This is a genomic window from Stygiolobus caldivivus (genome assembly GCF_019704315.1).
GTDB lineage: Archaea > Thermoproteota > Thermoprotei_A > Sulfolobales > Sulfolobaceae > Stygiolobus > Stygiolobus caldivivus.
The window spans coordinates 2,507,844-2,565,514 of sequence record NZ_AP024597.1 but is presented as its reverse complement, the minus strand read 5'-3'; the positions used below and the strand labels follow the sequence as shown (position 1 = coordinate 2,565,514).

The window sequence follows — 57,671 nt, the reverse complement described above, 5'->3', positions numbered from 1 at the left end:
CTGAAGTTTTGAAAACGCTGTAACAGTGCTATAACCAATTTTCATATAATCAGACATTTCCTTTAGTATATCAGGTATTTGATTAAGAAGATAATTAGCAACCCTCACCTGGTTATATACCCAAAACAATGATAATGCAATTACGGTAATTATCCCAGACAGTTTAACGGTTATACTTATAGGGAGTAAAATAATAGGCACTAATGCTATTAAGGGTAGGAACTGCTTATAATTCAACTTAATAGAGTAATCACCACTAGGCTGAATTATAGAGATAAGGAAGATAAATGCTGGAGTAAAGAGCAGGGGTAGGAGTAATTGTACTGGATTTACTTTAAACGTAAACTGAAATCCTACTAGTACTATGGGTAACAATAGATATACGGCAAATATTATTTCTGCAAATTCCGAAGACCTATCAACATAATTTTTATATTCCTCCTTATAGTACTGCAAGACCTCGTTCATAGCTTCCCGCATTCTATCCCTAATAGATGCACCTAGGTCTGATGCTATAAGGAATTTAAAGTAAACCTTTCCAAGTAAATCGCCCTTATGCAGGATAGCCCTTCTTTCTATTGCCCTATAAGTAGACTCGTTAAGGACTTCTTTTCTCTTTCTGATCATCTGATACTCAACTGAAGGAACCTTTAGGTCTTTAATCCTAGCCAGTTCTTCCATTGTATGAAGGACGTTTTTATCGACTAATGAATTGACATATGCAATAATTGATATCAGAGGCGCTTCTTGGTTAACGCTCTTCTTATACTCCTCCTTTCTGGACCAACTGTAGAGTAGAGGATAAAAATAAACAATTAAACCGACTCCTACAGCACTTAGTATAAGAATCTTGGATATGAAGAGAGAAATTAAGACGATCACGGAAAGAGGAATTGGCATAGTCTTAAGTAGTTTCTTCGATTTTCTACATACTTCTTCATAATCTCCCCCTGTGTATTCTAAGTACTTTTTTATTTTTTCCTCAAATAGTTCACATGCTAGCCATTTCAAGATTATCACCTAACCCATAAAACTCTAAAATCTTCTGGCTTACCTCTTCAAAACTTGAAACGCCCGATTTTTCTAATCCTTCAAGAAACTTTACACGTCTGTCTAACTCCATTTTTACATTAACATTGTATGCCTCCTTTAACTTCTTCAGTAGTATTGACTTCTTTATTAGATCTTCTACGGTAGAAGGTGAAAACTCCGACTTATCGTAGGACCAAGCAACTACCTTTTTAAAAGTGATCTTGGAACTCTTAGAACTAACTTCATAGATAGAAAGCACGGATCTCCTCGTCTTATTGTTCTCTTTGACATTACCTACCACTATAAAAGCCCATATTGTCTGCAAAAACAGTTTAGCTAGATCACTAGCTAAAAGGTCTGTAATCCTTGTTACAGCGTCTGTAGGCCTCGAACCATGGAAGGTAGTTAGTGACCCATGTCCGGACGCTGAGGCGTGTACCAGAGCCTCTATCTCCTTACCCCTAACTTCTCCCACCACTAGGTAATCTGGCCTATACCTTAAGGATAATCTAGCTAAATCCATCATTGTAATATCAAAATTTCCTGATAACGTGGAACGTGAAATGAACCTAACCCAGTTCTGGCTCCTTATGTTTATTTCAGGTGTGTCCTCTATTGTAAGGATCTTGAAATTAGGATTTATGAGATTAAGTAATGCATTCAAAAGGGTTGTCTTCCCAGAGCCGGTAGCTCCTAAAATAATCAAGAAAGGCTTGTATTCTAAAAGTAACCATAAATAAGAGGCTATGAGACTATTTACCATCTTATATCTCATTATCTCTACAATACTAAACGGTTTTAGAGGGAATTTCCTGATGTCAAACGTGGACCCCGGGAGAGAAATTTCCCTAGAAATCGTAGCTGCAACTCTATGTCCCTCGGGTAGAGAAAATTCAAGATACGGCTTTGCTATGTTTATACTTTTGTTTGATTTACTTGCTAATTTTTCTATTGTCTTTATTGCATCTTCATCTGATTGAATTACAATATTTGTATAGAGCCTAACACATTCAGAATAGTCTCTATGGATAATAGTTATCGGATATGTATACCCTTTATATTCTATCTCTTCTACCTTAGGGTCCAGCATTAATGTTGTTATCTCACCGTAGAGTAACGTCTTTTTAATGTAGTATAATATCTTCTCTATAGACTCATCGCTTAGCTTAGAGCTTTGTAACCTCTTAACTACTTCTTCTTCGAGATTTTCTACCTTAGTATAATATAATTCGGAAAGGACTTTTTCTTTGGCTTTCTCTTCAAGCATACTCAGTCTAGGTTCTTCCACATTGTAGTAACATTGGTTAAACTTCTTTAGAACGTTTACCTTTACTGGGCCTACATAATACTCTTCTAAAAGTTCCGTGCTCATATACAGAGCAAAAATTAAAAATCGTCTCAGACTATCCCGAAAGTTTCGAGCTCCTCCTTCAATTTCGTAGCAGCACATGAGGCTATTTTTATTGCGTTGTTAAGTACATTTTCTAGTTTGTAAGTATTTTTCCATTTTAACCCGCCTAAGGTAGTAATTACTATAACCTCATCATAAACAGGGTCGAGTTTAAAGCGAAGCTCGTTACCGGTTGTAGTGTCCATCTGCGTACCGTAAATCCCTGAAACCGGTATATTTTCAAAGTCTTTTCGTAACAATACGTATAAGTCTTCACCTACTATCTTAATACTTTCTATATTGACAGGGTTATCTATTCCATAGACCACGTATTTTCTCCTTATATTGTCCCTCTTTATTTCGACCTCTCTAGCCCCCTTAACAACCTGGATCGTATTCCCTTCGACATTTACATAGTCTCCTACTTTTCCCACTACGAGATTATCGTAAACTTCTGGATACTCTTCTCTCTCCTCCCATACAAACTCCTTGTTAATAATCTTTCTTACTTTAATCCTCTTAGAATCTTCTATGATAGTGCTAGAGCTCATAATGCCCTTCTTATTTAAAATATCTGGTTTAACCGTTAATTCGTAGGTATCTTCTGTCCTACTACCTCTTTGGACATAAATTTGTATTGTCTCCTCTAGTATATCAGGTTTATAAAAAGGTAATGTGAATCTTAATTCTCCATCAGTGCCTGCTATCTCGTATTTTACTTCTTTATTTCTAGCTTTCAAAACTATCGCTTTGTAAAGGTTAGACTTAATTCTGTAATTTAAGTAACCTTCTAGTACTGCATTACTTTCCTTGTCATATACATATCTACCGTTTCCTTCGGCCATCTTTAGCCTTATGTTCTTTACATCTATACTTGCCTTTTCACTCTCTACCCTAACAGGGTAGACGTATTCATATACTTCATTAATTATTTTTATAATATCTTCTACGTAATTTCCATCTAATTTTGAAGGCTCAATGCTTATAATTAAGTTATCGTTTTCTACTTTTCGTCCGGTCTCTACAAGTCTCGAACCAATATGTACTTCACCTTTAAGATAACCACTTATAAATAGTTTATATCCTATCTCAGCTCTAGAAACAGAGATTAGTCCCTCCTCTTCATGTGGAGATATTATAAAAATCTTATTACCTCGGGATAACGCTACTATTTTATTTCCTATTATTTTTAGTAATTGAATATTCTTAAGGGAAAATATTTTCTTTAAATTATATGAATAAACTTGTGTATAACTATTGGTTAATGCTATTATATTCTGCCCTACATCGGAGGAGTGCGGATTAAGTTCTATTTGCCCTAAGTAAGACCATCCACCCTTGTAGAAATATTTTACTTTCCCTTCACACGAGATAAATATACCGTTATACGATTCCCCCAAATAGTAAACATCTGACGAGCAAACTCCCAAAAGATCGTAATCTAAGGAATCCACTATAATCCTTCCGTTAATTGTCTGATACAGATCACCTAATGAGGTAGTTGCAAGATAGATGGCCGGTTTATTATACTTTTTTACGTTTCCTCGTCTATCTACAACTAGTGAATAATTATCGTATACAAGAGAGATATAATCACTAAATATTCTATAGTAATTAGGCTTATCTTTTTCAATAACTTTACCCTCTGGGGTTATCAAAGTAATGCCACTATTAACGAGCACCTTAAACCCATACTTAGTAGAGTAGTCGGAATACTTCTTTCCGTTAACTAATATACCCCTTAAGCCCTTATATACGGGAAGAAACTTTCCATCCTCATAGATAACATCTATAGGTATTTTTGAACCATAATCTTGTATTATTTCTCTCCTTTGTTGATTGTCTACTCTGATTAATTTTCCTCCTTCAAACACTACCCACTCTCCATCTACAGTTACATCTGGATATAGCTGATAGTACGGCGAGATCACCGTATCCGAATAGAGTAATACTCTATCTTGGTCTTTTGACATCCAAACATTTATATCTCTAGGAAGAATTATGGGAAACGTTTTTTCGATAATAGGAATCATTTATCTATTTGAATCAAAAATATAAGCACTGGGTTAACCGAAAATACTCATTACAAGAAAGTTTATCGTATTATTGTGAATTATGTTAAGATACGCTTTTACAGCGGGTGTGTATTATATCCTATGAATTCAATAACTTTCCTTATAGTCATGCTCGTAATTAGTTTGATATTTTACACTGCAGGCTTTGCGTACCCGATAGAGTGTATAGTAGCTCCTTTCATACTGGTAAAAATGATAAAAATCTCTAAAAAATTTAGATTAAATAGTAAGAAACATTAGAACATAAATTTTTCTGAGTACACAGATTGAAGAAACACTCCATAGAATTCCTCCCTTTTAACCCTAATTCCTTAGAGAACGTACTTACCTCTTTCTTTTCCACCATCCTCGAAGCTGATTCCCTAATTAAGACTTTTAGTTCTAGAAGCACAGATTCATCCAAATTTTTAGATGAAAGGACTTTTAAAATCAAAGGGGAGTTATTGCATTGCTGATTCCATAAACTAAGTAAGTCTATCTCTCCTTCGTCATCATAGGTTATCTCGGCATCGAAACTGCCGTTTAAAACGGGGGTAACATTATTATTATAAAGTATTTTAACCAAATAGAACTCAGTTGAATTGCTTCCAGGTACTAAAACTCTCCTAACCGGAGTAGATAAAATACGCATCTTTAATTTACTGGTAATATAACTACCGTTACTTATTACCCTTAAGTTTGATATGAAGTTAAAGACCGGTAGGGGTAAATAAACTAGGTCGACTTTATCAACAATAAACTTTAATTCGTCCTCTTTATTGACCTTGATTAGCTCTATTTTAAACCCTCTGTTATCTATTTCATGCCTTAAAAGCGGCTCCAATGGCTTAATTTCGTCGTCTCTGCTATACGCTAATTTTATGTTCACAGTAATAGTATAACCGCTTTTTTATTTTAATTATTAATTTGTCATGAATGATGAAAACGCTAATCGTTGGTGCAGGGTACGCTGGGCTGAACGCCTATTATAGCCTAAATAAAAATGCACAAATACTGAGCGATAAAGATTACTTTCTATTTTACACGGCTTATCTAAGAGCAATGTTAAACTTAAGCAGGGGTAAATATACTGCTAATTTAAATTTTGTCACTTTAGGTAAAGTGATAGAATATGACCTTGACCAGAAATGGGTAAAAACTAAGGAAGGTAAAGAGTTTAACCCCGATAACCTAGTTTTAGCTGTAGGCTGCGATAGATCGGGCCAACTATCGTTCATAGACAAGATTTTAAGTAAAGAAAAGATAAGTATTAGCGTAGAGACAAGCCAAGAGGACTACTTGGCAGTTCAATTAGCGTTTTATTTAAGAAATAGAGGAAAGAATGTAAGTTACTGCGGTAACGCCTTACAAGATCTTGGAGAAAGAGTAAGCAATGCGATTATGGAGAGTATGCAAGAGAAGGGGATAAGAATAGAGGAAAAATGTGAGGATATTATCCCCGAATGTAGACCACCATACCCCTTTGATTTTTTTGATGTAGACCCATTTTTACGCTATAAAGGGGTATATGTTATAGGTGATTTAATAAAGGGGTATCCGAAAGTCGGAGAGTTAGCTATGAGAACAGGGATTTATGTTGCGAAGTATATTAAAAAAGAAACTGTAGACCCCTTTACGCCTATATTTATTAATATAATTGATACTGGAGACTATGCACTACATATAAGAAGTAATAAGCTTTGGGGCGGAAACATAGAGGTCGTTAAGAGATCTAAGGTAAGAAGTTTGATGAAGAGATTTATTGAAAGGTATTATATCTTTCGTAAAGGGAAAATGGGACTATTGTATTATCTATAAGTTTTATAGGAAAATAATCGGTTAAGAGAATAATTAAGTATCCAGGGACCTATGGGGGGTCAGGGGGTTATATCATTAATCCTCATCTATAGGTCCCTGGATACCCTAATTTATTATATACTGTCTGGGGTATAATTAGTTTTACTCTTATAGTGTTTAAGAACCCTAATAAACCCCAGATTACTTATTACTACTATATAGTTATCTATAAGATTATATAAAACTAGAGCACAGTAAAAATCTTCTAATAGCTTATTTAAGAGTAGAGAATATTACTTAACGTTTAAATTTCAGTATGGTAAACTAATGGTTAAAGAGGCTTGAAAATGTGATCATGAAGTTTTTCAAAAAGAAGGATGATGATACAAAAATGAACATTACAGATGAATACGGGGAGTGGCTAATAATAAGAAAAAATGAATATGCATTGACAGTAAAGAAAGCAATAGATAAGACATTTAGAAAACTTAAAGTCAGAAACGGTAATTTTAACTTTATTTCCTTATCAGAAGACGAGAAAATAAAAGGACTTATAGGGATTAAAGGAATGGCCTACTTCACAGAGCAAATTAAAGACGCCGATTTCTATAACGCGTTTAAAGACGTGTCTGATGAGTATTTTACCCTAGGTGAAATGAGATTAAGTAGGTTAAGAGTCTGTAACTTAACGTTCTTATTTTTCAGCATAAATATGCTAGTAAGGAAAATAGAAGAAGAAAATGAAAGCGTTAAGTTACTTTTCCCACCTAGGGGTATTTACGTGGACGAAATACCTTACGTTATGAAAGATCTGTTTCTGAAGATAGTTGAACGTAATTCAAATACAGTTTGCAATTCTATGTCGTTTAATTTGAGCAACGGAGCTTTTGAGGCAGTATTTTCTTGTAGAAGCAAGCATGGAATAGACTTAAATCCAATATATGATTCATTCTCTTACTTCAGTAGCGAAAAACCTACTATTTCTTTGAAAAACTCGAATAATATTGCTGAAATTTCAGTATCGATACAGAGGTTTAAGACTAAATATTTAATTCCGTTATTATGGGGGAATATTATAGCTTCTAATATTGTATGCTAAAATCATATTAACTAGATTGTAATAGTATTAGTCGAGATTTATGATTAAAGTATCGGACTTAAATATACCTACACTCGACGACGTAAACGCGTCTGACAAGAAAGTACTATTACGAATAGATATTAACTCACCAGTAGATAAAAAGACTGGGAAATTACTAGATGATTCCAGGATTAAAGCACATGCTTATACTGTAAGAAATTTATTAGAACGAGGCAACTCCATAGTTATACTGTCCCATCAGGGTAGACCCGGTGATGACGACTTTATATCTCTTCAACAACATGCAGAGCTTTTATCTAAATATGTTGGTACTAATGTTGAATTTATTGAAGATATAATAGGGCCTTATGCTATAGAAAAAATCAAAAAAATTAGCAGAGGTGAAGTATATTTACTAGAGAACGTCAGATTAGTCTCTGAGGAGTTAATAGAAGCACCTCCAGTCCAGCAGTCCAAGACATTTTTAGTTAAAAAACTCTCACCCTATTTTGACATATACGTCAATGACGCATTTGCAGCAGCTCATAGGAGTCAGCCAAGTTTAGTAGGATTCCCGTTAATGCTGCCGTCCGCTGCAGGAAAGATAATGGAAAAAGAAGTGTCGGCATTAGCAAAAATCTTTAATCCAGAAGACTCACCTAAAATCTTTGTTCTAGGAGGAGGAAAAGTTAGTGATACACTAAAGATCATCGAACACTTAGCTAAGAATAGAGTGTCTGATAGAATTCTTACGGGTGGATTGGTAGCGGAATTATTTGCAGTAGCCAAGGGAATAAACTTAGGAAAAGCAAATATGCAGGTACTTGAAAGTAAGGGGCTACTAAGCTTAGTTCCGAGGGCAAGAAAACTACTTTTAAGCGGAGCACCAATAGAAATCCCTGTGGATTTTCTAACAGAAAAACAGAGCGGAGAAATAGCTGAAGAACCTGCTAATAGTGTAAACGGTGTGATCAAAGATATAGGAACTACTACTATTGAGATTTATTCCTCGTTCATTAAAGAGGCAAAAGTTATTACATTAAGAGGCCCTATGGGCATAATAGAGGATGAAAGATTTAGAAATGGAACAAAGAGTCTACTTAAGTCAGCTTTCGAAAGCCCAGGCTATGTTATTATTGGTGGTGGACATATGATAAGCATGGTCGAAAAAGGAATTGAGATCAACGAGAATAAAGTTCATATATCTACGGGGGGAGGAGCATTACTTTTATTTCTAGCTGGAGACAAATTACCAGCGTTAGAGGCACTACATCTATCGTGGGTGTCAAAAAGTGGCAAGAGTTAAAGTAGCTATAAATGGATACGGTACAATAGGTAAGCGGGTAGCTGATGCAATAAAATTACAGCCAGATATGGAACTTGTAGGGGTCGCCAAGACTTCACCGAATTATGAAGCTTTTACAGCAATAAAGAAAGGATATAAACTCTTTGTACCCAAAGAAAACACTTCTAAATTCGAGAAAGCAGGATTACAAATAAGCGGAAACATAGAGGATATGATAAATGAAGCTGACATTATTATAGACACTACGCCTAACGGAGTTGGAGCTAGTTACAAACCTTTATATCAGAAATTTGAGAAGAAGGCGATATTTCAAGGCGGTGAAAAAGCTGATGTAGCAGAAGTTTCTTTCTCAGCTTTGTGTAATTATGACGAAGCATTAAATAAAAACTACATACGAGTAGTATCTTGTAATACAACTGGAATATTAAGGACTCTCTGTACAATTAATAATAAGGTAAGCAAAATAGAAAAAGTTAGAGTCACTATAGTCAGAAGAGCTTCAGATCCAAAAGAAGTTAAGAAAGGTCCCATTAATTCTATAGTTCCAGACCCAGCATCGGTACCAAGCCATCATGCTAAAGACGTATTAACGGTTATAAAAGGTATTGATATTGTATCTATGGCTGTTGTAGCTCCGACCACATTAATGCATTTACATTTGATGAATATAACCCTCAAAAATAACGTGAAAAGGGAGGATGTACTGACCGCATTAAAAGACACTGAAAGAATAGTTCTCATAAATTCATCTAGAACTGGTATTGGATCTACAGCTGAAATAGTTGAGGTCTCAAGGGACTTAGGCAGGTATAGGTATGATATACCAGAAGTAGCTATATTTGAAGATTCCATCTATACTCAGAATAACGAGTTATTTCTCATGTACGGAGTCCATCAAGAATCCATAGTAGTCCCAGAAAATATAGATGCTATAAGAGCGGCAATGAATATATCAAGTAAAGACGAGTCTATCAAAATAACAAACGAGACTTTAGGACTCATGAAAGGTTATCTAATATGACAGAACCAACTTACACCGTTAGCTTTTGGTTGAGGAAAATAGCTGTACTAGTTGATGGTTCAGAAAATAGTTTTAGGGCATTAGAATTAGCTTTAGACTTTGCTATGCGGTATGGTTCTCAGATTACAGTAATTCACGCATGTGAAAGCTGTAATGAAGGAGAGATCGGAGAAAAAATAAAGAAAAGAGTAAACGAGAGAGCTGACTATGAGCTCAAGATTTTAAAATACTCAAGTAAGGACAGCAGTGCCGCAAATGAAATACTTAAACATTTAAGCGAGAATACTTACGATGCAATAATCATGGGAGCTAGAGGACTTTCAATAAATAGTGAACTTAACGTTGGCTCAGTTGCAATGTCAGTAGCATTGAACACAACAACTACTGTAATCCTTGTAAGGTAATATTAATCCTCTCTCTCGTGAAGAAAAATTACGTTTTCTTTGTAAAATTCATTTTTGATAACTTTTTAAAAAAAGAAGTTACATTAATAATGGAATTACCTTACCATTAGAAAACTGTTCTAAGCTAATATCGAATGTATATTTAACTGTCTGGAAAGTTTTTCTAAATTCTACTACTTTCTTCTTTACTTCCGATGGATCCTTTTTTTCTATTGCAACTTCCTTCATGAACTTAGCAATCTCAGCCATATCTCCTTCTCTAACACCATATCTAGTCATCTCCTGTACTCCCAACCTAATTCCACTTGGATCTTTAACTGCACTGGGAGGGTCATAAGGTAATAAGTTCTTATTAGTAATTATATTTGCATCTTCAAACATTTTGGCTACCTTAGCACCCCCACCTAGATTTCTAACATCTATAGCCACTTGGTGACTTTTAGTGTATCCTAAATGCTCACCTACAACCTTAAACCCCTCTGCGGCTAAAGCCTCCGCAAAAGCTCTCGCGTTATTAATAATCTGCTTTGCGTACTCTTCTCCGAAGTACTTCATTTCTAATGCAGTAACGGCAACACTAGGTAGTCTGTGCAGGTGGTGATTACTTACGAACCACGGGAATATAGTATCACTTACTTTTTTATACAGATCTTCCTCATTGATGAAAATTGCTCCTCCTTGAGGACCAGGGAAAGTCTTGTGGGTAGACGAAGTCATTATATCTGCTCCTTCTTGGAGAGGATTATGCCAAGCCTTACCCGTAATTAAACCATAGACATGAGCTGCATCGTATATAAGTTTAGAATTAACGGCATGAACATGAGGTGCTAGTTCCTTTGATGGATGGGGGAATAAGTACAAACTACCGCCTAGTACCACAAACTTAGGCTTAATCTCCTCAATCATTTTGATTGCCTTATCAATATCTACATTCATATTCTCAGGATCGTATGGTAATTCTATTTGCTCTATCCCCAAAGCACCTAAGGTTCCGAATCTTGTATGGCTAACATGTGCCCCGGCTTGAACTGGAGCAATAAGAGCCTTATCGCCAGCGTTAGCTAAAACCCTAAATACTTCAGCATTGGCTAAAGTTCCGCTTATAGGCCTTAAATCACAATGTACAGAATTAGTTATATCATTCATGAGCCTCATAGCCAAAGTTTCGATTTCATCAACATATTTGGTCCCCTGATAAAACCTCTTATATGGCTTACCCTCAGCATATCTGGACATAAAATCGCTCATGTAAACAGCTTCAGCTAACGGACTCATTACGTTCTCAGAGGGGATTAAATTTAAAGTTTCTAGTCTTCTCCACCTATTCTGCTCTTTAGTTATTTCTATTATTTTTTGAAGTTCTTCAGGAATTTGTGCCATTAGGTAAAAATAGGCTATTAGAGTTTTAAACTTTCGCTGCCCTTCCTAATTTTAAGTGAGCTTTGCCTAACTCTTTGTTGGCAAGAGCAGAGAGTAAGTTTAACTCTCCTGCAAGTACTGCAGACGCTATAATCTCGGCAAATTTTTTAGCATTAGTACCCGGTGGATTACCGCTACCATATACCCCCATTATGGAAAGTGCCTCCCTTTGAGTCGGTAATCTAGTACCACCACCTATTGTACCTACCTCTAGAGAAGTAAGGGTCACAGATATGTATAACCCTTCATTCCTAACCTCAGTCCACGTGTATCCGCTACTGCTTTCTACGACTTGTGCCATATCTTGTCCCGTAGCTAGGAAAACGGCTGCGATAATATTAGCAAAATGTGCATTATACTGAAAGAAAGTACCTGCTCTAGCTCCTCCAGCCCAGTTCTTCCTTAGATTAACTTCATGAATAAGTTCCTTATCGGACTTTAACGTTGTTTTTATTACATTATTTGGTATTAAAGCTTCTGCAATAACTGTCTTACCTCTACCATGAAGACTATTAACTATCGACTGTTTCTTATCACTACACATATTCCCACTTACGGCTAAACACCTAGCTTTTCCAAAGTTATCTTCAATATATTCACATACTTTCTCGGTAGCTATTGTAGCCATATTCATTCCCATAGCGTCTCCAGTTTCATAAACAAGCCTTAACCAAACATTATTCCCTAACACATACGGTTCTATCGAGATTAACTTACCATGAGAGGACGTGCTCTCAGCAATTCTCTTCAATTCGTCATAATGGGACTTTACCCAATTCAGGAACTCAGCTACGTCGATAATATTATCTAGCTTAAATACCGGAGCTCTCGTCATCCCATCGAATATAATCTTTACCCTCGTACCTCCACTTAATGTAACTGCTTTAGCTCCTCTGTTAACACTCGCTATTAAAGCCCCTTCGGTAGTAGCAAGAGGGACATAAAAATCGCCCTTTGCATAATCGCCATTTACTTTAATCGGGCCCGCTATTCCCAAAGGTACTTGAACAGCACCTATTACATTTTCTGCATTTCTATTTTTTATTTCGGCATAGTCTAGGATTGTAGAACCGATTGAAGGTAAACTAGAACCTGTAAGCCTTTCTATCGCTAGTCTTCTTGCTACCATAGCTGCGTTTGCTTCTAAGAAATTGTCTATTTCGTGTAATTGAATCTCTCCCTTAATTACTTTCTCGACGACGCTGTCAATTGTTTCCTGCATCATTAATCACTCTAAACTTCAGACCGTACTGTATTATGCCGTTAGAAGAATCTGACCTGACTTTCCTTAGAACCGCCTCTACTCTTACACCTTCCTTCAATTCTGTAATTTCGACATCTGTTAGTGGAGCGACTAACTCTATGCCTTCATCAAGTTTTATTAACCCAGCTGTAATAGGGACTTGTTTTTCAAAACCATCTCTATTTTGGTACAAGATAGTATACTCTATTAAAGTACCAGTCCCCTTAGACCTTATTTTTTCTATATCCATTGACCCGCATACGCTACATAAGGGCTGATAAGGGTAAAATACATTTCCGCATCTTTTACACTTACCTAATGACAGCACATATAAAGTATCCTTTAATCTCCAACTTTGCGAAGGACTTATCTTCATGTCTATCTCACCTACTCAAACTAATTAAATATGAAGAGTTACCTAGATCATCACACGATAACAAAATCCCTTTTTCTGGGCCGGACATTGCTTTGGGATGGGCACCGGTCAATTGCAAATACAGTTCAGCTAATTGATATATGGCTGTTGCTGATCCAGGGTAACCTCTAGCCTTGAGGCCACCTCCTAAATTTACTTTTAAGTTCTCTAATTCGTCTAAAGCCTTACCTTCTTCCGCAAGCCCAAGTGATTCTATCTCTAGAGACGCTAAGATACTATATGAATCATGAATCTCATATATTGCTTCCTTACTAATCTTATTAATAGCCTTCCGTGATACGTCTTTTATAGAATTTAAATTAGCATTTGCTATATCTATCGGTAAATTGCTGCTAAATATACTTTCGATCTTAACCGGTGTATCCGTAAACTTCTTAGCCATATCGTCAGAAGTGATGAGTACTACAGACGCGCCATCAGCCCTAGCTGCAATATCAAATAATCTTAACGGCTCTGAAATAAGCTGTGAATCAGTTATAACTTTCTTATCTACTTTAAATTTAAGATAAGCATAGGGATTCTCAACTGCATTCTCGTGCATTTTTAAAGGCCAATTAGTAAAATAATCATACTCTTTCTTGTACTTCTTCATATATCTTTTCATCAATAACGCAGCATATACATGAGGGGTAAGCCCTAGTTGATATTGATATTCGTTATCAAGGTTATATGAGACTACATCGTTAATATATTTAGAAGGGTAGTCGGAAAACTTATCCACACCTACCAATAGGACACTATTTGCTATTCCAGACTTAACTAATGAATACGCAGTTAATATAGAAGCACCCCCGTTGTCACCATTTTCTACCCTAAAGGATATTGGTGATTTAACGCCTAATTTATTAGAAAGTTTAAAAGCTAACATTAGATTTTTTGACAATATATCGCTATATGTACTAGAAACAATCATGGCGTCTACAGAAGAAGGAACATCTTTTATTTTCAACATTAAATCCTTATAGGCTTCTATCACTAGATCCTTTTCTGAAAACTCGTAATATCGGTCAATTTTAATTAGACCACTTGCTACTATAGATACCATCACTCATACACCTTAAATTTATTAGTAGTCTTAGCGTACAGAGAATAAGGTATTACTTTCTTCCTGTTTATATAATATTCCACAGAAGGAGCTAGCTTTTGCCTCTCTACTATCTTGTCGGTAACTAAAATGCTAAATGCGTCGCTACCTGCCCCGCTTCCAAAAGGAGCTACCAATATCCTTTCTCCAGGCTTAGAGATATCGAGTACTTTAGCAAGACCTAGAAGCGCTGAGGCATTATAAGGATTACCTATATAGGGAGAAACTAGACCCGCCTTTACTTTTTCGATCGGGATATTTAATTTTCTCGCTACTTGTATAGGAAATTTACCGTTAGGCTGATGGAACACAAAATAGTCAAAATCTGATATGTTATAACCACCTTCTTCCATCAAGTCCTTTACGGCTGATATTATGTGATAGAAATAAGCAGGCTCTCCAGTAAATCCCTCTCCGTGTAATGGATAAGGCATACCATCTCTTCTCCAAAAGTCCGGAGTGTCGGTTGAAAACGAAGAAGAGGCTTCAATAATAGCAGAAGCCTCATTTTCTTCTCCCACTATATATGCTACAGCAGCTGAAGCTGAACTTAACTCTAAAACGTCTCCAGGATTAGACTGTGCTGTATCACTCCCGACTACTAACCCGTATTTAATTTTCCCAGCCTCTACCATACTAGAAGCTAATCTAAGGCCAGCAGACGCTGCCCTACAAGCAAACTCCAAATCGGCACTTAATGAATTATGGGAAATACCTAGTGCGTCCAATAAGATTGTGGCTGTAGGTTTTACTGCATATACCTTAGACTCAGATCCAAATAAAACGAGATTGATTTCCGAAGGATCTATCCTTGCTCGTGATAGTGCATTCCTAGAAGCTTCCCATGCCATGGTAGTAGAGTCCTCATCAGAGGAGGGGACAGATTTTTCTGATAAGCCTAGGCTTTTTACTACCTCTTTTTCCATACCCCATAATTCTGCTATTTCATCGGATCTAATTCTATATCTAGGAATATAACTACCCCATCCTATTATTCCACTTTTCATTAGGAGTGAAATGAAAAAGATACAATTATAAGGTTTTCGACAGTTGACTATAATATAATCGACAGATGTCGAAAAAATAATATATAGCCTTACATTTGAATGTAAATTAAAAAATAACAATGATGAATAAAAAAGACGGGGGATCTTATGACCGGCTCAGCTCACTCTGAAGACCTATCAGCATAAAACATTTGGTAACGCTTAGGTCTAAGCTGTGATATAATATAATTAAAAGCAGCCTGGGGTTCGCTCTGTTCACCACATGTATAGACATCTAATGTAGCGTATTTATATTCGTTCCACGTGTGAAGAGCTATATGGCTTTCTTCTACTAGTGCTATGATAGAAACTCCTCCCTTCTTTCCACCGAATTTCCATGCTTTAATTTCTACTAACTTCATTTTAGCTATGTCTACTGCTTCTAGTACTACTTTCTCTAGGAAGTCTTTATCCGTAAGAAGTTCCTCATCGAGGTCATATAAGTTCCCGAACACGTGCTTGCCTATTATTTTATCTTCATTTGAAGTTTGGAAATAGGTTTGCTGTTCCATCTTTTTTCCTAGGGCCCTCCGTTTCATAATCTTCTATAATGGGGATAATAAAGTAAACTGACCATTCTAGTCTTCGAAATAAACTAATATACTCCACAAAAGTATTAACCGCAATGAAACGCATTTATCTACTCGGAGTAGTCCTGTTACTATTTGTAGTCCTAGGAGCCATATTTTATGTAGAGAACTCTAATTTCTACTCATACGTGGAATTAGTCAAAGAATTAAAGACGCCCTCTACAACTACCTATACGTTTTGTGTGGTAAGTGTTAATAAAGGGCCTCTACCTATGTCAGCCAACATATTGGTTGCAGTAAGTGCTGGTGTACAGTCGGGTATAATCCCCCATACCCAATATTACAAAAATACATCAAGCATTAGGGTAAACCCTTTTTCTACCGAAAAGAGTCAACTAACAGTTACTATCCCTAACTCTCTCCAAGTTTATGGTGTCGATATAGAGGGGTCTGGTAACTATGGTTGGAGTCTTAAACTAACGAATAATAACACATTATTAAGTGTCATTTCAAGAGTAGACTCCTTTGCTAAATTTTACCCCGTTCAAGTAGCTATATCGTCACATCCTTCCTTTTCCACCAATGCTTCAATAGTATACGTTACGCCCCACGAAATTCCTTATTATATAGCACCTACTGAAGGATCAGTTATCGCATACCCAAACGGGACACTTACCTACTCAGTCGATTTTATATTAAATACTCAGTACATTAAGCTACTTGACGGCACTTATAATCTTAAGCTGTATGTGAATAACACTTTAGTAAACTCTACTTCTTCAAGTATAGTACAAGGCCAGCAAGTTAACGTATACGGGAATTTACCCCCTACATATGTACTAAATGCTTATAACGGGGATGCAGTCTACAATGTCACCTTATATCTAGATGGAGAAGGATTGATATATTACTTTAATGAACTTATTTCAATATGATCGGAGCTACACTACACAAAGATAAATTAATTTATAAAATATACGCTCCTTATATTAAAAAGCTACAATTAAATTTATTGAATATTGGGAAATACGAGGCCGAAAAAGATGATAATGGATATTTTACAGCCTCTATAGATAATGTGTCCGAAGGACAAGAATATAAGCTGGTTTTAGATAACAAAGAAACTATTCCAGATCCTTTATCGAGATATCAACCTTATGGGGTACACGGTAATTCGACAATAATAAGCACGGACTTTGATATCCCAGAAATAAATAGACTGAGTGCTGAAGACCTAATAATCTATGAAATACACGTAGGGACTTTTTCTAACAGAGGTGACTTTAAAGGTATAATAGAAAAGTTAGATTACCTGAAGGATCTGGGAGTTACCGCAATTGAGATAATGCCAATAGCTCAATTCCCGGGTGAAAGGGATTGGGGATACGACGGTACCTATCTTTTTGCTGTTCAGAATACATACGGTGGCCCTAAAGGCTTTGCTGAGCTTGTCAGGGAAGCTCATAAAAGAAACCTAGGGGTAATTTTAGATGTAGTATACAACCACGTTGGGCCTGAAGGAAACTACCTTATTAAACTAGGGCCTTACTTCTCCGAAAAATACCGTACCCCTTGGGGTTTAACCTTTAATTTCGATGATAGAGGGAGCGACGAGGTAAGGGAACTAGTAATTGACAACGTTAAGTATTGGTTAGATATATTTAAGGTAGATGGGCTGAGGCTAGATGCGGTGCACGCTATTTTTGACATGTCCCCTAAACACATACTTCAAGAAATTGCTGAAACCGTTCACAGTAGAAATAAGATTGTTATTGCTGAAAGTGACTTAAATGACCCAAAAATAGTTAGAGAAGATTGCGGTTACGGAATTGATATGCAGTGGACCGATGACTTCCACCACTCTGTCCACGCGTATATTACGAAAGAGAAATCGGGTTACTATTCTGATTTTGGATCAATTAAAGAGATAGAGAAAAGTTTTAAAGATGTATTTGTCTATGACGGAAAATTCTCGAGATATAGGGGAAAAACACATGGTGCACCAGTGGGTGGGCTCTCTAGATGTAAATTCGTAGTATACATCCAGAACCATGACCAAGTAGGTAATAGAGGGAATGGTGAAAGGCTCTCTGTACTGGTAGATAAAGAATCTTACCTGATTGCGTCAACGTTATACATTCTTTCCCCTTATATACCAATGCTTTTTATGGGTGAAGAATACTTTGAAACAAAACCCTTTCTATTCTTTTCAGACTTTTCAGACCCTCAACTAATTAAAGGAGTGAGAGAAGGAAGGCTCAAAGAAAATGGTCAATCAATTGACCCCCAATCGCTTGAGGCCTTTCAAAAATCTAAGTTATCATGGAATGTTAATGAAGATGTGCTACATTTTTATAAAAAACTGATAGAAATAAGAAGAAATTATTTAATTAAATGTAAGAAACCCGATTACGTTGAATCGGGGACAGATTGGATAAGTATCAAAATTCCTAATTTGCTAATCATAGCTTCATTTGGTGATAATATTATAGAGCTTAAAGAAGACGGAAACTTGTTATTAGGTATTAATTTTCCAGAAAAAATTCAGAGACATAGTAAGATAAAAATTACTAAGGGGATAGGAGTATATCAGACAGTATGAAGAATAGGGATAGACCTCTAAGACCAGGTGAGCCTTACCCGATAGGGTCCACGTGGATCGAAGAAGAAGACGGTACTAACTTTGTTATTTTCTCAGAAAACGCAACAAAAGTCGAGCTACTGCTATACTCGAACATAAAACAGGACGAACCAAAAGAAGTAATTGAAGTTACGCAGAAGACCGGTGACTTATGGCACGTATTTGTCCCTGGGATAAGACCTAGACAACTATACGCTTATAGAGTCTACGGACCTTATAAACCCGAAGAAGGCTTAAGGTTTAATCCTAATAAGGTACTGATAGACCCCTACGCTAAAGCGATTAATGGGGGTTTGACATGGGACGACACAGTCTTTGGCTATAAGATAGGTGAACAAAACCAAGACCTATCGTTTGATGAACGAAAAGACGATAAATTTATACCCAAAAGTGTGGTAATAGACCCTTATTTTAACTGGACAGATGGACATTTTTTTATGAAGAAAAAGATACCTTGGAACGATACAGTTATCTATGAGCTTCATGTTAAGGGGTTTACAAAACTTAGGCAAGACCTCCCGGAAAATGTAAGAGGGACATTCGATGGACTATCTTCTGACACAATGATCGACTACCTTAAGGATCTCGGAATGACTACCGTAGAACTTATGCCAATTCAACAATTTGTAGACGAAAGGTTCTTAATAGAAAAAGGACTTAAGAATTACTGGGGATATAACCCTATTAATTACTTCTCCCCAGAATGTCGTTATTCTAGTAGCGGATGCTTAGGAGAACAAGTCTATGAGTTTAAGAAAATGATAAATAAACTTCACGAGGCCGGAATTGAGGTTATAATAGACGTAGTTTATAACCACACAGCTGAAGGGAACCACTTAGGACCGACCCTGAGCTTCAAAGGGATAGATAATAGAGCATATTACTTATTAGACCCCAAAAACCCTAGGTATTACCTTGATTTTACCGGGACTGGGAATACACTTAACTTGTCACACCCTAGAGTCCTCCAGATGGTCCTAGACAGCTTAAGATACTGGGTATTAGAGATGCACGTAGATGGGTTCAGGTTCGACTTAGCCTCAGCATTGGCACGCCAGCTATACAGCGTAAACATGCTATCGACATTTTTCGTAGCAATCCAGCAAGACCCAGTCCTATCACAAGTTAAACTGATCGCAGAACCTTGGGACGTGGGACCGGGAGGCTACCAAGTAGGCAATTTCCCCTATTTATGGGCAGAATGGAACGGGAAGTACAGAGACGATATTAGGAGGTTTTGGAAAGGAGATGCGGTACCCTTCGAAGAATTAGCAAATAGATTATTAGGATCACCAGACCTTTATGCCGGGAATAATAAGACCCCGTTTGCAAGTATAAACTACATTACTTCTCACGATGGGTTTACGTTAGCGGACTTAGTGAGTTATAACCAAAAACATAACGAAGCTAACCAACTCAATAACGAAGACGGGATGAATGAAAACTACAGTTGGAATTGTGGATTTGAGGGGGAAACCCAAGACCCGAACGTGATAATGTGTAGAGAAAAACAAAAGAGAAATCTTCTAATAACGCTCTTCACGAGCCAAGGTATACCGATGATCTTAGGAGGGGACGAAATAGGGAGGACACAAAAAGGAAATAACAATGCGTTCTGTCAGGATAACGAGATAAGCTGGTTCGATTGGAATTTAGACGATAGAAAATTAAAATTTCATAGTTTTGTCAGAGAACTCATATACTTTTACAGAGCTCACCCTATATTTAGGAGAGCAAGGTACTTTCAAGGTAGAAAACTATTCGGACTGCCTATGAAAGACGTAACTTGGCTGAAGCCTGACGGGGCAGAAGTAGATGAAGCTACATGGAAATCAAATACTAACTTTATCGCCTATGTGTTAGAAGGGAGCGCAATAGATGAGATAAACAAATACGGGGAGAGAATAGCTGATGACACTTTCTTAATAATACTAAATGGGGGAAATAATAATATTAAGTTCAAATTCCCCCAAGGCAAATGGGAACTGGTATTACACCCATACCTAGAAGATAGAAAGGAGATAGTAGAAGGAGGAACCGAAAAAGAGATAGACGGAAAAACCGCTCTAGTCTACAGAAGAGTGGAAGCATGAAACTTCTATCTACCTATAGAGTTCAGTTAAATAAAGGCTTTAATTTTGATAATGTAATAGAACATCTAGACTATTTCACAGAACTAGGTATCTCACACCTATATCTATCTCCAGTCTTTCAGGCCAGACCAGGAAGTACTCATGGTTATGACGTAACCGACCACACAAAAATAAACCCAGAACTTGGTGGGGAAGATAAATATAGAGAGCTAATCAGAAAAGCAAAAGAGAAAGGCCTTGGTATAATCCAAGATATAGTACCTAACCATACAGCGGTTCACTCAGATAATTGGAGATTAATGGACGTTTTAAAGAACGGCAAGACGAGTAAATATTACCAGTTCTTTGATTTTTACAAAGAGGAAAATAAAATAAGGTTACCGATACTTGAGGACAGCCTTGATAATGTTGTCTCACGTGGTCTTATAGAAATAATAAAAGATAAGGATGGCAATTATTTCTTAAAATATCATGATTGGAGGCTACCCTTATCGCGGATGGGACAAGACCTAAACGAAACACTCAGAGACCAGTTTTATGAACTGACGTACTGGAAAGAACCACCCTCTTATAGAAGATTTTTTGATGTAAACGAATTAATAGCAATAAACCAAGAAGTTGATTTTGTTTTTGAGGAAACGCACAAGAAAATTCTTGAATTTGATGTAGACGGATTTAGAATAGACCATGTCGATGGCCTATATGAGCCAGAAAAATATGTGAAAAAGCTAAAAGAAAAATCCAAGAATAAAATAATTTTAGTAGAAAAAATATTGTCATTCGATGAAAAATTATTCAACGGGCCGGATGGCACTACCGGATATGATTTTCTAAATTTCTCCAACCTATTATATACTTTCAATGAAGAAGACATGACAAGAGTTTATTACGACTTTATAGGTACTGATTTCACATACGATATAGATAAAGCTATAAAAGAGGCTAAGAAATTCGTCATCGAAGAACTATTTAATTACGAGGTATCACGACTTTCAAAGCTATTGGGCGTTAGCACCGAAACATTGAAAAATTACCTGAGCTGCTTAACTCGTTATAGGACTTATAATAACGAGGTAATTAAGGAGTGCGACAAGGGAGAAGAAATATCAAAAGCAGCTAAAGAAAGACCAGAAATATATACTAAACTCCAACAGTTCATGCCAGCAGTTTTCGCAAAGGCGTATGAGGATACTTTCCTATATAGATATAACAGGCTTGTTTCCCTTAACGAGGTCGGTAGTAATTTAGCTTATTACCACTTTGACTGTAGCAAATTCCATGAATTTAATAGCTCTCGTATCTCGTCATTATCATTAAACGCCACAAGCACGCACGACACTAAATTTAGTGAAGATGTAAGGATGAAAATAAGTGCAATCAGCGAAAAACCAAAAGAATGGGAAAAAAGAGTAAAAGAGTGGCATGAGATCCTGAACCCAAAAGTAGATAGAAATACAGAATACAGGTTTTACCAAGTATTGGTAGGGAGCTATTATGAGGGGTTTACAGTCGACTATAAAGAGAGGCTAAAATCTCATATGATTAAAAGTGTAAGAGAGGCTAAAGAACACACTTCATGGCTAAAAATAAACCAAGAATATGAAAATAAATTAATAGAACTAGTTAATGAAACATTTGATAATAAAGAGTTCCAGAGGTCATTTCTTGAATACGAAACTACAATCAGGAAATTAGGTATGATTAAATCCTTATCTCTACTCACACTAAAGGTCTTATCACCTGGCGTACCAGACTTCTATCAAGGCACTGAGACGTGGAGATATTTATTGACGGATCCAGATAACAGGAGAAGTGTAGACTTCGACAAATTAAATACACTTCTAAAAAATTCTAAGAAATATGACAGCCTAATGTCGAGGAACATGGACGATGGGAGAATAAAGGTCTACACTACATATAAGTTGCTTCATTTAAGGCAACTATATGACGAAGTAATAATTAACGGGAGTTACGAACCGCTGAAATTACCATTAGGCCTTTGCGGATTTACCAGAGGAAAGAGAATACTAGTTATCGTAAAGACATTAGCAAGTCTAGGAGAACAGACTATAAGGATAGATGGGGAATATCTCGACGTCCTTACTAACGAAGAGATTAGAAATGAAGTAAATGTGACAGACTTACCAAGAGTCCTAATTAAGGAAAAGTGAGGGTCGTTGAGGCATCCATTCTAAATTGAAATATTCTCTTAGGTCAGTACAATTCATGGGTTGATAGTTAGGCGCATACGAAACCATCCTACGTAAAATACTGAATTATATCCTGTTATCACACACCTTTACACGGTACCATGTACTAACGTTGTTATATATGTATATTATTTTTTAAATAATTAAATCTAACCATAATTAGATAAATAGAAATTACAAAATAAACATGAATCACCTGCATCTTACGTATCCTATACTGTTGTAATGACAGTTAAAAATAAATTGTCACTAGGCTATTAAACTTAAATAGGGAATTATCATTTCAGATAATAAATTCAAGATATCTAATCACCATGTGGACAAAAATAACACTTCTCTTCATTACAGCAGCATTTACCATACTACTTTATATTTGTTAACAAAGAGGCTTTCCGGACTGTTTCAACTATAGTTGATTTGCTTGGAGTTTTTACTTCATCTATAAAAGATTAAGAGGAGGCGATAATTTAAAATATTTATATTTAATTATAGGACACACATTACTTCTAGTTATGCTAATAGCACTTTATCTCGGGCTTACTCCACTTATAAACACGGCCTATAAACACAAAGAAATTTACTAAGCAGTATGTAAACTTTTGACCATCCCTAAATGCCCTCGTAAGATGAACAGCTTGTCTGCTAAGGATCCATCGTCTGAGGTTCACTATCCTGTGTCTGTACTCCCATAAGAATTCAAAAATCAAATCCTATAAATCTAAGTTTTTATCTTTCCCCAAAACGATATTTATAAGTCTCGATCTTACTCCTCAAATTATCAACGAGTGCTTTAGTCTCAAAGCTCACACTCCTTTCATGCATCGCCTCCTCAGCCTTTGATAAGTAGTCCTTAGCCCTCAAGTAGAGGTCTTTGTTATTATAAGCTACAGCGTTCTGTAAATACATCATACCAAGAATAGCTAACTCTGCTATATAATTTTCCGACTCCTTATCCGAAAACGCTAACGCCTTCTCATACCTCTTTATTACTTTTTCATCAATAGGTTGTCCGCTCTCCGGAGAAAGTGTGTACTTAGTCCTAGCCTCTTTTTTCCTAATTCCAGGGGGTCTTATCCCACGCCTCATAAGATATCTGTTAATGTAAATGCTTGATATTCCTAACAATATTGCAGATATTAAGAAGCTCAAATTAGATGATAAAACGGAGTTATGCGAATAGGTATAAAGAATTTCATCAGCTAGAATATATACTACAGCCGATGGTAACGCTGAAAATAATAACATAAGTAAGAGATATTTTAAAGTCGATATTTTTTTGGTTGGACCAAAGATAATCCTTCTTCTCTCATCCGTCATCATGACCACTTTTAGAATACTTATTTATCTTTTATAAAAATTTTTGTAAAAAAAAATTAACAACAAAACCCAGCTTTTTCACATACGTAATCACCACCTATTGTGCAAGCCTTATCAATACCAATTTGTAAAATAATCTGTAAAACCTCATTACATATTATATCGCATGACCCTGCACATATAATGTAAATAATCGGATCCTCAATAAATATTATACAGACGTCAATATCACAAACTTCATCACATGCAATCGCACTAGCTACTTTAGTCGCAAGTAATCCACATAGCACACCAACCAGTACTTTACAAATTTCACATTCTATAGGATTTGGGTCTTTCCCTTCTTCGCTCTTCTGTTGCAAAGGGTAAGGCTGGTATAGTTTATCTGGTATTAATATTTCCTCGTTCTCTATTCTTCTGCTCCTAGTTCTACAACCACTTACGCCTTCTTTTATTAAAACTCTATGCTTATCCCCTTCCTTTCCTAAATACTTGACCTTGAACCTCCTCGATACACTCTCTGAACCATAATTTATCCTACTATACGTTATTTCATGTTCTCCAAAAGGATCGCCTTCTATTAGCTGACTCCAAGATATTATCTTTGATGGAGCGTTTTCATACTCTATTAGAGTAACTCCTTGTCTAAAAATTTGTTTATCACTCTTCTTCTCTTCATAATGCAACAGTTTAATATTTTTAGGCTTTAAATTTTGAGGCATAAGTGAATTGAGATTTTAAAAAAAAAGTTAACTATAATCAGAATGCTTTTGATAATCGCACCCTATTTTAATGCAAACTAAACTAGGTAATAGATGAAAATCATGAGATACTTTAAAAACAACTCAATAGAGGAAAATACCTAGTCCAGCATAGAAAATATAAACAGCCTTAACAGATGCGTGGGAATGAGGAAATAAAGGAGAGACAGAAAATTATGTTTACAACCCTAGTTAGTTAGCAAATACTTACTGGTTTTCATGCTAGAACAAATAAGGGTGTGAGAACTATAATTTCTTCTATTATCTCAGTTATACACTAATGATAAGGTATTGCTTATTATTATACTCAGTTAATTCATAAAGGACAATAACACTATTAATGTGGGATTAGGAAAACCTTGTTAATCTAAAGGACCTGGTGTTTGTCCTTTAGTTTCTGAGCAAGTATAAGATAATGAGTTTTTGCTCTATTTGTAAATCGTTTTATACTAATTTACCCTTCGTAGGAGAAACTACTACTATTATCTTTAACGTCAAGCTTTTCCTTTACTTTAGGCCAGACCTCCCCTATTTTGCTCCAGTCATTCGCATCTTCAGTAATAACTACCTTAACCCCGTTCTGGCTTACTAAAGCAGCATGTAATGCATCATAAGTTACTGAAAGTTTTGCTATTTCTTTAGCGTAACCAGAAGGATCCCTGTTCATTTCCAGTATTGTTATTGGAAGGTCTAGGTACTAATTGACAGCGTCGTATATGGCTTTTATATCGATCTTAGATAAGCTACCAAAGAGCTCAAACAGTATAAGGTGAGAGCCAAAGCCTTTAAACCCACCAGATACTAGCATATCAAGTATTTTATAGCATCATTATAAAGATCCAGGGTTCTTTAAAGTAACACAAATGAAAATGCTGGTGTCAATATAAGCCTATTTCTCTATTAAGAGGCTACTCAACAAGTTTCACCGCATCAATACTCTTTGATCCTCCTAAGTATTTATCAACTATAGTGGCTAACCTCTTAAGTGCATCTGAAGCTCTGATTGGTTCTATTATTATCTTACCTTCCCAACTCTAATTATAAGCTATCTCTAACTTTAATACCTTAGACATCTTTTACCCCCTTAGGTATCGTGATTTGATATTTTCTAGTAGCTATAGTTTCTGGCATACAGTAGTACTCTAAGTACTTAAAGTTGGTTATAAGATAAAGCGACTCCTAGATGAACGTATAGCGTTTTATCGAAAACCGAAACCCTAGCTAGGCTGTAATATTTGACTTAACAGTTACACTTTAGCGTAGATATTTACAAAATCTTTACATTCAATTTCTTAAAATGTTTTTCATCAAAAGTATAAATCTCGTTAATACCGTTTTTCATCATTATGACATAAGCTAGAGCATCGTTAATGCTTACGCTTTCCTCATTGGCTATTTTAACAGCTTCAGTGTAATCTTGTACTGTGACTTCTTTAACGAGAATGTTTTCGTTGTTAATTACGTTTTCTATAACCTTAATTGAGGTCGTGAGGCTAGACAAGTTCTCGATTACGTTAGCAATTTCAGAAATGTGGACTACAGTAGTTAGAACTTTTTCCTCCCCGTTATCAATTCGTGTCAATATTTCCTTTGCTTTCTCTTTCATTTTTACAATCTTTTCATCAACTGAACGTTTTGGTTTCAATAATGCATAAACAAACACGTTAGAGTCTATAAACTTTACGTTTAAGCTCATGCCAATCACCGGGCAATTCTTCAACATCAATACTGTCAATAAGTTTTGTTAAGTTTGAAACGCGGGGATAAAGTTCAATCTTATCTTCTTTTAAAACAAGTACGAACTCGTCAGTGTTAAACTTATCCCTCCATTCTTTTGGTATAACTACCCTCCCTTGACTATCAACTCTCTTTATTACCACTTTCTCCATTTTTTACCAAAAGATGATCTGATTACCAAATAATTAAACTTAACTAATGGAGTACAGAGGGCCGCTCACGTCCCCATTGCAAGTTAAAATATGCTCTATTAAATTAGCATAATTCAATGTACAAATAACCCAAATATCCGTAGAACATTCTATTTAATTAAAGTTATAACCCCTCATTATACGTCCTATCAGCATTTTAGTATTAATTTTACCGAGTGTATAATTAACAGTTAAAATACCACTGCATTAAGACAAACTGAAATTGCAATAGATCCGTGAATGACCCACCTACTTCAATTCCTTTAGGTGTTAAGCCCATTAGTTTATATAAAAATCTAAATTAAGCGTTGGATTAAGAGTGAGTTTTACCAATTTTGATAAAAATTAAACTATTCCACAAAGCACTAACTCAATAAAGCTTTATATACTTGGTGGAAAAAGTGGAAAATATGGAAAGCATAAAAGTGAAAGAGGAGACTAAGAAAAAGCTTACTGAAATTGCCGGAATGCTTGAAAAGAAATTAGGAAGAAGAGTTTCCTATGACGACGTAATAAAATACTTAATTGAGAGAAAGTTTAAGGACAGGAAACTCGCTGAAGAACTTTTCGGAATAGCAAAAGGGGAAAACTTATATGAAGAACTTCTGAAGGGACGCAAGGAAGATGATGAAAAAAGTAGTCCTTGATACTGGAGTAATTCTCTCCTTTCTAGAAGGTGAATTCAGAGAATATTACGACAAGATACTTAACCAAGAAGTAACAGCATACGTCAGTGTAGTGAACCTTGCCGAAGTATATTACGTGCTTTGCAGGAGGTTAGGGAGGAAAAAGGCAGAAAAGATATTTAAAGGCTTAATAAATTCTGGATACTTTGAGATATTTGGAGTAAAACCCAAAATTTTAAAGTATGCATCAGAATGCAAGTGCAAGTACTCGATTTCCTTAGCTGATTGCTTCGCTATAGGAACTGCTAAATTCCTAAATACAAAGGCACTCTTCAGGAGAGAAAAGGAACTTATAGGTATAAATGACGAAGTAGAATTCATTAACTAGATAGAAGGTCTGATAATAATATTGATTAAGTATTTTGGAAAGTTCCTAGACTATTACCAGGTGTTATATCCTCTGTTTAAAGCTATAAACATTCTAGAAGCACTAGTGTAGATCTTTACTTTATGTTCACATCTTGTAGTGCCGCTCGACTTTTATAGAAACTAGTGAAACTCACTCTTAATCAAACGCTTAGTAAAAACAAGGCTTAATATCTGTTAGGGGCACTAACAAAGCAGAATTAGCTTGCTTTGTGAGATAGTCCATTTTTTTATTAAAATGAACGTAAAACTTGCTTTTAACTCAACGTCTAATTTAGAATTTTATGTAAACCAACTGGCTTAATAAAGGGAAATTGAAGGGATCAACAAGCATGCTCATAGATATTTAAATGAAAGGGAATAAAGATGACAAGATGAAGTACAAGGACTGGATGGAGCAGGCTACCGAAGATTTGTATACTGCTAGAGTCCTTTTGCTTAACGGAAAGTATTACGCTTCAGCGTTTTACTCTCAATAAGCAATAGAAAAAGCATTGAAGGCACTTATTATATACCTGAGAAAGGACTCCCTGGGAAAACTCACTTGCTTACCGACCTAGCTGATTGAAAGGGAAGGAATAACAATACCGACTAAGGTTATAGAAAGCTTAATGGTTTTATCTCCACATTTCATAATCTCTCTTTACCTTGATGCGACAAACGGGATTTCCTTTTAAGCAGTATAATAGGACAATTACAGAAGACCTTTATAATAGGGCTAAAGGAGGTGGTGAAATGGATAAAGGGAAGTCTGCAATAGAAAGCCAAATAAGGATGATAAACCTTGCAAAGGAGATCGTTCCTTATTCTCTTTTACATCTTCCTTCTTTACCATAGAATAAACAGTAAGTAATCCAAGAATTACTGCGAACGTAAATGGTATAACACTAAAAACTAAATAATAATAGAATTTTGAGCAACTAATAAATATTTTCAACACCACTAACAACTAGTACCCGCATAGTATGCTAAAAAAGAATATTTCAGGCATTCTCATCACCGTTAACAACTAGTACTGCTGTCCCGTTTATATAACTGAATTGTTAAAGGGGAGTTAAAAAAATAACCATAAATAAAACATATTAAACGTCTCTTGAGTGGAAAATTACTTTCTTAATGTAGAGTATGCTAATCACGATCCCATACAATAAACTTATCTCAAGAAGGGTCGTAATACTTTTGAAGAATATCGCAACTATTATACCTGCGATTACATAAACTAATATAACTGGTGTGGATAACAGGATAAAATCCCTCCATTTTTGTTTAAAATAAGAATCTTCAGTATGATCTTTGTACGGAATTGTGATAATTGATTCAATTAATCCCACTGTGCCTACTACAGCTTGTACTAAGAAAATATAGGGAAGTTGAGAATTGGAATGAGAATGAAGAGAGTAGTTATATCCTACGATCGAGAATATAGCAACTATGGCAAATGAAGTAGTTAATAAAATTCTTCTCACAGAAACCAATTTAACCACCATAACAAGCGTACCCAAGATTAGCAAATTCAAACGGAAGAAGATAAGATGCTAAGACGAATGATACTGGTGCAGCTTCTACTGCAGCTACAAATAAAGCTGCTACAGTTCCAGCAGTAGTTATTATTGAAATAGCACAACTTATTGTATCATCAGCAACTGAGGAAATAATATATTCGGACTTTATATTACCAATCCATAAATGCTTTACAATATTTGCTAAATGCTTCATAGCTTTAGCAATTTCAATATATCTTTGACCTAAAAGCTTAATTGAGTTATTTTGTGACTTTTCATACAATTTTCCTATTTTATAAACATATGCAGAGAATTGTATTATCTGATCACTAATACTCATTCGTGAGGTGTTCATAAAGAATAGATCTCCCGTATTAAGATTATTCTTATCTGGCTTTAAATATGCCATTATAACCGTGAATGTGCCCCTAGATGTGTTGAATATACTTATACCAATTGTGATATTGTAATCTTTATGTTTCTCTATGTATAGCACAACAAAAGAAATAGCTTTTACAGACTCAGAATTGTTTATTACTAGTGTAACGTTCGCTTTGTATATTCTGAAATCATAATTACCCTTGGATAAATTATATAATATAGTATAATTAGATGCATTCAGTATAAATTTAATCGAAACATTTTCGATTTCTTCACACCTCATATTCTCTCCATTGATTACATATAAGTGTAAATAATCAACTGCAGTGCCGTTAGACGAGTTAGTATCACTTGCTAAAACTAAATGGTTTAAGAAGACTGAATAAGAAAAAGCTGAAAAAAGAAACACTGAAATTATTATCAATCCTATAATATTAACTTTAAATATTTTCAACATATTTCCTCAATTAAATTTAGCTTAAACATCCTTTTTTTAACTCTTGAACGATGTAAAAAGTTTTATTGAATGTGAACGTAATAGCATATTCAAAATTCAAGAGTTAATACTCATAATTACGTTATATCTAAATAATTTTTAGGGAAAGTGACAACTAAATCATGCTTATTCCTAACAATTACTCATAGCCTTTAGCTATGTAGATAGAATATTCATGAAGAACTAGTGCCGCCGCGGGGATTTGCCCCCCGGACAACCGAATCTCTAAAAAGTTTCCACTTAACATGATTTAGTAACGTTATGCGTTTCACGAGAGAAGAAATAACTGATTCACACAAATTAATGAATAATGATATAGCAATCAATAGACAAGAGAACGTTTCAAAGCGTTAAGCGGGGAGTTAACGCCTAAAGGATCAGAGCAAAAGCTACCTAAAGTTGCAACTGCTAATAGTGTAGCTAACGGCAAAGGATTCGAAAGGTCAAAAGGGACAACCGACACTACGTTAACCGGGGAACTAACGCCTATCGAGAGTATAGAACTCAAAGGGGCCAAGTTAGTAAGATATAACAATAGAGCTGCAATAATAATTAACGGTAAGGAGTTCAAAATCTCTAGCTTGGATTATAACTTTATTAAAACAATTATGGACAGGGTAGTAAGTATCAAACAGTCAGACGGAAAAATAACAATAGCCTACGAGGATACACGCGGCAATCTTAAACAAAAAGACGTTAATCCCTCATTAGTATCCGTAACAAGGCCGTTATTTTTTAGGTATTGCAGCAGTTCCGGGTCCTTAAGGTGCTCATCAAGAATATAGTCCACACGTTTGTAGTATTCAACACACTTTCCGTTTTTCCACTCCTTACAGTATTGTATCTTCGCTAATTTCTTCTTCTTAAGCAGCCTGGTTATAGCATAACTAATTATGCTCTCGTCGTGCTTACTGACCTCGTCGTATTTCCTCATTCTTTGGGGGTGTTCTCAAACAGTCATCAAATTCGAAAAGTATTTGTAAAAATATTAGAGTATTTATAAAAATTATTTTTACTATCTTGAACTATTGAAAAGACCTAGAATTGTAAAGGGAAAATATTGTTTTTTAAAACATTATATGTATAAAGGTTGTGATGTCCTCGTAGGTAGGTCTAAAAAGCACAAGTTATTTACCCTTGTGTTTTCTTGAGAGAGGCTACACCCTTAAATGAGGTCATTTGAAGACGATTAAATACACTGCGTTAATTTGATATAATATTACAAATAATTTTCGAATTTCATGACTGCATGAGAACAGTCCCCATTCTTTCGTCAAAAGCAAATACGTACTCTGTCAGCTCCTTTCTCCTAATTGGCCGTTTATTTTCCCTTACGTATTCGTCAATTACCCTTAGTATAACTTTCTCCACATACTTATAGAGAGGCTCAGCTCATCATCTTTATGCACTAATATTAACCGTTTTATATTACTAATATTACGATTTTTCTCATTTATATCAGTCTTTTTTATTAAATTCTCATTACTACTATTATCTATCACATTATTCTCATTCATACTCATAATTATCCCTTCTCACCTTAGTATATATTAAACATACTAATAATCTTTAGTATATTCTAGTTCAAAACAATAAACAAATATAGGCTAGTAATAAGGATTAATACAAATACGTAAGAATCCGTAGGCATTTCATATCTATACCCCCAATTCCCCCTTTATTTCTTTTATCTTAAACAAATTCTAACATATCTTTCGGGCTTTCCGCCTGCCCCTTTTTGCTTACTCTCTTTTCTTACTCTCTTTCTTCTTTGCTTTGCAAACTCTATTTTGCTTCCACTCTACTTACTACACTCTCAAACTATTTTTCTTCATTCTTGCTTATTCTCTACATTTCTTACTCTCTCTGTTTCTAACCCTGCTTACTATTTCTGTGCAGCTTTCTCTTTCTCTGTTTCTGTCCCTCTTCTTACCTAAACAACTCTTCTTTTTCTTACTAACTCTCTCTGCTCCTACTATTCTTACACTCCTCTTTTCATCTTTTCTTCTACTCTCCTACTATTACACTCCACTTTTTATCCTTCTAAATCTCCTAAATTTCCTAACTATCCCTACTCTAATTCTTCTCTCTCCTAACTTAAGCAGCTCTTCCCTCTTTTCTTACCCTACTATTTTTGCCTTACAAAAACCTCTAATTGGTACAGGTTCCTTTTTACAATAAGCAGCTATTATCTTACCTTTCCCTTTATAATCCCTCCTAACTTACATTTCTCTACATAAATAATTCTACACATTCTAACAAATTTACAATTGTGCTATTCCTACTCTTCTCTTAACCCTTAGTCCTTAACTCAATTCTCTCCTTTAAGAATCTACATAGAATACTTTACATTAAAAGTCTATAAGGGGCTATCGCCCTTAACCCCTACCCTATCTATTATATAAAAGTATAAGGGGCTATCGCCCTTAACCCACCGACTTAGAACCTACTAAACATACCTAACTTCTTATCTGACTACTTAGGACCTACTAACTGGCTGTCTGTCTGATTCTGAGCCCTCGCTCCCAGGGGTCTCGATAAAATGGGCGGATACGCAACGATATGATAAAAATGAAAATTACGTGAAAAATGAAAAAAGATTATCTGTAATATTGCGTAAGTTGTGCAAAAAAGTTAAAATTAATTTCTAAAAAATTAACAAAACCAAGAAAAATCGAAAATTAAAATCTCTTAATATTTTTAAGCTCTTTAGTGTCTTCTATTAAAGCGACTTTTTCATAGTGAGTAAAACATATAGCTGTTTATATATTTCCTGCTCTTCCGTTTTGTTTTCCTTCTCTCTAAGAATTTCAATGAATTTATTCGTAGAGATAAGTGTATTAAGAGCTTGAGATACTTCCCAGGCTCCCTCTTTAGTATTCATACCCATTTTAACAGCAAGTCTCGCGGCAAATAACTCACGTACTCTCCATTCAAGTTCTCCCAATATATGTATCAGATTTTCTGTTGGCTCTATTTTTTCTCCCTTACCTAATAAACTCACTATAAGGTAAGCACCAACTATTCCGGCAATCACGCTTGCTGAGCTGTAGGCCAAGCTTTCTGCTATTGATGAAAAATGTTCTAACAACTCGTCTATATCAGAGTGAAAAACTTCAGGGAAGCTTCCAAAAGTAGGGACATTACTACCTATCCCGAAAATACTCAAAAGCTTATTGTATAATTCCCTTTGCCTTCTATAATACTCTCTTATATCTATATCATCACGATAACGATAAATACGTAATAGTAGGTTTGGCAAGTGATACATTATCTTTTTACCGTCTTCTGTCTCCCACTCAAAAGGTTCTAGACCTGTTTTAAGTTCGTCTTCTGAAAACCAGAATCCGAATGCATCTCCCTCATCTATATCCTTCTCCTTAGGGTTGAGACTCGGAAATATATTTTTCTTAATTTTAGAGACAAATATCCTAATGGCTTTATTAAAATCTTTGTTTCTCTCAGCTCTTATAATTCCCTGGATTTCCTCATCATTTACCTTGAAGCCTAATGTTTTCTCTTCGATAGTTAAGTTACTTAATAAGGGATCATCTTTTAAATCAGTCATCAAGAATTCTATAAACTTACTTTTTCCGCTCGCTGGAGGACCTATAACAATAACTTTAGTTCTACCCTTAGCAAATTCGTTAGCAAGATATTTATTAAATTTGTTAATTTTTCTCTTAATAATATCAATATAAACTTTATTAGATAAGTTATGGAAGAAATATAGATTATCTAAATATAAGTTAAGGCGGGAATATTGATTATCTAATTCTTTTCTTATTTTCATAAAATATTCTATGTCGTCTTTTACTTTAATCCTCTCTCTTACTAGATTATTTGCTTCGTTAATACCTTCCTTACTCAGCATATAAACTTTTTGTCTTTTATCTGCGGTAGTGGCTATGATAATGAAACCGGCAAAATAAAGATCTTTAACAGTAGGTATTATGAGATTGTTGTAATTACTATAAAGCTCTGAGTAAAAGTGAAGGTCTTCAACTTTATATCCTCTCTTTCTTAGTTCTTTCCAGAACATAAGGGCTTCTTTAACAAGTACAGTAGTACCAACTATTGGTTTGTCTTTATCACACCATAGTAAGAATAATATTAAATCGCTAACAGTTAAGTCAACTTCCTCAACCTCATTAAATGCATCATCTAAACTGTTCAATGAATATATCTTTGTACCATCAGGAAGAGTCTTTTTAGGTTCAACCATATTTACCACCCTCCTTCTTGCTCACAACAACAGGGGTAAGCTTAAAACATATCCTTTCTTCAGTAAAATTAGGGTTTAATACTCTTATACATGTAAGGAAATAAATTTTTTTATCCTCAGGATTTTTGAAAATTATATGAGTAAAAACACCTTTTGGTTTTTTTATTATACTTATACTCTTAATTTTTGCCAGCTTTAACTTATTATTCTTAATTTCATCTGGTATTTCTTCATCATCAGGTTTAAAGTTCACGGGTATCGTAACACCCGTTATATTATTTTTAATTATGCTCTTAAATTTCCTCTCACTAGTAAGGATCTTATAACGCTTAGCTTCAGTTATCACATTATCAGTAAAATCTAAAGTCGTTATGTAATCTTCAACTCTATCTTTAGGTATTTGAATTAAATAATATTTTCTTCCACACACACATTTTATAGGTCGTCTTTGTTTTAATAGCTGTATTACTTGATCTATCGGCTTTTGTAAGAAGTATTCTAGCGGAATAAATGGGTCATTAAATTTATTTTCTATCAAAATAGTAGGAGGACTATTAATAGGATCTGGCATGCCTGCACACGCCCCGCAATAAGGACAGATAATTTGACCTTGTTTGCACTGAAATGGCTCCATTCACACTTTCACCTCGAAAAAAAGATAATGTAATATGCATTAACATATCGGCATCGTGATATCTCACGTGATATTTCATACGTTAACATATTTTATACTCATATATTAATTTTAGAGATATCATAGTAAGATATTATCAAATGGTCATTAGAGTTATTAGCCTCTTTAATCTATCGATGTATTATGCATCTAGACTATTACCGGCGAGAGTTAGAGCATCATAAAGTAGAAGTTAAGATTACTAGGGTAATTCTTATCTGAGCATTATAGTGTTTTCCATGGTGAATGCAAGTGCGGAATATACGCGAAGGGTAAGTGACATTTATTTGACAAAAAATATCTTGCCGCCTCGATTATTTAGCCTACTTTTACCATCTTAAGGTAAAACCGATTCTAATGCGTTTGCAATTATTATGAAAAAACTATATATAAGGGACTGTCCATTCCCTTACTGAGGCTTTCCGACCTCAGTTTGTAAATTTGGCAAAATAGGTGCGGCCGATACAATGATAGTACTGTGTCTCTGACATTTATGTTAATACTATTTGGGCAGATGAATTAAACCCTTATTATTTTAAGATCAAATTATGTTGAGATGAGTGACAGTACCAATTTGAAAATACGGATTACAGTTACATTCTTAATTATATTCACTGTAGGCCGATCATCGTTTCTTTTACCAGACCCCTTTCGGTTACCTATAGTGAGGCCATCCCGATACTATTGCTCGGCTTCTCTCAATTTATTTACTAAATCGTCTAACTCTATCCTATATTTCTCGTAAACCTTCCTCGGTATCCAGCCGAACTTCTCCGATCCCTTTTTGTATTTTACCAGGCCTTCTTTAATCAGTCTCTCTACCTCATTTCTTTCAATAATAAAGTAGCCCACACTATTTAGACCCCTCACTACTACTATTATGAAGTAATCAAAATCGAGATCACGTACCCGTGCAGGATTATTTGGTAGGACCATACCTTGGACTTTAACCCTTATTTTAGACTTCCCCGTATATATGGTTATGTCAGGCCCGACGCCGGCCTCTTCGTCCAATACTACTACGTCAGTATGGGAATCTCGTTTTTTGTGTAAAAAATGAGATGAATAAAATACAATAAAAATCGAGCAAAGACGAAAATTTTGGAGAAAAGTTTGTATATTAGAGGGCAGACCGGGACATATGGAACACAGACACACGAAAGGGGACAAGACCAAACGTGTGAAACGTGTCAGGGACTTCGCCCGGTCCGCCCTCAAACAACTAAAAACAACCACACTTTTTAAACTTTTACCCCCACAATCATTCAAAACCCTACTCGAGGCAAGGGGAGACTACCTAACCAGACTAGGAAACCAAGGGAGAAAAACCTTGAAAGGACTAAAAAACCTCTCCCCTGAAAAAGTGAGACAAACAATACAAGGACTAGGCAAGAAAACCCTCAGAGACACAAGAGAAAAAAGAGTAGCAATAGACTTCCACACAATACCCCAATACCACAAAGACAAAACAATGCTAACCAAAACCAGACCCACCAAAGGCACAACATGGGGACTAGGCCAAGCGACCCTCTTCCTCTTGGGGAGAAAACAAGCCTTCCTCGACGTCCTACCAATAACAACAAAAAACATAGCAGAAACCTTCAAAAACACCATGCAAACATTCACCAAAGAAATACACAAGTACCAGCTAAAACTCGTCACCCTCTTCGCAGACAAAGAATTCGCAGTAAACGAAGTGGTAAAATACCTCGTGGACTTGCGCATAGACTTCGTAATCCCTGCTAAACACCAAATGTACAAGGAGTACTTGGGTAAACTGGAGGAGGTCGACATACAGTACGCGGGTGTTAGGTATACCGGTTTCCTGTGCGTGGGGCACGTGAGCGGTGCTCATCTGGTCGTCTTGAGGAAGGAGAGTAGTAAGGGGGACAAGGTGTTGGCTTTTCTCGTGAGGGGGGAGGTAGATGTCCACGGTGCTGTTATTTTGGCTGAGGAGTATAGGGGGAGGTGGGGTATTGAGAACGCTTTTCGTTCTCTTGAGGAGTTTAGGGGGAGGACTAGGACGTGTGATGTTAGGAAGGAGTTGACGCTTGTGTTGCTTTCTTACCTCGTGTTGAACTTGTGGTTTTCGGTGAGGTCTTGGGTGAAGGTCAAGTTGTGGGTGTTTTGTGAGTCTCTCGCTGGTCTGTTGGATTTGGAGGGGATTAAAGGACTGGGGGTGTTACACAAGAGTGTACTCGGGTTGTTGGGGAGTTTTACGGGCAGTGAGCTGGCACTATGCACGTCTTTTTATCCACGTGAAATAAATTGTAAATGACTTGTCTTTTGACAAGAAATTGGTTTATTGTTAATATTTTTCACGAAATAAATTATGTGTATTTGAATAGTACTGGTTTAACTCAATTTAACTGATTTTGTTATTTAATATCATGAAAAACGAGATTCCCATACTGACGTGGTAACCCTTAGCCCTTAATCCGCTTACCACTTTGTTTATCTGGTTAAAGCTACTGCAACTAAAAAACCGGGGATCCGGGCAGGATTAGTCAGTTTGAATTTTTCTCAGTGAACTCTTCAGTTTACTGAATTTTTCTCACATATGGTTTCTGACGACTAGCGTATATCTAGTTTTCCTTTACAATTTTTCAAAATTAGATGAGAATAATTACCATATCCTTTTTTTAATGTCCTCAACAAGCATATACTTATGAGAATTGTTCAGGATAAGGACGGAGAGAGGTTTCTGGAGTTCGAGAGTAAGGAGGACTTAGAGAAGTTTAGGGAAATGCTTATTGAGGCTTATTATGAACTCAATCCCGACCGTAAACGTCCTTATGAGACCCGATCTCCCAAATGAAAACTACATAATTTTTTGAATCAACGCTATAAAGTATCCTTATATCACCCGTAACTTCTATGGAGAACATAGGGTTTCCGTATTTATCTAACCTATTCTTCAACTTTTCCCTAGCATATTTGAAAGGATTTTCTTGCAATAACTCTAATTTATCAACTACCAACATCAATGTCTCTAAATTAGAAAACCTCTTAACCACAAACCTGGCTAGGTCTCTTTCACTCTTAACATCCCTCATCAAGAACCTTACAATCCACTTCTCACAAACCACGATAAAAGATATAGAAGAGAGATTTAAAAATCTTTCTATTTTCGTATATTATTTCATTAGAAATAATAATATATAAATAATATAATATGCAATTAACAAGAGAATTACCCAAAATAGAAGAATATGCACCTATGAAAAAATTTGTAAAAATTATTTGAAAGAAAAGCCAAAACTAATGATAACACCAAGCGAGTCCTTAATTTCATTTTTCTCGCCTCAGGTTAATAAAAAGATTCTTATAATTTCTCCAGCTGATATCATTTCCTTTTCCTTCCTCCTCTTTTTGAAGGCGTAAGAGCTTTCTGTTGTATAGCATAGTAATCCCTTATCCTGGCTAATGCTTCCCTCCAGTCCTTAACCCCCTCTAATATTTCCGCTAAAGTACTATTCCCTATATCTTAACCATGAGACTATATGCCTCATTTACTCCTGTCTTTGATATATCTATACTATAGGTAAGTTGGACTAATTCGTCCGGTGTAAGAAACTGTGCATTTTTTTGACTACGTCAGCCGGTATCTTCCTCTTCTTATTTTTATACCTCCACCACGTCACTCTGTCTATACCGAGTTCTTCGTAGATACCCTTTTGTAGCACAGCTTGATAGTGTCGTCATTAAGCTACAAATTCCGGGGTTAACCTTCTTTCTCATAAGGCCAGCGCTATGGAATACTCCACCATATTTATACTCCTGTTAACAGCCTTCGTCCCCCTCTTGACAAGCCTATCCCTCAGTGAGGAGTGGAAGGACTCGTCGGGGTTAACAGGTTGAGACTACCGTGTGGTTTTTTAACCAAAAGTAAACACTGTAATCGTCACTGACCTACCGTCTTCCGGCGAGTAGTCCTCGGCCTCACGAAAAGTATTCTCACCCCTATCACCCGCAGAGTAAATTAGGTAAAACCCGGGACCCGTGTACACGTGACAAGTGGAGACCCACTTGTAGAAAGCCCTAGAGTTTCTGCACAAGTACGTCCACACCTCGCCGACGACCTTACCCTTGACCGAGCCTTTTCCCGCAAGTCCACGGCCTCTTCTTACTCCTGCCCACCATAACGCTTTACCCGAGTGAAAACAGTACCCAAAGGCACATTAAGCGCTCCAAAATAGCCCTCATACTCATGCCATTAGCCATCCTCAAAGCCTCCTCCCTCAACTCCTTGGAGTAGTGGTGATAACTCGCATCACCGAGGAAATACTTACCGCAATCACTGTATAGAAACCTCTGCCTACCCAGAGGCTTACCGCATTTAACGACGTGGTGACTACCACAAGAGGGACAAGCTATGTCATGGCTAATTACAAGCTTCCTACCCATAAGTAATACTCATTATACAAATACAAATAGCTTAATGACGACACTATCTCCACACTGGGATGTCAAAAACGTTAAATTAATAAGCTTGATTTAACACCTTTGTGTTAAAGGGTTAATTTTCATTCTAATAATATAATTTAGATTAAGTATTAGATGAAAGAATCTACATCGTATGAGACGTTAAACACCTCAGTTGCTTTGTCATTCTCTTCTATTCTAGTGTATAAATCTTGAACTTCTTGCCATAATATTTTATCTATAACGTGAATATTATTCCCTTTCGATTTTTGAAAATGTTGTTAAAAATAAATTTTTGTCATATTCGAGCTTTTTAGACCGAATAACCAATATGCATTAACTTTTGCAGTTGATATTGTTATTATTGTCTCCTAACACTTATTTTTCTCCTCTTTTTCTGAGTGAAGAGACATTCTAAGCTTTTAAATACTAAACACCCAAGCACACTAACATTTCTAGTTCAAAAATTCGTTAATAGAGCATAGCAGACAAAGTTATAGCCCTGCAAGTTCATATTTAAATTGAGAATATGACTACTCCCATCAAGGTTATGAGGAAATATTACGCAATAGATTATAATAGAAGAATTGTTGCTGAGGCTGATTCTGAAGAGGAGATTGATAAGATCATGGAGAAGAAGGGTTATAAGAAAGGGACTTACGATATTTTAGTTTCCATCAAGTTTGTAGAGAGTCAATAATGCCTCGCGAAATAGAAGTACCTTTTGTAAAAGTTAATGACACGTATTTACCTTTACTTAAAGTGGAAATGGAGTGTCCAAAACTAGGTAGTGAGTATTTAGTTTACGCCCTTCCAGATACTGGAAGCAGGTTTTCTGTCATTAGAAATGATACGTTCTTAAAGTGTTTTGATGAATCCTCATTAAAAAATCGTTTAGTCGATAAAGTTATAATTTCTAATCTGCTCGCTACAAAAGAAAGATATAGCATAAAATTTCATTTTGTTGAACTTAATGAGACATTACAGATACCCGTGACATCTTTAGACTTCGTAAACTTAGGTGAGGGTATATATCCCAGCCTAATTTTAGGTAGGGAAGATTTCTTCTCAAGAATAATGATATGCTTCGACAGAAACGTTAGACTAGTTATTAAGGCTAACGATCTTTAACTAAATATTTACAAATTTTCTTTAAATGTACAAAGAGTTCTATGCGTTATCTTCTTGCTTTAGTTTATTATAAAGTAAAGTTTACAGATCAATACATTTGTTGATAAATCTTAAAATTTATGATTAGAAAGTTTAGGTCTGATGCTAACTTTGTACTTAGGCTCTTTGAGTAAGTTGAAATATGAAGCAGCCCAAGAGGTTTTGTCAGAATATAACGTCAAGGCAAAGGTGATTCCATATAAAGTCGATTCTGGAGTACCTCTAACTCCACTTCAAGACGAGACTTACATAGGAGCTAAAAATAGAGCCTACGCGCTAATGGGAGAAATAAATGATGAGAACTCGGCTTACGTCGGCTTAGAAAGCGGGTTAGTGAATAGATATAATACACTATTTGAGGAGACGGTTTGTGTTATATTATACAAGGGAAAGGAGTATGTAAGTTATTCAAGCGGGATTAAAATACCTGATCATATAATCTTTGCCATAAGTAAGGGAAGGAAACATTACGAAATATTAAATGAAATTGGTAAGGAAAAGAGTGTAAACCCTAAAGACACATGGGGAATATATACAAACTTTCGCTTAACAAGGAAAATCGAGCTAAAGGAAGCCTTTAGAAATGCGTTAATAAACTTAATTACAGATAATAACTTAGCGTGAAAAGCGTCTTAAACCTTCGATCCTTCAAACTATAAATTCCCACTGTGGTATTTCTACGGTTTCGTCGTTAGAGGAATAGGGTTCTCAATTTCTCCTCTTCGCCGCTTGTTCAATAGTTCTCCATGATGTATATCAACTTAGCTCCTCAAGAGAACGAAAATCATTTTCAACACTCCCCACCTCTCCTCAGCCAAAACAACAGCACCACAAACATCAACCCCACAAGAATCCTATCTTCCTTAAAATAACAAGATAAGTACCACTAACTACTTAGAACAAAGAAAACCATTATACCTAAGCCTACTCAAGTAAGTTCCTCTAGCTTTAAGGAAAGCTTTGAGGAATTCTTCGGGGAAAGTATATTGGCCAGAGAGATGTAGATTAATTTGAGGGCGAACTGGACGAAGTCCTTGTTGTAGGACTCCGTCCGCTTGGTTTGATTCCCCTTCATATGTTAAGGTTAGCCCTCTAATATACAAACTTTTCTCCAAAAATTAGCATTCTTTTGACTCTTTTCTTAATTTTATTTCATTTTTTACGCGAAAAAAAGAGATTCCCATACTGACTTAGAGAATTAGGTGGGAGATAGAGAAGTTCCACAAGGGTATTAATGCTCTTGGTATTCAAGCTTCTCTTTCCTAAAGAGGAGTAGGCTTCAAGGTTACTTGCTCCTCTTCGTGATGGTTGTTAACATGACCAAGGATTTGATTAGCTCCCTTAACTTGAAGGGTGTTGAGGAGTTTCTCATGTTCGCTGAAATTCGTTTAGGAAGTGCACTAGGTTTGATGAAAATCTCCAAGTTACGTTAAAGTAGAATAACCGCTGTGATAAATATGTCAGAGACCTAACTGATATATTCGTTTTCTTCCTCGGGCGTTTCCGATAATTCTCTTCATAAGAACATAAACCTCTTCAATTTTCAAAAAAGATTAGGAAAGTGCCGCCGCGGGGATTTGAACCCCGGACGACCGGATGTCCCCTACGCCGTATGAGTCCGGCGCTCTAACCAGGCTGAGCTACGGCGGCACTATATCTTTTAATCACTAATTCGGTTATAAAGTTTATATTCAGAAGTTAGGGGCATAAGGTAGATTTATTTCCCTAAAAGTTACATTGTTATAGTCGGTTGGTTTTAGTGTAGACTTATATTAATTAATAAGAATATTATTTTAAAAAAAGATTAAATAAAAAAGAAATTACTTAAAAATTAAGCTGTTTAAAGGCCTTCAAGTGTTCAGCTACTGTAGTTCTCTAATTAAGCTTTTCAGACGTTTGATATAAAGTGAAAATTTTAAATATTACGAAAGTAGCTTTAAAAAGTTGAAAGTAGATATATACATATGAAGACTATTATTTTAGGTGGAGGGTTTGCAGGCTTATCCGCTTTAAAAGTTAACCCTGACGCTTTACTTATAGACCAGAAAAGTTATTTCACCCTCACGCATAGGCTAGTAGATGTAGTAAAAACGGGGGATCCTAAGTTAGCCAAGGTACCCTATCATAAGGTTCTCGTTGCCAAAGTAAGGAATGTGGACTTTAGAAAGAAGTTAGTTATTACAGATAGAGGTGACTTCCAGTACGATAGGTTATTAATAGCATTAGGGTATTCACAGAAAATTTTTGCAAATACCGAGAAGGTAGAAGACGTACAAGACGCCTTAAAATTAAGGGAGAAACTATTGAAGGCTAAGTCTGTTGTGGTATTAGGTGGAGGTAATTTGGGCGTAGAACTGGCAGGAGCGATAAAAGAAATGGACCCGTTTAAGGACGTTTATTTGATAGAAGCACAGGACAGGCTTTTATCTTTCATGACTACCGAGTCTTCGACTTATGCCTATGAGTTGCTCACTAAATTAGGAGTGAAGGTGTTACTTAAGAACAAAGTGGAGAAAATAGATAATGGCTTGGTTGTTACCAATGACCATGAAATTAGGGCCGATATAATTATTTCATCAGTAGGTTTCAAAGGATCCCCTATGATAAATGAAATGGGGCTAACTAACGTCAACGGGAGGATGGTGGTTGATGAGTACCTTAGGTCTGTTGACTATAATGACGTTTATGGTGCTGGTGACTGTGCTACTACTAAACAGTATATCCCGATGTCGGCCCAAGTTGCTGTTCAGGCCGGTAAGAGGGCTATGCTAAACTTGTTAGGGGGAGAGGAAAAATTCAGGTATAAACAAGTTGCAATCGTAGTGAGGATAGGAGATAGTTATTTTGGCGATTTTCTCGGGCGGTTTGTAAAGGGAGAACTAGCAGAATTAGCAGAAAAAGTAGGTATATTTAGAGCTGTAAGGTTGGTCGTTTCATAAAAAAGATATTTGAAGGTTCGCACGGCATAAAACTTTAAAATTAATTAGGTAAAATAATAATTTGCCGCCGTAGCTCAGACTGGTAGAGCGCCGGCCTTGTAAGGGCTATCAGGATAGCCGGTGGTCCGGGGTTCAAGTCCCCGCGGCGGCTTTCTTCTCCCTTAAGTATTTTATAAGGGCCTCTCTGATTATTTCACTTCTAGTGTTTCTTGAGTTGACAGCGTATAAGTCCAGTTCTTGTAATAGTTCCTCTTCCACTTTAAATGTGATGACTCTCATATCGCCCTCAGTATTACCTTTTGTGTAGGTTATAAATAAGGGGTTTTTTACTTAAGTGGGAATAGAGAGACTAGACCGAAAGTAATACCTTAGCTTCCGTAAGTATTTTATCTATTATTTTCTCTAAGAATGGCGGATCATTTTCATCTATTATAAACCCTTTTATTATCATGGATTCTGCTTCTTTCCTGCTGAACCCTCTAGTTTCTAAATAAAATATTAGCTCTTCTGGCACTCGAGATACAGAAGCCGAGTGTTTCGCTAGTTGTACCCTACCCGTCTTGACCTCTAACATTGGTGCAACTACTGCCTTTGAGTCTTTACCTATGTTATATGCCCTACCTATAATTGATGTAGAGGAGTCTAGAGCTTCCTCTGAAACTACCGCGTCGCCCCCGATCACAGAAAGCGCTGAATCTGTTGATATTGCTTTTAATATCCCGTCACTCTTGCTCCTTTTACCCTTATGTATTACACTTACTCTGACATTTACGTTATCTTCGTTTATACCTATCGCTTTTGCTGAGAACGTAGATAGGGCGTTTTCCATTAATTCTATAGAGTAATTGACGTGAGAAATGAAAGATTTAGAGGCGAAGATATTTGTGTGGAGTTCTCCTTTAACAAGTGCTTTAGAGTGGACAAATACACTGGGTGAAAGACCTACTATACTTAAGTTTAGCTGTGCGTCCCTACCTACTTCGAACGATATAACTGAGGACGTCATTGCCCTCTGTCCTTGGGAATCTGAAAGATAAACGAAGTCCATGACATCTCCGTCTTCTACTTTTACTTCAAGGTTTAAAGGGGAAAAAACTCCCTCTGACGATATGTGATGGAAAAACACTTTTTTGTATTTTGAAGACGAGATTATGACTTTATTTGATAATGCTAATGTTAAGCTTACTAACTTATGTTCCTCAGGTCTGATTAGTGAATTAGAGGTTTCGTCTACGCCTTCTATATCCTTAGGATAAGTTATAGATGTAAATCCTTCTATTTCACTTAAGTATCTATTTCGTGTATCATAACTATCTCTTACCTCAAGGTTTAATGTTTCAAACTTAGACCAATCTGTATAATGCTTTAAGGTAGGTGAATCATTAACTTTCTGATAAGGCAGGGATAAATACAAAGACAAAAGTTTTTCTCTTTCACTTTTATTTCCAAATTTTGAAATAAAACTTTGAGCTGTAGAAAAATCTAGCAAAGGCATTTATGCCACTGCACCTAACTTGTCAAGTTCTAACTTAATAACCTTGTTCAACATTGTAGCGTATTCAAATGGTAATTCTTTCATGATCTCGTCTATAAACCCTAACACTAACATCGACACAGCTTCCTTTTCGTCTATCCCTCTATTCATCAGATAGAATAACTGGTCTTCGTTCATCCTGAACGTATGTGCTTCGTGTGCGACATCAGCGTCTTCTTCGAATACTTGATTATGAGGGAATGTATAAGCTTTCGTCTTCTCGTCTAACATTAGGGAGTCACATTTTACGAAAGCCTTAGAGCCTACAGCCCCTTTGTTAACCCTTATCAGGCCTCTATAAATGTTCACTCCTCCGCCAAACCCTATATTCTTATTTATGACTTTACTCTTTGTATTCGGTGCTGCGTGGATCATTTTTGAACCGCTGTCTTTCCACTCCCCTTCTCCACTCGCAAGGGTGACTACAAGGCTTGTAGATGTTGCGTTTTTACCTCTCAAGATAGTTGAGGGGTATACAAAGCTGTATTTTGACCCTAATGACCCTTCTACCCATTCTACTGTAGAATTTTCATCAGCCCAAGCCCTCTTATTATTAAAGTTGATTATATTCTTGCTCCAATTTTGTACTGTAGTAAATTTAATATACGCGTTTTTCTTTGCATAGAGCTCAACCATTCCGTCATGGAATGAGAACTTTTTGAACTGAGGTGCGCTACACCCTTCTATGAAGTGGATATATGAATTTTCATCTGCAATAAGTAGAGTGTGCTCAAATTGTCCTTCCATCTCTGTTCCTATTATGAAAAACCCTTCTACGGGCATTGTAATTTTGACACCTTTAGGTACGTATACGAAAACTCCACCGCTCCAAAGTGCCCCGTGGAGCGCTGCGAACTTATGGTCTGATACTGGGAATATTTTTGTGAAATATTCCTTGATTATATCGGGGTATTTTTGTACGGCTTCTTCTGGAGGCATCATTATTACTCCTTTTTTCTGTAGTTCACTTTTCACATTACTATATATCGGCTCCGATTCGAAAGTAGCTACTAGTCCTCCTAAGTACTGTTGTTCTGATTGAGGTATCCCTAATTGTTCATAATATTTCCTTATTTCTGGCGGTATTTGATCCCAGTTGGATGTTTTTTCAACATCAGGTTTAATGTATATCTCCATTTTAGATACGTCTAATTCAGATAGGAAGTCCGGCAGCCAATTTGGTGTAGGAAGCTTTTCAAATAATTCAAGGCTCTTAAGTCTTAGTCTGAGCATCCATTCTGGTTCTTTTTTTATTTTAGAAATTTCAGTTATAATATCTTTGCTAAGGCCCGACTCTACTACTCTCTTGTGAAATTCCTGCTGTGTAAGTGAGTTATTTTTAGCCTCAATTGCAGCGTTTATTATCTCGTTTATGTCAACAGATATTTTTTCTTCTGGCAATTGGATTACCCTACATTAACTGTGTTAAAGATCCAATTTAAACTTGCCTATGAATAATTAGTAATAAAAATGCTATATTACTTAAGAACTCCTTCGTAACCCTTTTCATCTATTAACTTAGCTAGTTCCATTCCGCCACTTGCTACAATTTTACCCTTATATAAGACGTGGACTTTATCAGCGTTTATGTGCTCTAGAATTCTTCTATAATGGGTGATTATAAGGTAGCCGGTACTATTCTCTTCCCTGAGTTTTACTATCGCGTTGGAAATGGCTTTCAATCCATCAACATCTACTCCTGAATCAGGTTCATCTAGGATCGCTATTTTAGGTTTCATAAGGAGCATTTGTAGGATCTCCGTCCTCTTCTTTTCTCCACCGCTAAACCCTTCGAAGATCCCTCTATTTAAGAGAGAATCTGTAATTCCTACTGTTTTACTTAATTCCTTTACTTGGGAAATTATTTGTAGTGGTTGTGTTGATGACCCGTATATCCTGTTGTATTCCGCTACTAGAAGTGTGGAAAGTTTGACCCCATTTATTTCTATTGGGTTTTGAAAAGCTAGGAATAAACCCTTTCTCACTTTCTCATAAGTCTCAAGGTTTGTTATGTCTTCATTATCAAGTAGTATTTGGCCTTCTGTGACCTTATACTTTGGATGCCCCATTATAGCTAAAGACAGGGACGTCTTACCGCTTCCGTTAGGTCCCATCAGCACGTGAATTTCTTTGGAGTTTATTTCAAGGTCTACCCCTTTTAGTATTTCTTTCCCTTCAACTTGGACGTGAAGGTTTTTTATTTTTAATGTAGTCATTACTTTTCTCCATACTTATTTTTTACTCACGCATTAAAATTTCTCTCTATCCAAGGTAATTCCTCCAAAAATATTGAACAAGAGGAGTTGGTTAATGCCTCTTCCAAGCTTTGGACTAGTTCTTCGAGGTAATTCTTTATCAATAGATCTTGTATGTTAAGTTGTTCTAATCCTTGTTTAAGCTGTGAGATAATGTTATAGCCGTTCGATATTCTCTTCACGCTCGGGAAAAGTATTGTCATAATGATCTCATCAAATAGGTCGTTTATTTTCTGGAACATATCCGTCAGTATTTTTATTTGTTCAGCTGTTAAAGAGGATTTTGTGTTCTTTATAAAGTTACTTAGCTTAGTCATAATATTGTAGACTCGGAGAATTATTATTGAGTTGATTGCTATTATAAAATTCCTTAAAGTGTCTCTTTCGGAAGTATATCTGCCTCCCATACTCCTCCTTAAAAGCATCAGTTGTACTCTCTTCAAATCTTCTATACTGGGCTGTACTTCATTTATCTGCTGTCCTTTCAAGTATGCTAAAATCTCGTCAACCTTCCTTGATGCAATGTTAAGTATTCTTCTGAGAAGCGACTCAGCACCGATTTTTTCAGTGTCCAACAAACAATCGAGTTTTATACTATTTTCATTTGTTTCAGCTACTTCTATCCCTACTAGGTGTTTAGAGTAATTTATAACATCTTCAAATTCCTTTGGGTCTATGTTCTTTTTAGATGTAAACATTATCTCGTCATAGCCAAGGATGTAAAGACAAGGTATTGCCGTGACCATAGGTTGCTTATAACTATCTATGTCTACTCTGACATTTCTTCTGTTATAATTTACCTTTACTTTCTCAGCTACTAATCTAAGCGTACCGTCTTCAGATATCTCCATTATAATCTTATCTCCGGGCTTTATACCCCACTTGTTTATCCATTTTTTGGGTAATGTTATAAAAAGAGAAGATGAGCCTAACCTTTGGACTTTTCTTGTTTCTACGTCCTTCGGGCTTTTATTAGTTTCCTCGGTCAAAATAGTTCCCTATTATTAAACTTAAACGGCGTTTATATAAACATTTCTAATTTATTCTAAGTCTTTATAAAATTCAGTGCTTCTTTTTAACTGTTATTACAATTAACCACTTGTGTCTGGTTATTTCTACCGTATTAGGGTCGGCATCAGGGGGTATTGTAAACTTTAGATGGTAAACTCTGCCACTGTTTGTTTTACAGTACACTTTTAACACATTGTCTGATGTCACTATCTTAAGACTGGAAGTATCAGCTTTAGGTATATCTAAAAGGTACTTATAACAATCTTGTAGTTCCTCGATAGAGTATAGAGGAGATGCAGACCTAATGAAGTTTTCCACCTCAGCGAATTGCCTTTTTATTTCTTGTTCAATTGCATCGAATTCTTCCTCTTGCTTAGCTATAAGATATCTAATTAATTCATCTAAGTCTTTAAATACGGGCATTTCAGCTCACGCATATGTCATCGGTTTCCCAGAAGCATACTTAGGAAGTTCTGCTTTAGTTTGTGCCATTAAACCTTTAATCTTTTCTCTAATTTCTTCTGCTTCCTGCATCAGTTCGTCTACTGATATATTGAACCCTACATATTTAGAAAGGATAGACAGTGCTAATGCAGATGCCTCCGGGTCCGGTAGGTCTAGAAAGGACTCCACTACTATTGTAAAGTTATTTAAGTTTTCCTTTCTAGATTCAATCAACAGGGGAGCGTAAGGACCAGCAATGTATCCGTCGCCGAACTTCTTCATCAAACCTATTTTTTCCATTTCTTGTGCAACTTCCTGACCGTTACCTATCCAATATGCATTTATTGTAGTAGTATTTAGCCTGTCCTCTATAGGAAGTCCGGTTATAGAAATAATAGTAGATATCCCATATTTTTTAGCTATTTTTACGATTTCCTTAGATATCGGAAACAGCGCTTCGGAAGGAATAGCTATCCACGAGTGAAAAACTAATAGGTTATTCCCGTGGTAGAGTTTTATTGGGGATTTCGCTATTCCGTCCTTAACATGAGATATAGGCGGTAATAATCCCGGTGCATATATCGATCCAAATTCCTTTAGTCCAAGTTTTTCAATTAAGTACTCTGTTGCTATAACACCTACTAAACCTGCGTCTGGCATTCCTACAACCATATATGAAGGCTTTGTAAGAATAGGCTGGTAATCTTCTAAAACTTCTACTGACATTTTACAAGCCCTCTCTCTTTTTAATTGTATCTATATATTGTTCGTAACTTAACAATTTTTCGATCTCTTTTGTATCTGAAAGTTCTAATTTGAATATCCAACCGTTCCCATAAGGGTCTTTATTTATTAGTTCTGGTGATGTCGTTAACTCCTCGTTAACCTCGGTTATTTTTCCTGAAAGCGGTGAATATATATCAGCTGCAGCCTTTACTGATTCTACAGTGGCTACTTGTTCACCTAACCTTACTTCTCTCCCTACTTGCGGGAGATCTACACCTACAATATCTCTTAACTTCTTCTGGGCATAATCTGTAATCCCTACTTTTGCCGTATTATTTTCTATTGTTATCCACTCATCAGTTTCCGTATAATATCTGTCTTTTAAGACCTTGTATTTCCCTCCTACGATTTCCTCATTGCTCATAGACTATCACCCAATTAATGGGAAGTCCGATATTTTTACATCTATCATTTTTCCCCTTACATCAACGTTTAAGTTAAAACCTAAGTAAAGGTGATCAGGTTTAACGTAACCCATTCCAATTACCCTATTTAGATAAGGGCTATAGGTACTACTGGTCACGTATCCAACTTTATTCCCTAAAACCATGAAAGGGTTATCTTTTCTGGGAATGGTTCTTTCATTCTTCTTACCTTTAAACCCTATTCTTATCTTATCTACTCCAGTCTTTAATTGCTCAACTATTTTTTCTCTTCCAATAAATTCTTTATCTAGAGAAAATACCCAATACCTCGCTTCGACTGGTGTAATAAAGGAATCAATGTCTTCCCCATAGAGTACGAATCCCATTTCTTGCCTCAGGCTATCCCTTGTGATAAGTCCTGCAGGTTTCACACCTAGGTTGACAAGTTTTATAATAAGTCTTGAAAGTGTTTCTGGTCTTCCCCATATTTCTATACCGTCCTCTCCAGTCCAGCCAGATCTACTTATGAGGTATACTTCCTCATTCATGTACTTGGTATTTAGCTTAAACTCTAATGGTTGTAACTCGACTTTTTCTATTATATTCCACACGGTTCTTCCCTGAATGGCTATCATAGCTAGATCAAAGGTAAGGTCTTCTACGTTAAGCTGTGAGTTTTTTCTTATCCAGTTTATTATTTTCTCTCTATTTATTGCGTTTGTAACTACTAGAAATTCATCCTCATTTACCTTATATAACATTACGTCATCCTCAAACCCTCCCTTATCGTTAAGGAATGCAGTAGGTCCTATCATTTTTCCGATTTTTTCTTTCTTTATTTCCTTTGCTACTAACTTGTCAAGTTCGTCTATTTTCCCTTTAATTCGTAATCTTCCCATGTGAGAGAGGTCGAAGAAAGCACATGACGACCTAACTGCTAAGTGTTCATCTAGATAACTAGTATATTTCATCGGCATTTGCCAGCCTGCAAATTCTCCTATATCGGCATTTAGCTTTGTTTCAATATCCAAAAGAGGTGAACTAAACATTATTAACCGTGATCAAGTATAACTTGTTGATATTTATATGGAGATGCATCCTTGGTTACCAAACTTAGCAAGCATTAAAGAAATGCTGGAAGTAATAGGCGTTAACGACATTTATGACCTCTTTTCCGATGTCCCCAACGAAATTCTCTTAAAAGGGGACTTTGACTTACCTTATAAGGAGCCCTTATCGGAATACGAAATAACTTTACGGCTAAAAGAGCTAAAAAGTAAAAACATGAAATTACTTACTCCGCCATTTATGGGTGGAGGAGAGTGCCCTCATTACGTACCCGAGGCTGTAAAATTTATAATTAGTCGTTCAGAATTTTACACTTCATACACTCCTTACCAACCTGAAATCACTCAAGGGCTTCTTCAAGCCCTTTTTGAGTACCAAAGCTTAATTGCTGAGCTATTTGAACTAGAGGTCGTCAATGCTTCGCTTTATGACTGGGGGTCTGCCTTAGCTGAGGCTGTAATGATGGCTAATAGAATTAATAAGAAGACATCTATTGCTATTCCAGCCAATATAAACCCTTACCACAAGGAGGTACTTAAGACATGGGTATATGGCAAGGGGTTGAAAATTATAGAAATACCTTACGATAAATACTCTGGCGAACTAGATTATGAGAAAGCAAAAGAGATCATATCATCTTCCAACGATATATCCGCTATATATATTCAACAACCAAATTATTACGGTGTCTTTGAGGAAGAGATAGAAACTATAACAGACTACGCAAAAAAAGTAGGAGCAATAAGTATTATGGGTGTTAACCCCCTATCTTTAGGTCTTATTAAACCTCCAGGAGAGTACGAAATTGATATAGCTGTAAGTGATGGACAAGAATTAGGTCTTCCACTAAATTACGGAGGGCCACTAGTAGGTATAATGGCTACAAGGTGGGATGGACAACTAGTAAGGCAGATGCCCGGTAGAATCGTCGGCCTTACTAAAGACTCAAATGGCAATAAGGCTTTTACTTTGATACTACAAACAAGAGAGCAGTTTGCAAGAAGGGAAAAAGCTACATCAAATATTACCACTAATGAAGCACTAATGGCAATTGCCAATGCGGTATTCTTGTCACTTCTAGGAAAGCACGGACTTAAAGCAATGGCTGAAGAAATATATGCGAGAAGCCATTATACTAAGCAAAAACTTGAGAGTATAAAAGGTGTAACGTCAGCTTATCAAGGCGATTTCTTTGAAGAATTTGCATTAAGGTTTCCTATCGACTACTCATTAATACACTCTCACCTACTGAAGAGGGGGATTTTAGGGGGAATACAGATCGGTAAAAGTGAAGCGTTGTTCTGCGTTACCGAAGTGCACACTAAAAAAATGATCGATACTTTAATTTCTGAAATTAAAGAGGTGATAGAAAGTGTGGAGGCAAGCTAAATGGGATGAACAGTTAATCACAGAATACAAGAGTACTAGCAATAGAGTAGGTGTCTTAATACCAACCGAGAAGGAGATTAGAGAAAACGTTGAGATTAAGTTACCTAGTAAATTAAAGAGGGCTAAGCAACCGGAACTACCCCAAGTATCAGAGCTTGAAGTTATAAGGCATTTCATAAGGCTTTCGCAGATGAGTTTTGGTGTTGATACGGGTTTTATGCCTCTAGGTTCATGCACTATGAAGTATAACCCAAAGATAGAAGAGAAAGTAAGCTCATTAGTTTCTGATTATCACCCGCTTCAAGACTTCGACACTGTACAAGGTATTCTTGAAATGGTATACGAAATGCAGAGTATGTTAGCTGAAATGACTGGTATGGACCAATGTAGTTTACAAGTTCCAGCAGGTGCTGCTGGGGAATTAGCCGGAGTTTTAATGATAAAGAAATATCATGAGGATAAAAATAGACGAAATCGTGATGAAATGTTAGTTGCAGATTCAGCTCATGGTACAAACCCAGCGAGTGCTGCTATGGGAGGTTATAAAGTAGTATATATTAGAACAAACAAAGAAGGACTAGTAGATCTTGATGTCTTAAAAGAGGTTACTAACGAGAAAACTGCAGGTTTTATGCTTACTAACCCTAACACTCTGGGTCTGTTTGAAAGTGAAATCTTAGAGATTTCAAAGGTTTTGCACAGCGTTGATGCTAAATTATATTACGATGGTGCTAATTTAAATGGAATACTAGGTGTCGTTAGACCTGGCGATATGGGTTTTGATATAGTCCACATTAATTTACACAAGACCTTCGGTGTCCCTCATGGAGGTGGAGGACCAGGGGCTGGTGCTATATGTGCTAAGGGAGAAATGGTAGAGTATTTACCATATCCATTAGTTCAGAAAAAAGATGGTAAATTTACCTTCGATTACGTACCTTCAAGGAGTATAGGGAAAATAGCTACATTTTACGGCAATATAGGGAACGTCGCCAGAGCTTATGCGTATATTTTGGGACTAGGCTCTAAAGGGTTATCGATGGTAGGAAAGATGAGTACCTTAGCTACAAATTATCTGATCAGTAAGTTGAAGGATTTGAGGGGATTATCCCTACCTTTTTCCGATAGGCCTAGAAAACACGAGGTAGTATTTTCTGCCAAGCCTTTATTTAATGATACCGGTGTCTCTGCTAATGATATTGCTAAGGCCCTAATCGATAGGGGTTTCTATGCACCTACAATTTACTTTCCACCAAATGTTGAAGAGGCATTAATGATAGAACCTACAGAGACGGAGCCTAAGGAAGTTTTAGATAGTTATGCTGAGGCAATCAGGCAAATAATTGACGAGGCGTATAAAAATCCTCAGGCAATTCTTAACTCTCCGTCCAAGACTGCGGTAAGTAGGATCGATCAAGTTATAGCTAACCATCCTTCTACTGTAACACCTACATACAGAGTTTATAGGCTAAGAAGCGAAGGAAAAATATCTCACTTAAAGTAACGAGAATAATATAGATATATATCCTAAATAAGGTATTGAAATTATAACTCCATGAACTTCAAGTACTTTTCCTACGACAAATTGTTTCGGAACTCCGTAAGGCGGTTCTAAGCCTATCCTATTATCCGGGATAGGGTTAGTAATTGGATCTACTCCTTGTGTGACATAACTATGATACTGGTAATTTATTTGAACTACTCTATGGATAACATAAGTACCCAGTTCTGATTTATAGATAATTATATTACCTACAGTTATATTTTTAGGTGAGGTATAGAAAGTTAAGAAGCCGTTCTGAAAGACTGGATACATTGATACTCCTTCTACACTTGCCGTCTGTACAACACCAGAAAACACACTTATATAAATTATTATAATAAGAGCGAGAAGTATCACGTCACTCTTCTTCATCTTCATCCAGATCACTTAAGTCTAATTCTATTACTTCTGCTCTATTTTCCTCTTCTTTTTGTTCTTCTTCTCCTATTTTCTTAACCCCTTTCTTCCCTTCTACCTCTACCGAGCTTCCACCGGCTTTTATTTTCGAGACCACAGCTTTCCATTTATGTCCGCATTTAGGGCACTCATAAGAACCCATTACAGTTATCGTTATTCTCCCGTAAGCGTCTGGAAGTGGGGATACGAGTTGCCAAGTCTTTGTCGGTTTATCCGCTTTGGTACCACAATTCGGACATGTGTCTGGATCGCTCTGTTTTTTCCTAGGCATGAGTAATATGTAATACAATTAAACTATAAATTAATTGGCACAATATTGACGCTGATAAAAGCACGGATACAATATATTTATATTTGTTATTAAACACTATTATATAAGCAATAATATTAAATATCAATAATAATGGTATAAACATAATAGATTTGACGTAAAAATACGCGACTAGGAACGGCGCTGTAACCCATGCAAAATAAAATGCTTTCTCGTTGCTTAGCTTACCTTCTAAGGCATATGTATAGATTGGTGTTAGGATACCATAAACCAGTAATGGTAATGAACTATAACATATAGGTAACATATATTAGTCTTCTCTATTTGAATATCATTCAAGGATTTAAAATGAGTGATTCGTCTAGGATAAAGAAGATAAGAGGATATCAAGTATTAGATTCTAGAGGAAATAGGACTATTAGAGTAAAAGTAGAGACGTATGGAGGAGTATCGGACTTTGGAGATGCTCCTGCAGGTGCCTCAAAAGGTACTAGGGAAGCGGTTGAATTAAGGGATAAGGACGGTGGAGTTACAGAAGCTGTAAGAATAGTTGATTCTGTTATTAACGACGCATTACGGGATTTTGACGTTCTAAATCAACTAGCCGTAGATCGGACTCTTCTTAAATTAGATGGAACCGTAAACAAGAGTAGGATAGGTGGTAATACTACCATTGCCACTTCTATAGCAGTTCTCAAAACAGCAGCTAAAAGCCTCAATATAGAATACTTTAGATATATAGGGGGTCCTAAGACTAGGTATACGCCTATACCTCTTCTTAATATTTTAAACGGAGGTCTTCATGCGGGTAATATGCTTAAGATCCAGGAGTTTATTATAATACCTAAAGATTTTGATTCGTTTTCAGATGCATTATTCGCATCTACTACTATCTACAAGAAACTCAAAGATCTAATAACCGAAAGATATGGAAAAATATATACCGCCTTGGGCGATGAAGGGGGAGTCTCTCCACCACTTGAAAAGACTAGGGATGCATTAGACCTTGTATATACTGCCATAAAGAACTCGGGATATGAAGGCCAAGTTTACATAGGTATGGATGCAGCGTCATCAGATTTCTATAACGACGGGGTTTACGAGATCGACGGCAAGAAGTATTCCCCAGATGAGATGATTGACTATTATGCAAATTTAGCTAATGAGTACCCAATACTGTACTTAGAGGATCCCTTTAACGAGAACGATTTCGACAGGTTTGCAACTTTACAATCTAAGCTCAAGAATACTATAGTGACGGGAGACGATCTTTACACCACTAACGTAGAATATTTAAAGAAAGGTATTGAAAAAAAATCTACAACTGGTACTATAGTTAAGCCTAACCAAATAGGAACCTTAAGTGAGACCTTTGACTACATAGAATTGGCTAAGAAAAATTCTATAAAAATCATTGTTAGTCACAGGAGTGGAGAAACTGAAGATCATTTCATAGCAGATTTAGCTGTTGGCGTCCAGAGTGACTTTATCAAAACTGGAGCTCCAGCTAGGGGAGAAAGGACTAGTAAGTATAATAGAATAATAGAAATAGAAAGGGATTATGGACTAGAATACTATGGGAAGAGGTTATAATCCTCTTTAAGGAATAAGTATTCCGAGTACTATCAAGAAAGTCGCTATAACCACCATTAGTATCACAAAACTCCTAAATGGCATGTTTGGTAATGTCTTAAATGCTTGGACTACTCCGTACACTATACCGCCTAACAGAAGAACGATTAAAATTGCCATCCCAATTATGATAAACACCGATGCTAAAGGGGAAGGATTAATATGCAATAGTCCAGAAAACTGTCTCGTTATATTTTCAAGTGTTTGCAAACTCATTGTAAATTATATCTTTCCGTGAGATCCTTTTTTAAATAATCTATCATAATATTACCGGGCCGATGATGAGGGTTAAAAGCACTTATCAGTGATGACCCTCTACCTTCTGAGGGGCCCAAATCCTTTTAAATATTCTTAACAGAGCTGATAACTTTGAGGAGTAATACCATGCCAGTTTCAGTTGAGGTATTAACGAAATTTATAGGACAAAAGATAAAGGACATTTACGGCAGAGACGTGGGAGTTCTGCTTCACGTTTATACTGAGATAGACGGCACTGTAACTGGTATAGAAATTTCAAAGGGCGAGGAGATAAAGAGTTACCCCCCTGATAGTCTAAAACTAGACGGTGATTCGTTAGTCCTTATACCTGAGTGGAGAAATGAGGCCTTTAGGATATTGGGCTACATGGAGAAAATAAGGAGAAGGCAAAAAGCACTAGAGGAACTTTACTCTAAGAACGAGATCCCTAAGAGTATGTATGATGATATGAAAAGAAAACTCGACGCAGAGATGTTAAAAGTCAGGGAAGAACAAGGGAAGTTAAAGGGGAAGCTAAAAGACAGGCTAAACAAGATTGAGGATCAGCTAGCCCAAATTGAAAAGGCCACAATAGCCCTAAAGATGAGTTATATTTCAGGAGAGTTGCCTGACACAGCATATAAAAACTCTATAGAAATCCTGAGACTCTCTAAGGAGAGTTATACTATAGAACGTGACGATATTAAAAAAACACTAGATAAACTTGACGGGCTTGATAAAGAGAGTTTAGAATTAAAGCCTTCTCCCTCATTACCAACGCAGACAGAACAATCCGCAAAGACGGAGAGTAATAAGTCAGAAGTGGCTTTGCCAATACCAGTAAGGGTAATAAATACTCTCTGAATAATCTAGTGACATAGGATGTTTGATAAGTTCTCATCAATTTTTAACAGTGACAGGAAGCGTAAAATTCAGTTGAATAAGGTGATCACTGAGATATCCTTAAAGTTAAAGGACCAACAGGACAGACTTGACGAAGCCATAAGACGGCTTAAAGAGCGAGATAAGGAACTGTTTGAGAAAGTAGTCAGAGCACAGATAG

Annotated in this window: 58 protein-coding genes, 2 tRNA genes and 3 pseudogenes (2 of these 63 cut by a window edge); 25 read left to right on the top strand and 38 right to left on the bottom strand. The window is 36.2% G+C overall.

Annotation, left to right across the window (positions count from 1 at the left end; translation table 11 throughout):
* The 4 genes from upsF to KN1_RS12755 all read right to left on the bottom strand — a co-directional run.
* Positions 1–1,011 carry the 5' portion of a membrane pilin protein UpsF gene (gene upsF, locus KN1_RS12770; RefSeq protein WP_221288012.1) on the bottom strand. It extends 465 nt beyond the left edge of the window, so only the first 1,011 of its 1,476 coding nucleotides appear in the window; its start codon is at positions 1,009–1,011; its stop codon lies beyond the left edge, outside the window.
* A complete protein-coding gene (locus tag KN1_RS12765; protein WP_221288011.1) occupies positions 992–2,404 on the bottom strand; it encodes a type II/IV secretion system ATPase subunit in 1,413 nt (470 codons plus the stop codon). The genes upsF and KN1_RS12765 overlap by 20 nt, the downstream gene beginning before the upstream one ends.
* Before the next feature lie 26 nt (positions 2,405–2,430).
* Positions 2,431–4,395: a protein UpsX gene (gene upsX / locus KN1_RS12760; RefSeq protein ID WP_221288010.1), complete on the bottom strand. Its 1,965-nt coding sequence runs from the start codon at positions 4,393–4,395 to the stop codon at positions 2,431–2,433.
* A gap of 316 nt (positions 4,396–4,711) precedes the next feature.
* Positions 4,712–5,365, bottom strand: coding sequence for a type 2 periplasmic-binding domain-containing protein (locus KN1_RS12755; protein WP_221288009.1), 654 nt, complete (start codon positions 5,363–5,365; stop codon positions 4,712–4,714).
* 47 nt (positions 5,366–5,412) lie between these two features.
* Between KN1_RS12755 and KN1_RS12750 the strand changes: the two genes are divergently transcribed.
* From KN1_RS12750 to KN1_RS12730, 5 genes are all read left to right on the top strand, one after another.
* The gene (locus tag KN1_RS12750) at positions 5,413–6,294 is read left to right on the top strand and encodes an NAD(P)/FAD-dependent oxidoreductase (protein ID WP_225905700.1); all 882 of its coding nucleotides are present in this window, start codon (positions 5,413–5,415) and stop codon (positions 6,292–6,294) included.
* Between the two features lie 334 nt (positions 6,295–6,628).
* Positions 6,629–7,372: a hypothetical protein gene (locus KN1_RS12745; protein WP_225905699.1), complete on the top strand. Its 744-nt coding sequence runs from the start codon at positions 6,629–6,631 to the stop codon at positions 7,370–7,372.
* 40 nt (positions 7,373–7,412) lie between these two features.
* The gene (locus KN1_RS12740) at positions 7,413–8,660 is read left to right on the top strand and encodes a phosphoglycerate kinase (protein WP_221288007.1); all 1,248 of its coding nucleotides are present in this window, start codon (positions 7,413–7,415) and stop codon (positions 8,658–8,660) included.
* Complete coding sequence (locus tag KN1_RS12735) at positions 8,647–9,681, top strand: phosphorylating glyceraldehyde-3-phosphate dehydrogenase (protein WP_221288006.1); 1,035 nt, start codon at positions 8,647–8,649, stop codon at positions 9,679–9,681. The genes KN1_RS12740 and KN1_RS12735 overlap by 14 nt, the downstream gene beginning before the upstream one ends.
* The gene (locus tag KN1_RS12730) at positions 9,678–10,085 is read left to right on the top strand and encodes a universal stress protein (protein ID WP_221288005.1); all 408 of its coding nucleotides are present in this window, start codon (positions 9,678–9,680) and stop codon (positions 10,083–10,085) included. The genes KN1_RS12735 and KN1_RS12730 overlap by 4 nt, the downstream gene beginning before the upstream one ends.
* A gap of 78 nt (positions 10,086–10,163) precedes the next feature.
* On the opposite strand, the gene glyA is transcribed toward KN1_RS12730, so the two are convergent.
* The 6 genes from glyA to speD all read right to left on the bottom strand — a co-directional run bounded on the left by glyA (position 10,164) and on the right by speD (position 15,825).
* Positions 10,164–11,465 (bottom strand): serine hydroxymethyltransferase, encoded by a 1,302-nt coding sequence (glyA, locus tag KN1_RS12725; RefSeq protein ID WP_221288004.1) that lies wholly within the window; start codon positions 11,463–11,465, stop codon positions 10,164–10,166.
* 25 nt (positions 11,466–11,490) lie between these two features.
* Positions 11,491–12,726, bottom strand: coding sequence for a hydroxymethylglutaryl-CoA reductase (NADPH) (hmgA, locus tag KN1_RS12720; protein WP_420857168.1), 1,236 nt, complete (start codon positions 12,724–12,726; stop codon positions 11,491–11,493).
* Positions 12,710–13,123 (bottom strand): Zn-ribbon domain-containing OB-fold protein, encoded by a 414-nt coding sequence (locus tag KN1_RS12715; RefSeq protein ID WP_221288002.1) that lies wholly within the window; start codon positions 13,121–13,123, stop codon positions 12,710–12,712. The genes hmgA and KN1_RS12715 overlap by 17 nt, the downstream gene beginning before the upstream one ends.
* A gap of 7 nt (positions 13,124–13,130) precedes the next feature.
* Positions 13,131–14,228, bottom strand: coding sequence for a thiolase family protein (locus tag KN1_RS12710; RefSeq protein ID WP_221288001.1), 1,098 nt, complete (start codon positions 14,226–14,228; stop codon positions 13,131–13,133).
* Positions 14,228–15,274, bottom strand: a complete 1,047-nt coding sequence (locus tag KN1_RS12705; protein WP_221288000.1) for a hydroxymethylglutaryl-CoA synthase — start codon at positions 15,272–15,274, stop codon at positions 14,228–14,230. The genes KN1_RS12710 and KN1_RS12705 overlap by 1 nt, the downstream gene beginning before the upstream one ends.
* A 161-nt stretch (positions 15,275–15,435) precedes the next feature.
* Positions 15,436–15,825 (bottom strand): adenosylmethionine decarboxylase, encoded by a 390-nt coding sequence (gene speD, locus KN1_RS12700; RefSeq protein WP_221290764.1) that lies wholly within the window; start codon positions 15,823–15,825, stop codon positions 15,436–15,438.
* Positions 15,826–15,938: 113 nt separating this feature from the next.
* On the opposite strand from speD, the gene KN1_RS12695 reads away from it, so the two are divergent.
* Genes KN1_RS12695 through treY form a run of 4 tightly spaced genes read left to right on the top strand, consistent with a single transcriptional unit; the run spans position 15,939 to position 22,748 of the window.
* Entirely contained in the window at positions 15,939–16,778 is an 840-nt protein-coding gene (locus tag KN1_RS12695; RefSeq protein ID WP_221287999.1) for a hypothetical protein, read from the top strand.
* A complete protein-coding gene (gene treZ / locus KN1_RS12690; RefSeq protein WP_221287998.1) occupies positions 16,775–18,445 on the top strand; it encodes a malto-oligosyltrehalose trehalohydrolase in 1,671 nt (556 codons plus the stop codon). Before KN1_RS12695 ends, treZ begins: the two co-directional genes overlap by 4 nt.
* Positions 18,442–20,577 (top strand): glycogen debranching protein GlgX, encoded by a 2,136-nt coding sequence (glgX, locus tag KN1_RS12685; RefSeq protein WP_420857148.1) that lies wholly within the window; start codon positions 18,442–18,444, stop codon positions 20,575–20,577. The genes treZ and glgX overlap by 4 nt, the downstream gene beginning before the upstream one ends.
* Positions 20,574–22,748 (top strand): malto-oligosyltrehalose synthase, encoded by a 2,175-nt coding sequence (treY, locus tag KN1_RS12680; protein WP_221287997.1) that lies wholly within the window; start codon positions 20,574–20,576, stop codon positions 22,746–22,748. Before glgX ends, treY begins: the two co-directional genes overlap by 4 nt.
* A gap of 765 nt (positions 22,749–23,513) precedes the next feature.
* Here treY and KN1_RS12675 read toward each other — a convergent pair.
* From KN1_RS12675 to KN1_RS12655, 5 genes are all read right to left on the bottom strand, one after another.
* The gene (locus KN1_RS12675; RefSeq protein ID WP_225905834.1) at positions 23,514–24,107 is read right to left on the bottom strand and encodes a hypothetical protein; all 594 of its coding nucleotides are present in this window, start codon (positions 24,105–24,107) and stop codon (positions 23,514–23,516) included.
* Between the two features lie 53 nt (positions 24,108–24,160).
* On the bottom strand, positions 24,161–24,826 hold the full coding sequence (locus KN1_RS14845) for a hypothetical protein (RefSeq protein ID WP_225905698.1): 666 nt from the start codon (positions 24,824–24,826) through the stop codon (positions 24,161–24,163).
* Positions 24,827–25,319: 493 nt separating this feature from the next.
* Positions 25,320–25,532: a hypothetical protein gene (locus KN1_RS14840; RefSeq protein ID WP_225905697.1), complete on the bottom strand. Its 213-nt coding sequence runs from the start codon at positions 25,530–25,532 to the stop codon at positions 25,320–25,322.
* A 600-nt stretch (positions 25,533–26,132) separates the two neighbouring features.
* On the bottom strand, positions 26,133–26,561 hold the full coding sequence (locus tag KN1_RS12660; protein ID WP_221287996.1) for a type II toxin-antitoxin system VapC family toxin: 429 nt from the start codon (positions 26,559–26,561) through the stop codon (positions 26,133–26,135).
* Positions 26,530–26,754, bottom strand: coding sequence for an AbrB/MazE/SpoVT family DNA-binding domain-containing protein (locus KN1_RS12655; RefSeq protein WP_221287995.1), 225 nt, complete (start codon positions 26,752–26,754; stop codon positions 26,530–26,532). The genes KN1_RS12660 and KN1_RS12655 overlap by 32 nt, the downstream gene beginning before the upstream one ends.
* A gap of 449 nt (positions 26,755–27,203) precedes the next feature.
* On the opposite strand from KN1_RS12655, the gene KN1_RS12650 reads away from it, so the two are divergent.
* The 4 genes from KN1_RS12650 (at position 27,204) to KN1_RS14830 (ending at position 28,682) form a co-directional block, all read left to right on the top strand.
* Complete coding sequence (locus KN1_RS12650; protein WP_221287994.1) at positions 27,204–27,440, top strand: hypothetical protein; 237 nt, start codon at positions 27,204–27,206, stop codon at positions 27,438–27,440.
* On the top strand, positions 27,418–27,807 hold the full coding sequence (locus tag KN1_RS12645) for a type II toxin-antitoxin system VapC family toxin (RefSeq protein ID WP_221287993.1): 390 nt from the start codon (positions 27,418–27,420) through the stop codon (positions 27,805–27,807). Before KN1_RS12650 ends, KN1_RS12645 begins: the two co-directional genes overlap by 23 nt.
* Positions 27,808–28,195: 388 nt before the next feature.
* Entirely contained in the window at positions 28,196–28,324 is a 129-nt protein-coding gene (locus KN1_RS14835; protein ID WP_225905696.1) for a HEPN domain-containing protein, read from the top strand.
* 169 nt (positions 28,325–28,493) lie between these two features.
* A complete protein-coding gene (locus tag KN1_RS14830; protein WP_225905695.1) occupies positions 28,494–28,682 on the top strand; it encodes a hypothetical protein in 189 nt (62 codons plus the stop codon).
* A gap of 245 nt (positions 28,683–28,927) precedes the next feature.
* Here KN1_RS14830 and KN1_RS12635 read toward each other — a convergent pair whose 3' ends face one another.
* The 7 genes from KN1_RS12635 to KN1_RS12610 form a co-directional block, all read right to left on the bottom strand.
* A complete protein-coding gene (locus KN1_RS12635; RefSeq protein WP_221287992.1) occupies positions 28,928–29,332 on the bottom strand; it encodes a hypothetical protein in 405 nt (134 codons plus the stop codon).
* Complete coding sequence (locus KN1_RS12630; RefSeq protein ID WP_221287991.1) at positions 29,322–30,185, bottom strand: hypothetical protein; 864 nt, start codon at positions 30,183–30,185, stop codon at positions 29,322–29,324. Before KN1_RS12630 ends, KN1_RS12635 begins: the two co-directional genes overlap by 11 nt.
* Positions 30,186–30,882: 697 nt before the next feature.
* The gene (locus tag KN1_RS12625; RefSeq protein WP_221287990.1) at positions 30,883–31,158 is read right to left on the bottom strand and encodes a hypothetical protein; all 276 of its coding nucleotides are present in this window, start codon (positions 31,156–31,158) and stop codon (positions 30,883–30,885) included.
* A 305-nt stretch (positions 31,159–31,463) separates the two neighbouring features.
* On the bottom strand, positions 31,464–31,595 hold the full coding sequence (locus tag KN1_RS15000) for a hypothetical protein (protein ID WP_258712514.1): 132 nt from the start codon (positions 31,593–31,595) through the stop codon (positions 31,464–31,466).
* A gap of 1,351 nt (positions 31,596–32,946) precedes the next feature.
* Positions 32,947–34,449, bottom strand: a complete 1,503-nt coding sequence (locus KN1_RS12620; RefSeq protein ID WP_221287989.1) for a hypothetical protein — start codon at positions 34,447–34,449, stop codon at positions 32,947–32,949.
* The gene (locus KN1_RS12615) at positions 34,442–35,020 is read right to left on the bottom strand and encodes a hypothetical protein (RefSeq protein WP_221287988.1); all 579 of its coding nucleotides are present in this window, start codon (positions 35,018–35,020) and stop codon (positions 34,442–34,444) included. Before KN1_RS12615 ends, KN1_RS12620 begins: the two co-directional genes overlap by 8 nt.
* A 783-nt stretch (positions 35,021–35,803) precedes the next feature.
* Positions 35,804–36,136 (bottom strand): hypothetical protein, encoded by a 333-nt coding sequence (locus KN1_RS12610; protein ID WP_221287987.1) that lies wholly within the window; start codon positions 36,134–36,136, stop codon positions 35,804–35,806.
* Positions 36,137–36,263: 127 nt separating this feature from the next.
* On the opposite strand from KN1_RS12610, the gene KN1_RS12605 reads away from it, so the two are divergent.
* On the top strand, positions 36,264–37,400 hold the full coding sequence (locus tag KN1_RS12605; RefSeq protein ID WP_225905694.1) for a transposase: 1,137 nt from the start codon (positions 36,264–36,266) through the stop codon (positions 37,398–37,400).
* 493 nt (positions 37,401–37,893) lie between these two features.
* On the opposite strand, the gene KN1_RS12600 is transcribed toward KN1_RS12605, so the two are convergent.
* Both KN1_RS12600 and KN1_RS12595 read right to left on the bottom strand, forming a co-directional pair.
* Positions 37,894–38,211 (bottom strand): type II toxin-antitoxin system RelE family toxin, encoded by a 318-nt coding sequence (locus KN1_RS12600; protein WP_225905693.1) that lies wholly within the window; start codon positions 38,209–38,211, stop codon positions 37,894–37,896.
* 648 nt (positions 38,212–38,859) lie between these two features.
* A pseudogene (locus tag KN1_RS12595) lies at positions 38,860–39,529 on the bottom strand (IS1/IS1595 family N-terminal zinc-binding domain-containing protein).
* Positions 39,530–40,076: 547 nt separating this feature from the next.
* On the opposite strand from KN1_RS12595, the gene KN1_RS12590 reads away from it, so the two are divergent.
* From KN1_RS12590 to KN1_RS12580, 3 genes are all read left to right on the top strand, one after another.
* Entirely contained in the window at positions 40,077–40,247 is a 171-nt protein-coding gene (locus KN1_RS12590) for a hypothetical protein (protein WP_221287986.1), read from the top strand.
* Positions 40,247–40,678 carry a conjugal transfer protein gene (locus KN1_RS12585; protein ID WP_221287985.1) on the top strand — a complete coding sequence of 144 codons (432 nt, stop codon included), beginning with the start codon at positions 40,247–40,249 and terminating at the stop codon, positions 40,676–40,678. Before KN1_RS12590 ends, KN1_RS12585 begins: the two co-directional genes overlap by 1 nt.
* Positions 40,679–40,819: 141 nt before the next feature.
* Positions 40,820–41,341 carry an inosine/xanthosine triphosphatase gene (locus KN1_RS12580; RefSeq protein ID WP_221287984.1) on the top strand — a complete coding sequence of 174 codons (522 nt, stop codon included), beginning with the start codon at positions 40,820–40,822 and terminating at the stop codon, positions 41,339–41,341.
* A 284-nt stretch (positions 41,342–41,625) separates the two neighbouring features.
* Here KN1_RS12580 and KN1_RS12575 read toward each other — a convergent pair.
* A pseudogene (locus KN1_RS12575) lies at positions 41,626–41,792 on the bottom strand (ISH3 family transposase); the annotation flags it as partial.
* Between the two features lie 119 nt (positions 41,793–41,911).
* On the opposite strand from KN1_RS12575, the pseudogene KN1_RS12570 reads away from it, so the two are divergent.
* Positions 41,912–42,150, top strand: a pseudogene (locus tag KN1_RS12570) (IS701 family transposase); the annotation flags it as partial.
* A gap of 129 nt (positions 42,151–42,279) precedes the next feature.
* Here KN1_RS12570 and KN1_RS12565 read toward each other — a convergent pair.
* Positions 42,280–42,367: transfer RNA gene (locus KN1_RS12565), tRNA-Met, on the bottom strand.
* A 314-nt stretch (positions 42,368–42,681) separates the two neighbouring features.
* On the opposite strand from KN1_RS12565, the gene KN1_RS12560 reads away from it, so the two are divergent.
* Together KN1_RS12560 and KN1_RS12555 are read left to right on the top strand one after the other, a co-directional pair.
* Positions 42,682–43,656, top strand: coding sequence for an NAD(P)/FAD-dependent oxidoreductase (locus tag KN1_RS12560; protein ID WP_221287983.1), 975 nt, complete (start codon positions 42,682–42,684; stop codon positions 43,654–43,656).
* A 63-nt stretch (positions 43,657–43,719) separates the two neighbouring features.
* Positions 43,720–43,807: transfer RNA gene (locus tag KN1_RS12555), tRNA-Thr, on the top strand.
* On the opposite strand, the gene KN1_RS12550 is transcribed toward KN1_RS12555, so the two are convergent.
* From KN1_RS12550 to gcvT, 9 genes are all read right to left on the bottom strand, one after another.
* On the bottom strand, positions 43,789–43,935 hold the full coding sequence (locus KN1_RS12550; protein WP_156007956.1) for an aCcr1 family cell cycle regulator: 147 nt from the start codon (positions 43,933–43,935) through the stop codon (positions 43,789–43,791). The two genes, KN1_RS12555 and KN1_RS12550, sit on opposite strands and share 19 nt — an antisense overlap.
* 70 nt (positions 43,936–44,005) lie before the next feature.
* A complete protein-coding gene (locus tag KN1_RS12545; protein ID WP_221287982.1) occupies positions 44,006–45,151 on the bottom strand; it encodes a SufD family Fe-S cluster assembly protein in 1,146 nt (381 codons plus the stop codon).
* Positions 45,152–46,591: a Fe-S cluster assembly protein SufB gene (gene sufB, locus KN1_RS12540; protein WP_221287981.1), complete on the bottom strand. Its 1,440-nt coding sequence runs from the start codon at positions 46,589–46,591 to the stop codon at positions 45,152–45,154. It abuts the gene before it with no gap.
* A 77-nt stretch (positions 46,592–46,668) separates the two neighbouring features.
* Positions 46,669–47,406: a Fe-S cluster assembly ATPase SufC gene (gene sufC / locus KN1_RS12535; RefSeq protein WP_221287980.1), complete on the bottom strand. Its 738-nt coding sequence runs from the start codon at positions 47,404–47,406 to the stop codon at positions 46,669–46,671.
* Positions 47,407–47,432: 26 nt separating this feature from the next.
* Positions 47,433–48,434, bottom strand: coding sequence for an AbrB/MazE/SpoVT family DNA-binding domain-containing protein (locus tag KN1_RS12530; protein WP_221287979.1), 1,002 nt, complete (start codon positions 48,432–48,434; stop codon positions 47,433–47,435).
* Positions 48,435–48,507: 73 nt separating this feature from the next.
* Positions 48,508–48,879 (bottom strand): alpha-crystallin domain-containing protein, encoded by a 372-nt coding sequence (locus KN1_RS12525; RefSeq protein WP_221287978.1) that lies wholly within the window; start codon positions 48,877–48,879, stop codon positions 48,508–48,510.
* 6 nt (positions 48,880–48,885) lie between these two features.
* Positions 48,886–49,626, bottom strand: coding sequence for a proteasome assembly chaperone family protein (locus KN1_RS12520; protein ID WP_221287977.1), 741 nt, complete (start codon positions 49,624–49,626; stop codon positions 48,886–48,888).
* Position 49,627: 1 nt separating this feature from the next.
* Entirely contained in the window at positions 49,628–50,050 is a 423-nt protein-coding gene (gene gcvH / locus KN1_RS12515) for a glycine cleavage system protein GcvH (RefSeq protein ID WP_221287976.1), read from the bottom strand.
* A gap of 6 nt (positions 50,051–50,056) precedes the next feature.
* Positions 50,057–51,100, bottom strand: a complete 1,044-nt coding sequence (gcvT, locus tag KN1_RS12510) for a glycine cleavage system aminomethyltransferase GcvT (RefSeq protein ID WP_221287975.1) — start codon at positions 51,098–51,100, stop codon at positions 50,057–50,059.
* A 37-nt stretch (positions 51,101–51,137) separates the two neighbouring features.
* Between gcvT and gcvPA the strand changes: the two genes are divergently transcribed.
* Positions 51,138–52,508, top strand: coding sequence for an aminomethyl-transferring glycine dehydrogenase subunit GcvPA (gene gcvPA, locus KN1_RS12505; RefSeq protein ID WP_221287974.1), 1,371 nt, complete (start codon positions 51,138–51,140; stop codon positions 52,506–52,508).
* A complete protein-coding gene (gene gcvPB, locus KN1_RS12500) occupies positions 52,492–54,012 on the top strand; it encodes an aminomethyl-transferring glycine dehydrogenase subunit GcvPB (protein WP_221287973.1) in 1,521 nt (506 codons plus the stop codon). The genes gcvPA and gcvPB overlap by 17 nt, the downstream gene beginning before the upstream one ends.
* On the opposite strand, the gene KN1_RS12495 is transcribed toward gcvPB, so the two are convergent.
* Together KN1_RS12495 and KN1_RS12490 are read right to left on the bottom strand one after the other, a co-directional pair.
* The gene (locus KN1_RS12495) at positions 54,004–54,429 is read right to left on the bottom strand and encodes a signal peptidase I (protein WP_221287972.1); all 426 of its coding nucleotides are present in this window, start codon (positions 54,427–54,429) and stop codon (positions 54,004–54,006) included. The two genes, gcvPB and KN1_RS12495, sit on opposite strands and share 9 nt — an antisense overlap.
* A complete protein-coding gene (locus KN1_RS12490; RefSeq protein WP_221287971.1) occupies positions 54,410–54,739 on the bottom strand; it encodes a zinc ribbon domain-containing protein in 330 nt (109 codons plus the stop codon). Before KN1_RS12490 ends, KN1_RS12495 begins: the two co-directional genes overlap by 20 nt.
* Positions 54,740–55,087: 348 nt before the next feature.
* Here KN1_RS12490 and eno point away from each other — a divergent pair, with 348 nt between their 5' ends.
* Positions 55,088–56,332, top strand: a complete 1,245-nt coding sequence (gene eno, locus KN1_RS12485) for a phosphopyruvate hydratase (protein WP_221287970.1) — start codon at positions 55,088–55,090, stop codon at positions 56,330–56,332.
* A gap of 6 nt (positions 56,333–56,338) precedes the next feature.
* Here the strand turns inward: eno and KN1_RS12480 are convergent, their stop codons facing one another.
* Positions 56,339–56,587 carry a hypothetical protein gene (locus KN1_RS12480; protein WP_221287969.1) on the bottom strand — a complete coding sequence of 83 codons (249 nt, stop codon included), beginning with the start codon at positions 56,585–56,587 and terminating at the stop codon, positions 56,339–56,341.
* 168 nt (positions 56,588–56,755) lie between these two features.
* Between KN1_RS12480 and cdvA the strand changes: the two genes are divergently transcribed.
* Both cdvA and cdvB read left to right on the top strand, forming a co-directional pair.
* Entirely contained in the window at positions 56,756–57,472 is a 717-nt protein-coding gene (cdvA, locus tag KN1_RS12475; RefSeq protein WP_221287968.1) for a cell division protein CdvA, read from the top strand.
* An 18-nt stretch (positions 57,473–57,490) separates the two neighbouring features.
* A protein-coding gene (cdvB, locus tag KN1_RS12470; protein ID WP_221287967.1) for a cell division protein CdvB crosses the window boundary here: on the top strand, positions 57,491–57,671 show its 5' end (the start). The gene runs 599 nt beyond the window's last position; 181 of the gene's 780 nt are visible here — the first part of the coding sequence; it begins with the start codon at positions 57,491–57,493; its stop codon lies off the right edge, out of view.

Coding starts and splice junctions, on each gene's coding strand:
- KN1_RS12730 (WP_221288005.1), top strand. CDS start 9,678: ATGACAGAACCAACTTACACCGTTAGCTTTTGGTTGAGGAAAATAGCT.
- treY (WP_221287997.1), top strand. CDS start 20,574: ATGAAACTTCTATCTACCTATAGAGTTCAGTTAAATAAAGGCTTTAAT.
- eno (WP_221287970.1), top strand. CDS start 55,088: ATGAGTGATTCGTCTAGGATAAAGAAGATAAGAGGATATCAAGTATTA.
- KN1_RS12675 (WP_225905834.1), bottom strand. CDS start 24,107: ATGATGACGGATGAGAGAAGAAGGATTATCTTTGGTCCAACCAAAAAA.
- gcvPA (WP_221287974.1), top strand. CDS start 51,138: ATGGAGATGCATCCTTGGTTACCAAACTTAGCAAGCATTAAAGAAATG.
- KN1_RS12705 (WP_221288000.1), bottom strand. CDS start 15,274: ATGAAAAGTGGAATAATAGGATGGGGTAGTTATATTCCTAGATATAGA.
- KN1_RS12525 (WP_221287978.1), bottom strand. CDS start 48,879: ATGCCCGTATTTAAAGACTTAGATGAATTAATTAGATATCTTATAGCT.
- KN1_RS12645 (WP_221287993.1), top strand. CDS start 27,418: ATGATGAAAAAAGTAGTCCTTGATACTGGAGTAATTCTCTCCTTTCTA.
- KN1_RS14840 (WP_225905697.1), bottom strand. CDS start 25,532: ATGAACAGGGATCCTTCTGGTTACGCTAAAGAAATAGCAAAACTTTCA.
- glgX (WP_420857148.1), top strand. CDS start 18,442: ATGAAGAATAGGGATAGACCTCTAAGACCAGGTGAGCCTTACCCGATA.
- KN1_RS12635 (WP_221287992.1), bottom strand. CDS start 29,332: ATGGTGGTTAAATTGGTTTCTGTGAGAAGAATTTTATTAACTACTTCA.
- KN1_RS12695 (WP_221287999.1), top strand. CDS start 15,939: ATGAAACGCATTTATCTACTCGGAGTAGTCCTGTTACTATTTGTAGTC.
- KN1_RS12545 (WP_221287982.1), bottom strand. CDS start 45,151: ATGCCTTTGCTAGATTTTTCTACAGCTCAAAGTTTTATTTCAAAATTT.
- KN1_RS12520 (WP_221287977.1), bottom strand. CDS start 49,626: ATGTCAGTAGAAGTTTTAGAAGATTACCAGCCTATTCTTACAAAGCCT.
- upsX (WP_221288010.1), bottom strand. CDS start 4,395: ATGTCAAAAGACCAAGATAGAGTATTACTCTATTCGGATACGGTGATC.
- KN1_RS12480 (WP_221287969.1), bottom strand. CDS start 56,587: ATGAGTTTGCAAACACTTGAAAATATAACGAGACAGTTTTCTGGACTA.
- glyA (WP_221288004.1), bottom strand. CDS start 11,465: ATGGCACAAATTCCTGAAGAACTTCAAAAAATAATAGAAATAACTAAA.
- KN1_RS12765 (WP_221288011.1), bottom strand. CDS start 2,404: ATGAGCACGGAACTTTTAGAAGAGTATTATGTAGGCCCAGTAAAGGTA.
- KN1_RS12560 (WP_221287983.1), top strand. CDS start 42,682: ATGAAGACTATTATTTTAGGTGGAGGGTTTGCAGGCTTATCCGCTTTA.
- KN1_RS12740 (WP_221288007.1), top strand. CDS start 7,413: ATGATTAAAGTATCGGACTTAAATATACCTACACTCGACGACGTAAAC.
- KN1_RS12580 (WP_221287984.1), top strand. CDS start 40,820: ATGCTAACTTTGTACTTAGGCTCTTTGAGTAAGTTGAAATATGAAGCA.
- KN1_RS12650 (WP_221287994.1), top strand. CDS start 27,204: ATGGAAAGCATAAAAGTGAAAGAGGAGACTAAGAAAAAGCTTACTGAA.
- treZ (WP_221287998.1), top strand. CDS start 16,775: ATGATCGGAGCTACACTACACAAAGATAAATTAATTTATAAAATATAC.
- gcvT (WP_221287975.1), bottom strand. CDS start 51,100: ATGTTTAGTTCACCTCTTTTGGATATTGAAACAAAGCTAAATGCCGAT.
- KN1_RS12630 (WP_221287991.1), bottom strand. CDS start 30,185: ATGTTGAAAATATTTAAAGTTAATATTATAGGATTGATAATAATTTCA.
- KN1_RS14835 (WP_225905696.1), top strand. CDS start 28,196: ATGAAAGGGAATAAAGATGACAAGATGAAGTACAAGGACTGGATGGAG.
- KN1_RS12615 (WP_221287988.1), bottom strand. CDS start 35,020: ATGCCAGATCCTATTAATAGTCCTCCTACTATTTTGATAGAAAATAAA.
- cdvA (WP_221287968.1), top strand. CDS start 56,756: ATGCCAGTTTCAGTTGAGGTATTAACGAAATTTATAGGACAAAAGATA.
- gcvH (WP_221287976.1), bottom strand. CDS start 50,050: ATGAGCAATGAGGAAATCGTAGGAGGGAAATACAAGGTCTTAAAAGAC.
- KN1_RS12710 (WP_221288001.1), bottom strand. CDS start 14,228: ATGGTATCTATAGTAGCAAGTGGTCTAATTAAAATTGACCGATATTAC.
- KN1_RS12495 (WP_221287972.1), bottom strand. CDS start 54,429: ATGAAGATGAAGAAGAGTGACGTGATACTTCTCGCTCTTATTATAATA.
- KN1_RS12660 (WP_221287996.1), bottom strand. CDS start 26,561: ATGAGCTTAAACGTAAAGTTTATAGACTCTAACGTGTTTGTTTATGCA.
- KN1_RS12625 (WP_221287990.1), bottom strand. CDS start 31,158: ATGAGGAAATACGACGAGGTCAGTAAGCACGACGAGAGCATAATTAGT.
- KN1_RS14845 (WP_225905698.1), bottom strand. CDS start 24,826: ATGCCTCAAAATTTAAAGCCTAAAAATATTAAACTGTTGCATTATGAA.
- KN1_RS12490 (WP_221287971.1), bottom strand. CDS start 54,739: ATGCCTAGGAAAAAACAGAGCGATCCAGACACATGTCCGAATTGTGGT.
- KN1_RS12550 (WP_156007956.1), bottom strand. CDS start 43,935: ATGAGAGTCATCACATTTAAAGTGGAAGAGGAACTATTACAAGAACTG.
- KN1_RS12655 (WP_221287995.1), bottom strand. CDS start 26,754: ATGGAGAAAGTGGTAATAAAGAGAGTTGATAGTCAAGGGAGGGTAGTT.
- hmgA (WP_420857168.1), bottom strand. CDS start 12,726: ATGCAGGAAACAATTGACAGCGTCGTCGAGAAAGTAATTAAGGGAGAG.
- KN1_RS12620 (WP_221287989.1), bottom strand. CDS start 34,449: ATGGTTGAACCTAAAAAGACTCTTCCTGATGGTACAAAGATATATTCA.
- sufC (WP_221287980.1), bottom strand. CDS start 47,406: ATGACTACATTAAAAATAAAAAACCTTCACGTCCAAGTTGAAGGGAAA.
- KN1_RS12750 (WP_225905700.1), top strand. CDS start 5,413: ATGATGAAAACGCTAATCGTTGGTGCAGGGTACGCTGGGCTGAACGCC.
- KN1_RS12745 (WP_225905699.1), top strand. CDS start 6,629: ATGAAGTTTTTCAAAAAGAAGGATGATGATACAAAAATGAACATTACA.
- speD (WP_221290764.1), bottom strand. CDS start 15,825: ATGGAACAGCAAACCTATTTCCAAACTTCAAATGAAGATAAAATAATA.
- KN1_RS12590 (WP_221287986.1), top strand. CDS start 40,077: ATGACTACTCCCATCAAGGTTATGAGGAAATATTACGCAATAGATTAT.
- KN1_RS12585 (WP_221287985.1), top strand. CDS start 40,247: ATGCCTCGCGAAATAGAAGTACCTTTTGTAAAAGTTAATGACACGTAT.
- KN1_RS12715 (WP_221288002.1), bottom strand. CDS start 13,123: ATGAAGATAAGTCCTTCGCAAAGTTGGAGATTAAAGGATACTTTATAT.
- KN1_RS12605 (WP_225905694.1), top strand. CDS start 36,264: ATGGAACACAGACACACGAAAGGGGACAAGACCAAACGTGTGAAACGT.